The organism is Oceanitalea stevensii (assembly GCF_014837105.1).
GTDB lineage: Bacteria > Actinomycetota > Actinomycetes > Actinomycetales > Actinomycetaceae > Oceanitalea > Oceanitalea stevensii.
Map to the genome: position 1 here is coordinate 1 of NZ_JACSPO010000002.1, position 57,671 is coordinate 57,671.

Annotated in this window: 45 protein-coding genes and 1 riboswitch (1 of these 46 running past the window's edge); of the genes, 22 read left to right on the forward strand and 23 right to left on the reverse strand. The window is 72.9% G+C overall.

What is annotated here, in order from left to right; all coding sequences use genetic code 11:
* On the reverse strand, nt 1–2,909 hold a 2,909-nt coding region (locus H9624_RS06155), incomplete at its 3' end, for a PKD domain-containing protein (RefSeq protein WP_251839021.1).
* Between the two features lie 305 nt (nt 2,910–3,214).
* Between H9624_RS06155 and H9624_RS06160 the strand changes: the two genes are divergently transcribed.
* Complete coding sequence (locus tag H9624_RS06160) at nt 3,215–4,363, forward strand: LacI family DNA-binding transcriptional regulator (protein ID WP_251839022.1); 1,149 nt, start codon at nt 3,215–3,217, stop codon at nt 4,361–4,363.
* Between the two features lie 10 nt (nt 4,364–4,373).
* Here H9624_RS06160 and H9624_RS06165 read toward each other — a convergent pair whose 3' ends face one another.
* The gene (locus tag H9624_RS06165; protein ID WP_251839023.1) at nt 4,374–5,201 is read right to left on the reverse strand and encodes a sugar phosphate isomerase/epimerase family protein; all 828 of its coding nucleotides are present in this window, start codon (nt 5,199–5,201) and stop codon (nt 4,374–4,376) included.
* Between the two features lie 277 nt (nt 5,202–5,478).
* On the opposite strand from H9624_RS06165, the gene H9624_RS06170 reads away from it, so the two are divergent.
* From H9624_RS06170 to H9624_RS06180, 3 genes are all read left to right on the forward strand, one after another.
* Entirely contained in the window at nt 5,479–6,252 is a 774-nt protein-coding gene (locus tag H9624_RS06170) for a 3-ketoacyl-ACP reductase (RefSeq protein ID WP_251839024.1), read from the forward strand.
* A gap of 14 nt (nt 6,253–6,266) precedes the next feature.
* Entirely contained in the window at nt 6,267–8,333 is a 2,067-nt protein-coding gene (locus tag H9624_RS06175) for an FAD-binding protein (protein WP_251839025.1), read from the forward strand.
* A gap of 196 nt (nt 8,334–8,529) precedes the next feature.
* Nucleotides 8,530–9,489: a hypothetical protein gene (locus tag H9624_RS06180; RefSeq protein WP_251839026.1), complete on the forward strand. Its 960-nt coding sequence runs from the start codon at nt 8,530–8,532 to the stop codon at nt 9,487–9,489.
* A gap of 87 nt (nt 9,490–9,576) precedes the next feature.
* On the opposite strand, the gene H9624_RS06185 is transcribed toward H9624_RS06180, so the two are convergent.
* Both H9624_RS06185 and H9624_RS06190 read right to left on the reverse strand, forming a co-directional pair.
* Nucleotides 9,577–10,452 carry a sugar phosphate isomerase/epimerase family protein gene (locus H9624_RS06185; RefSeq protein WP_251839027.1) on the reverse strand — a complete coding sequence of 292 codons (876 nt, stop codon included), beginning with the start codon at nt 10,450–10,452 and terminating at the stop codon, nt 9,577–9,579.
* Nucleotides 10,449–11,612, reverse strand: coding sequence for a Gfo/Idh/MocA family protein (locus H9624_RS06190; protein ID WP_251839028.1), 1,164 nt, complete (start codon nt 11,610–11,612; stop codon nt 10,449–10,451). The genes H9624_RS06185 and H9624_RS06190 overlap by 4 nt, the downstream gene beginning before the upstream one ends.
* 152 nt (nt 11,613–11,764) lie before the next feature.
* Between H9624_RS06190 and H9624_RS06195 the strand changes: the two genes are divergently transcribed.
* Nucleotides 11,765–12,310: an NADPH-dependent FMN reductase gene (locus H9624_RS06195; RefSeq protein WP_251839029.1), complete on the forward strand. Its 546-nt coding sequence runs from the start codon at nt 11,765–11,767 to the stop codon at nt 12,308–12,310.
* A gap of 58 nt (nt 12,311–12,368) precedes the next feature.
* On the opposite strand, the gene H9624_RS06200 is transcribed toward H9624_RS06195, so the two are convergent.
* The 6 genes from H9624_RS06200 to H9624_RS06225 form a co-directional block, all read right to left on the reverse strand.
* Nucleotides 12,369–13,421, reverse strand: coding sequence for a LacI family DNA-binding transcriptional regulator (locus H9624_RS06200; RefSeq protein WP_251839030.1), 1,053 nt, complete (start codon nt 13,419–13,421; stop codon nt 12,369–12,371).
* A 20-nt stretch (nt 13,422–13,441) separates the two neighbouring features.
* Complete coding sequence (locus tag H9624_RS06205) at nt 13,442–14,542, reverse strand: sugar kinase (protein WP_251839031.1); 1,101 nt, start codon at nt 14,540–14,542, stop codon at nt 13,442–13,444.
* A gap of 34 nt (nt 14,543–14,576) precedes the next feature.
* On the reverse strand, nt 14,577–15,200 hold the full coding sequence (gene eda, locus H9624_RS06210) for a bifunctional 4-hydroxy-2-oxoglutarate aldolase/2-dehydro-3-deoxy-phosphogluconate aldolase (RefSeq protein ID WP_251839032.1): 624 nt from the start codon (nt 15,198–15,200) through the stop codon (nt 14,577–14,579).
* 208 nt (nt 15,201–15,408) lie between these two features.
* Entirely contained in the window at nt 15,409–19,554 is a 4,146-nt protein-coding gene (locus H9624_RS06215) for an Ig-like domain repeat protein (protein WP_251839033.1), read from the reverse strand.
* 197 nt (nt 19,555–19,751) lie between these two features.
* Nucleotides 19,752–20,825 (reverse strand): VIT1/CCC1 transporter family protein, encoded by a 1,074-nt coding sequence (locus H9624_RS06220; RefSeq protein ID WP_251839034.1) that lies wholly within the window; start codon nt 20,823–20,825, stop codon nt 19,752–19,754.
* Nucleotides 20,826–20,900: 75 nt separating this feature from the next.
* Nucleotides 20,901–21,704 (reverse strand): Crp/Fnr family transcriptional regulator, encoded by an 804-nt coding sequence (locus tag H9624_RS06225; protein ID WP_251839035.1) that lies wholly within the window; start codon nt 21,702–21,704, stop codon nt 20,901–20,903.
* A gap of 191 nt (nt 21,705–21,895) precedes the next feature.
* Between H9624_RS06225 and H9624_RS06230 the strand changes: the two genes are divergently transcribed.
* Together H9624_RS06230 and H9624_RS06235 are read left to right on the forward strand one after the other, a co-directional pair.
* Nucleotides 21,896–22,129 carry a heavy-metal-associated domain-containing protein gene (locus H9624_RS06230; protein ID WP_251839036.1) on the forward strand — a complete coding sequence of 78 codons (234 nt, stop codon included), beginning with the start codon at nt 21,896–21,898 and terminating at the stop codon, nt 22,127–22,129.
* Between the two features lie 65 nt (nt 22,130–22,194).
* The gene (locus tag H9624_RS06235; RefSeq protein WP_251839037.1) at nt 22,195–24,171 is read left to right on the forward strand and encodes a heavy metal translocating P-type ATPase; all 1,977 of its coding nucleotides are present in this window, start codon (nt 22,195–22,197) and stop codon (nt 24,169–24,171) included.
* A gap of 18 nt (nt 24,172–24,189) precedes the next feature.
* Here H9624_RS06235 and H9624_RS06240 read toward each other — a convergent pair whose 3' ends face one another.
* Both H9624_RS06240 and H9624_RS06245 read right to left on the reverse strand, forming a co-directional pair.
* Nucleotides 24,190–25,194 carry a Gfo/Idh/MocA family protein gene (locus H9624_RS06240; protein ID WP_251839273.1) on the reverse strand — a complete coding sequence of 335 codons (1,005 nt, stop codon included), beginning with the start codon at nt 25,192–25,194 and terminating at the stop codon, nt 24,190–24,192.
* The gene (locus tag H9624_RS06245; RefSeq protein WP_251839038.1) at nt 25,191–25,532 is read right to left on the reverse strand and encodes a YtxH domain-containing protein; all 342 of its coding nucleotides are present in this window, start codon (nt 25,530–25,532) and stop codon (nt 25,191–25,193) included. Before H9624_RS06245 ends, H9624_RS06240 begins: the two co-directional genes overlap by 4 nt.
* Nucleotides 25,533–25,621: 89 nt before the next feature.
* Here H9624_RS06245 and trpS point away from each other — a divergent pair, with 89 nt between their 5' ends.
* Both trpS and H9624_RS06255 read left to right on the forward strand, forming a co-directional pair.
* Nucleotides 25,622–26,752, forward strand: a complete 1,131-nt coding sequence (trpS, locus tag H9624_RS06250) for a tryptophan--tRNA ligase (RefSeq protein ID WP_372435119.1) — start codon at nt 25,622–25,624, stop codon at nt 26,750–26,752.
* A gap of 69 nt (nt 26,753–26,821) precedes the next feature.
* A complete protein-coding gene (locus H9624_RS06255) occupies nt 26,822–28,057 on the forward strand; it encodes a saccharopine dehydrogenase family protein (RefSeq protein ID WP_251839039.1) in 1,236 nt (411 codons plus the stop codon).
* Between the two features lie 93 nt (nt 28,058–28,150).
* On the opposite strand, the gene metE is transcribed toward H9624_RS06255, so the two are convergent.
* Both metE and H9624_RS06265 read right to left on the reverse strand, forming a co-directional pair.
* Complete coding sequence (gene metE / locus H9624_RS06260; protein ID WP_251839040.1) at nt 28,151–30,544, reverse strand: 5-methyltetrahydropteroyltriglutamate--homocysteine S-methyltransferase; 2,394 nt, start codon at nt 30,542–30,544, stop codon at nt 28,151–28,153.
* Nucleotides 30,541–31,458 (reverse strand): methylenetetrahydrofolate reductase, encoded by a 918-nt coding sequence (locus H9624_RS06265; RefSeq protein ID WP_251839041.1) that lies wholly within the window; start codon nt 31,456–31,458, stop codon nt 30,541–30,543. Before H9624_RS06265 ends, metE begins: the two co-directional genes overlap by 4 nt.
* A gap of 7 nt (nt 31,459–31,465) precedes the next feature.
* Nucleotides 31,466–31,560, reverse strand: a riboswitch (SAM riboswitch).
* A gap of 183 nt (nt 31,561–31,743) precedes the next feature.
* On the opposite strand from H9624_RS06265, the gene H9624_RS06270 reads away from it, so the two are divergent.
* The 4 genes from H9624_RS06270 to H9624_RS06285 all read left to right on the forward strand — a co-directional run bounded on the left by H9624_RS06270 (nt 31,744) and on the right by H9624_RS06285 (nt 34,019).
* Entirely contained in the window at nt 31,744–32,319 is a 576-nt protein-coding gene (locus H9624_RS06270) for a bactofilin family protein (RefSeq protein WP_251839042.1), read from the forward strand.
* Nucleotides 32,320–32,401: 82 nt separating this feature from the next.
* Nucleotides 32,402–32,971: a DUF4287 domain-containing protein gene (locus tag H9624_RS06275; protein ID WP_251839043.1), complete on the forward strand. Its 570-nt coding sequence runs from the start codon at nt 32,402–32,404 to the stop codon at nt 32,969–32,971.
* Between the two features lie 9 nt (nt 32,972–32,980).
* On the forward strand, nt 32,981–33,436 hold the full coding sequence (locus H9624_RS06280; RefSeq protein ID WP_251839044.1) for a hypothetical protein: 456 nt from the start codon (nt 32,981–32,983) through the stop codon (nt 33,434–33,436).
* 127 nt (nt 33,437–33,563) lie between these two features.
* Nucleotides 33,564–34,019, forward strand: a complete 456-nt coding sequence (locus H9624_RS06285; protein ID WP_251839045.1) for a hypothetical protein — start codon at nt 33,564–33,566, stop codon at nt 34,017–34,019.
* A 16-nt stretch (nt 34,020–34,035) separates the two neighbouring features.
* Here H9624_RS06285 and H9624_RS06290 read toward each other — a convergent pair whose 3' ends face one another.
* Entirely contained in the window at nt 34,036–35,031 is a 996-nt protein-coding gene (locus H9624_RS06290; RefSeq protein ID WP_251839046.1) for an endonuclease/exonuclease/phosphatase family protein, read from the reverse strand.
* Here H9624_RS06290 and hrpA point away from each other — a divergent pair.
* A complete protein-coding gene (gene hrpA, locus H9624_RS06295) occupies nt 34,937–39,433 on the forward strand; it encodes an ATP-dependent RNA helicase HrpA (protein ID WP_372435122.1) in 4,497 nt (1,498 codons plus the stop codon). The genes H9624_RS06290 and hrpA overlap by 95 nt on opposite strands.
* A 95-nt stretch (nt 39,434–39,528) precedes the next feature.
* Here hrpA and H9624_RS06300 read toward each other — a convergent pair whose 3' ends face one another.
* The gene (locus tag H9624_RS06300; protein WP_251839048.1) at nt 39,529–40,092 is read right to left on the reverse strand and encodes a TetR/AcrR family transcriptional regulator; all 564 of its coding nucleotides are present in this window, start codon (nt 40,090–40,092) and stop codon (nt 39,529–39,531) included.
* A 62-nt stretch (nt 40,093–40,154) separates the two neighbouring features.
* Between H9624_RS06300 and H9624_RS06305 the strand changes: the two genes are divergently transcribed.
* Nucleotides 40,155–41,819 (forward strand): FAD-dependent oxidoreductase, encoded by a 1,665-nt coding sequence (locus H9624_RS06305; RefSeq protein WP_251839049.1) that lies wholly within the window; start codon nt 40,155–40,157, stop codon nt 41,817–41,819.
* Nucleotides 41,820–41,919: 100 nt separating this feature from the next.
* Here the strand turns inward: H9624_RS06305 and H9624_RS06310 are convergent, their stop codons facing one another.
* Nucleotides 41,920–42,609: a hypothetical protein gene (locus H9624_RS06310; RefSeq protein WP_251839050.1), complete on the reverse strand. Its 690-nt coding sequence runs from the start codon at nt 42,607–42,609 to the stop codon at nt 41,920–41,922.
* 166 nt (nt 42,610–42,775) lie between these two features.
* Between H9624_RS06310 and H9624_RS06315 the strand changes: the two genes are divergently transcribed.
* On the forward strand, nt 42,776–44,692 hold the full coding sequence (locus H9624_RS06315) for a SpoIID/LytB domain-containing protein (protein WP_251839051.1): 1,917 nt from the start codon (nt 42,776–42,778) through the stop codon (nt 44,690–44,692).
* Nucleotides 44,693–44,809: 117 nt separating this feature from the next.
* Here the strand turns inward: H9624_RS06315 and H9624_RS06320 are convergent, their stop codons facing one another.
* On the reverse strand, nt 44,810–45,940 hold the full coding sequence (locus tag H9624_RS06320) for an NAD(P)-binding domain-containing protein (RefSeq protein WP_251839052.1): 1,131 nt from the start codon (nt 45,938–45,940) through the stop codon (nt 44,810–44,812).
* A gap of 76 nt (nt 45,941–46,016) precedes the next feature.
* On the opposite strand from H9624_RS06320, the gene H9624_RS06325 reads away from it, so the two are divergent.
* Nucleotides 46,017–46,616, forward strand: coding sequence for a GNAT family N-acetyltransferase (locus H9624_RS06325; RefSeq protein WP_504740243.1), 600 nt, complete (start codon nt 46,017–46,019; stop codon nt 46,614–46,616).
* Between the two features lie 4 nt (nt 46,617–46,620).
* Here H9624_RS06325 and H9624_RS06330 read toward each other — a convergent pair whose 3' ends face one another.
* The 3 genes from H9624_RS06330 to H9624_RS06340 form a co-directional block, all read right to left on the reverse strand.
* Nucleotides 46,621–47,616, reverse strand: a complete 996-nt coding sequence (locus H9624_RS06330) for a Gfo/Idh/MocA family protein (protein WP_251839054.1) — start codon at nt 47,614–47,616, stop codon at nt 46,621–46,623.
* A 135-nt stretch (nt 47,617–47,751) separates the two neighbouring features.
* The gene (locus tag H9624_RS06335; protein WP_251839055.1) at nt 47,752–49,575 is read right to left on the reverse strand and encodes an alpha/beta hydrolase domain-containing protein; all 1,824 of its coding nucleotides are present in this window, start codon (nt 49,573–49,575) and stop codon (nt 47,752–47,754) included.
* Nucleotides 49,576–49,844: 269 nt separating this feature from the next.
* The gene (locus tag H9624_RS06340) at nt 49,845–50,720 is read right to left on the reverse strand and encodes a MurR/RpiR family transcriptional regulator (RefSeq protein WP_251839056.1); all 876 of its coding nucleotides are present in this window, start codon (nt 50,718–50,720) and stop codon (nt 49,845–49,847) included.
* Between the two features lie 146 nt (nt 50,721–50,866).
* Between H9624_RS06340 and murQ the strand changes: the two genes are divergently transcribed.
* From murQ to H9624_RS06365, 5 genes are read left to right on the forward strand one after another with little or no spacing between them, the layout of a single operon-like run.
* Complete coding sequence (gene murQ / locus H9624_RS06345) at nt 50,867–51,823, forward strand: N-acetylmuramic acid 6-phosphate etherase (protein ID WP_251839057.1); 957 nt, start codon at nt 50,867–50,869, stop codon at nt 51,821–51,823.
* Nucleotides 51,820–53,151, forward strand: a complete 1,332-nt coding sequence (locus tag H9624_RS06350; protein ID WP_251839058.1) for an ABC transporter substrate-binding protein — start codon at nt 51,820–51,822, stop codon at nt 53,149–53,151. The genes murQ and H9624_RS06350 overlap by 4 nt, the downstream gene beginning before the upstream one ends.
* Nucleotides 53,148–54,122: a carbohydrate ABC transporter permease gene (locus H9624_RS06355; protein ID WP_251839059.1), complete on the forward strand. Its 975-nt coding sequence runs from the start codon at nt 53,148–53,150 to the stop codon at nt 54,120–54,122. The genes H9624_RS06350 and H9624_RS06355 overlap by 4 nt, the downstream gene beginning before the upstream one ends.
* Nucleotides 54,119–55,027: a carbohydrate ABC transporter permease gene (locus H9624_RS06360; protein WP_251839060.1), complete on the forward strand. Its 909-nt coding sequence runs from the start codon at nt 54,119–54,121 to the stop codon at nt 55,025–55,027. Before H9624_RS06355 ends, H9624_RS06360 begins: the two co-directional genes overlap by 4 nt.
* Before the next feature lie 4 nt (nt 55,028–55,031).
* Complete coding sequence (locus H9624_RS06365) at nt 55,032–55,955, forward strand: N-acetylglucosamine kinase (protein WP_251839061.1); 924 nt, start codon at nt 55,032–55,034, stop codon at nt 55,953–55,955.
* Between the two features lie 132 nt (nt 55,956–56,087).
* Here H9624_RS06365 and H9624_RS06370 read toward each other — a convergent pair whose 3' ends face one another.
* Nucleotides 56,088–56,921 (reverse strand): siderophore-interacting protein, encoded by an 834-nt coding sequence (locus tag H9624_RS06370; protein WP_251839062.1) that lies wholly within the window; start codon nt 56,919–56,921, stop codon nt 56,088–56,090.
* Between the two features lie 71 nt (nt 56,922–56,992).
* Nucleotides 56,993–57,671, reverse strand: partial view of an anti-sigma factor gene (locus H9624_RS06375; RefSeq protein WP_251839063.1) — the 3' portion only. 80 nt of this gene lie beyond the right edge of the window; 679 of the gene's 759 nt are visible here — the last part of the coding sequence; the start codon falls outside the window, past its right edge; it ends in the stop codon at nt 56,993–56,995.

The window sequence follows — 57,671 nt, forward strand, 5'->3', positions numbered from 1 at the left end:
AACCGGTCACCGGAGTTCAACGCCCGACCCAGGTCCACCACCTCACCGAAGTCCGCGACCGACATCGTCAGCGCACCCTCGCCGTTGTCACCGAGCTCGGGCACGGTGGCCGTGATGGGGATGCCGGCGGTGTCGCCGTCGTCGTCACCGCCGCCACCCGGGATGGTGGGGATGACGACGAACGACGTCCAGTCCCGCGTGCCCTCGCTGTCGATGGCGATGAGACGCGCGGTGTAGGAGCCGGCCCGCTCGTAGGTGTGCGTCGCCTGGGCGCCGGACGCCCTGGTCCCGTCACCGAAGTCCCACTCGAGCGAGACCATCTCGCGACCGTCGGGGACGGTGGCGGAGCCGTCGAAGACGAACTCCAGGTCGCCGTCCCCGTCGGTCACCGTGACGTCGACGACCGGCGCGACGCCGTTGGCGACGCCACGGCCGTCGAAGATCAGCCAGTCGAGCTCGAGGATGCCCTCGGTGGCGTCGGCGGGCTGCTCGTCGCTGGAGAACACGAGGTACAGCGTCGTCGTGTCGGCCGGGGCGTCGGAGATCTCGATGTGGGGCGTGACCGCTCCACCGTCGGCGGGGAGCACCCTGACGGAGCCGAGGAGCGGCCCGTCGGGGCTGCCCGTCCGCACGTCGATCTGCCCGTCGTAGGCGCCCGGCAGGACGCCCAGGGTCAGGGCCTCGATGCCCTGCAGGTTGACCGGTCCGTAACCGATGTAGTCGCCGTCGTCGATGCTCGTGACGAGCTGACCGCCGCGTGCGCCGTCACGGGTGACGACCTCGACCCCGGAGGCGTCGGCGTGCTGGAACTCGGCCTCCTTGTCGCGGACCTGGAGCTGGATGATGTCCTGGCCGCCGAGGGCCGGGGCGTCGCCCTCGCCCTGGTCGAGGTAGCTGGCGCTGAGCACCGGGTAGACGTTCTGGCCCACGCCGTGGTCGGCCGGGTCGAGGAAGAGCGCGCCCTCGCAACCGCTGTAGTTGTCCAGCGGGTGTGCGTGCTCGTCGTGACCGAGCTGGGCCTCGACCGTCACATCCTCACAGTTGATGGCACCGTCGGCCGAGGAGCCGTCCTCGGCGTCGTTGACGTCGACGACGTAGTCGATCGTGTCGGCCAGCTCGGCGAAGCCACCCTCCTGCGGGTGCTCGAAGGCGACCTCGGGGCGGGTGTTGCCGACCGTGATCGCGGCGACCGTCACGCCGGTGTTGCCCTCGCTGTCGGTGACCGTCAGGCGGGCGTCGAAGGAGCCGTTCTCCGCGTAGGTGTGCGTGGGGTTGGCCTCCGTGGAGTCCACCACGCCGTCGTTCTCGAAGTCCCACTCGTAGGTGATCTCGTGGCCGTCGGGGCTGTGGCTGCCCGCGCTGGAGAAGGAGACCGTGAGCGGTGCGTGACCCGAGTCGACGTCCGAGGAGATCTCCGCGACCGGACGACGGCCCTCGGCCGCGTAGTCGATGCGGTAGATGCCGGCGCCCTCGTTCGAGCTGCCACGGCCCGCGCCGCGGCCACGGCCGAACTCGATGACGTACAGCGAGCCGTCCGGGCCGAACTCGGCGTCGAAGGGCGCCAGGAAGCTGTCGACCTCCGGGTCGTTCGACGCCATGAACGGCTCGATGGCGGTGATCGTGTTCGACTCCTCGTCGACCGTCAGCGTCTTGAAGTAGTTGCGCGCGTACTCGTACACGAACCACTTGCCGTCGTAGCTCTCGGGGAACTGACCGATGGCGTCGACCTCGGGGTCGTAGCGGTAGACCGGGCCGGCCATGGGGGCAGCGCCGCCCACCTCGAGCTCGGGCCACTCCGCGGACTCGCCGTAGCCGTAGGCGATCTGGGGGGCGACGGCGGGGGGCAGCTCGGTGAGGCCGGTGTTGTTCGGCGAGTCGTTGACGAGGTTGTCGCAGTCGAAGAGCGCGCCGGACTCACCGGTGGCGTAGTCGTAGTCGACGTAGGGCTGGTTGTCGCCGTGGCAGTACGGCCAGCCGTGGTTCGCGGGCTCCGTCATGCGGATGTACTCGACCATGCCCTCGGGACCTCGGGCGGGGTTCGCGACGCGGGCGTCCGGGCCGTAGTCACCGACGAGGACGGCGTTCGTCTCCGGGTCGATGGTGATGCGGAACGCATTGCGGAAGCCCATGCCGTAGATCTCCGGCCGGGTCTTCTCCGTGCCGGGTGCGAAGAGGTTGCCCTCGGGGATGGTGTAGGTGCCGTCGTCCTGCGGCGTGATCCGCAGGACCTTGCCGCGGAGGTCGTTGGTGTTGCCGGAGGTCCCCTGGGCGTCCCAGGCGCGGCGGCCGGGGCGCTCGTCGATCGGGGTGAAGCCGGACTGCTCGAAGGGGTCGGTGTTGTCACCGGTGGCGATGTAGAGGTTGCCGTCCGGACCCATTGCGAGCGAGCCGGCCATGTGGGAGTTGGCCCGGCCCTCACCGCGCCAGATCTGGTAGCTGAACAGTCGCGCCTCGGACGCGAGGTCGATGGTGCCGTCCGCACCCATGGTGAAGCGCGAGACGTGCATCTCGGGGACGGTCTTGTCGCTGTACTGGAGGTACAGCCACCCGTTCTCGGTGAAGTCGTTGTCCAGGGCGAGACCGAGCAGGCCGTCGGACTGGGTGAGGTGCTCGAGGCCGTAGTCGAAGTCCAGCGCGGTGGTCACCGCCAGGGTCTCCTGGTTGATGACCTTGATCTCGCCGGTGCGCTGGACGTAGATGACTCGGCCGTCGTCGGCGATGTCCAGCTCGAAGGGGTCGGCGAGGCCCTCGGTGACGAGTGGAACCTTGTCGAAGAGGTCCTGGCTCGCGTCCAGCGAGTGGTCCTCGCCGTTGTGGGCGGTAGCGATAACGGCCGGGACGATGGCTCCGGCGGCGAGGACGGCGCTCAGCGCGACCCCCGTCAGAGCTCGGCGTGGTGGTGCAGACATTGACACTCCCTCGTGCAGCTCGACGCCCCGGCCGGGCCGCCGGCCCGGTGGTCAGCCCGGGCACGGCGCGCCCGGCACTGGGCGCCTGCAGTGGACGCCCGCCAGGACCGGCAGGCGTGTGGGCCCAGCCAAGGCACGCGGGCACACATGGTCAACGCTTTGCCGTCCTTTGCCGACCTTTGCTTGGCAACGCGCGGAAAACGCGGTTGTCTCGGCACAGCGGTCCCCCGCCCGGCGACCCTTGTAAAGCGCTTACCGCCGGGCTACGGTGGCCGTCATCTCACCGTCGAGAGCCAGGGGGCACCATGACTGCGAGACCAGAGGTCTCATCGACGCCAGAGCGTCGAGTCACCATCCACGACGTCGCCGCCGCGTGCGGAGTCGCCCCGTCCACCGTGTCCCGCGCGCTGTCGCGGCCGGGACGCATCAACCCCGAGACCGCCGAGCGCATCACCCGGGTGGCCCAGGAGCTGGGCTACCGCAGCTCACGGCCCACCCCGGTGGGCTCACAGGCGACCGGCGGCAAGAAGATCCTGCTGCTGTCGGTCCCCGACCTCACCAACCCGGTGTTCGCCGAGATCGCCCGCGGCGCCCAGGAGACGGCGATGTCCCTGGACTACACGGTGCAGCTCTCCGACTTCCAGGAGTCCGCGCGCCTGGAGCGCATGTCGATCGAGCGCTCCCTGCCGGGAGTGGACGGGATCATCATGGTGAGCTCCCGCCTGCCCGACTCGGCGCTGCGCGTCATCGCGCAGAGCAAGCCCGTCGTGCTGCTGAGCCGGACGGTCACCTCGATCCCGTCCGTCATCACCGACGACGACGCCGGGATGCGCACCGCCGTCGAGCACCTCGCCGGGCTGGGGCACGAGCGGATCGTGTACCTCGCCGGCCCGGAGGCCTCGTGGGCCTCGGGCGTGCGCTGGCTGGCGCTGCGCCGGGTGGCGGAGGAGCTCGGCATCAAGGCGCGCCGCCTCGGCCCCTTCCTGCCCACCCTCGCCGGGGGCCTGCGTGCGGCGGAGCAGTTCGTCCTGCGCCCAGCCTCCGCCGTCATTGCCTTCAACGACCAGCTCGCCGCCGGGCTCATCAAGGGCCTGGGACGCTCGGGGGTGAGCGTGCCCTCGGACGTCAGCGTCATCGGCTTCGACAACACGATCGTCGCGGCCCTCGTGGCGCCGGGGCTCACGAGCGTGGCCACCCCCCGCCGCGAGCAGGGCGCCGTCGGCTCCCGGCTCCTCATCTCGCGGATCACCGGCGAGAGCTCGCTCGTCGAGCGCAGCGGCCCGCTGCCCACGCGGCTGTCGGTGCGCACGTCGACGTCGGTCCAGCGCTCGGAGGCCGCGCGCGCCTGGGCGGCACGGGAGTCGGCCCGGCGGGCGCCGGTCCCGCTCACGCCGCGCAGCCCCGGTCGGCCGGTGGCGCGCACCGGACGACCGCTGGCGGCGCCCGCGGTCTGAGTCGCCGGGCTCAGCGGTAGGCGACGCCCTCGGCGTCGAGCAGGTCGGTGAAGGCACGCAGCGCCTCACCGAAGAGCTCGGGGCCGGAGAAGCCGCCCATGCTGTGTCCGGCGGCCAGGTGCGGCTCGAGGGAGAAGAAGCCGTCGTAGCCGTCGGCGCGCAGCGCGCTCAGGGTCTGCGCGATCTCGCCGTCGCCCTCCCCGGCCTTGACCACGGTGCCGCTGCCGCGCAGCGCGTCCTTGATCTGGACGTAGCGGGTGTGCGGGCGCAGGAGCTCGTAGGCCTCGGTGAAGGGGCGCACGCCTACCTGGACGTAGTTGGCCGGGTCCCACGCGAGCCCGAAGTGGGGAGAGTCGAGGGCGCGCGCCATGTCGGCGCAGCGGCGGGGCACGTCGCCGAAGATCTCCTTCTCGTTCTCGTGGACGAGGGTGACGTCGCTGCCGGCGACGACGTCGACCAGCTCCCCCAGCCGGTCGACCACCTCGTCGCGGCAGGTGTCCGGGTCGGTGCCCGGCCGCATGAAGAAGGAGAAGATCCGGATGTAGGGGGCCCCGAGGGTCTGGGCCACGTGCGCGGCGCGACGCATGCGCCCGAGGTGCGCCGCGGCGTCGTCGTCGAGGTGGACCTTGCCGATCGGGGAGCCGATGCTCGAGACCTGCAGCCCGTGGTCGGCGAGCATGCGGGCGGCGGTGGCGAGCTGGTCGTCGTCGAGGTCGAGGACGTTGGTGCCCCACGCGCTGCGGAGCTCGATGTAGCGCAGGCCCAGGCGCGAGGCGACCGCGCACTGCTCCTGGAAGTCCGGTGAGATCTCGTCAGAGAACCCCGAGAGCGTCCACATGCCAACCTCCGCGTCGCCGATGACAGAAAGCGCTTTCGCGCGTCCGAGCGACGGTAGGCAGCGCCGCCGGGACCGTCAACGCGCCGCTGGCAAGTTGCCATGCCTCCGCCCCAGTCGCGGCGACAGCTCCCGCGCGGATGCGTCTCTGCCTGCGGGCGCTCGGGTGCGCCGGGGCAGCACTCCTCCGCTTCCGGAAAGCGCTTGCCATTCGCGCCCGCGGTGGGCCATGATGGCCGGGCGGCGCTGGCCGCCCCACACTCGACGGAGAGGATGAGACGTGCCGAAGGTAGCGATGGTGACCGGGGGGAACCGGGGCATCGGGCTGGGCATCACCACCCGGCTGCTCGACGAGGGGTACGCCGTCGCGATCCTCGCGACCCGCGAGGAGCCGGCCGAGCTCATGGCCGAGCTCCGCGAGCGCGGCGAGGTGATCTACGTCCGCGGCTCGGTCGCCGAGCTCGCCGACCACGAGCGCTACGTCGCGGCCACCCTCGAGCAGTGGGGACGCATCGACGTCCTCGTCAACAACGCCGGCGTGGCCCCGACGGTCCGTGACGACATCCTCGTCGCGACCCCGGAGAGCTACGACCGCGTCATGGACATCAACCTGCGCGGCCCCTACTTCCTCACCCAGCTCGTCGCCCGCACGATGGTCGAGCGCCGCGGCGAGATGGCCGGGCTGCCGGACGAGCCTGTCGGCACGATCGTCAACGTCTCCTCGACCTCCGCCGTCACCGTCTCGACCAACCGCGGCGAGTACTGCCTGTCCAAGGCGGGCATGGCGATGTCCACCCAGCTGTGGGCGGCGCGGCTCGCCCCCGAGGGGATCCTCGTCTACGAGATCCGCCCCGGGATCATCGCGACCGACATGACGGCGGGCGTCACGGAGAAGTACGACGCCTTCTTCGCCGGCGGCGGCGCACCGATCCCGCGCTGGGGCCGGGCCTCCGACGTCGGCGGCGCCGTCGCGCAGCTCGTCGCCGGCCAGATGCCCTACTCCACCGGCGACGTCATCAACGTCGACGGCGGCATGCACATCCCGACCCTGTGACGAGGAGCGTCCCCGTGACCAGCCACGAGCCCCAGACCCTGCAGATCGCCGGACGGGAGGTGCCCGTCGTCACCGCGAACACCGTCGTCGTCGGCACCGGCTCGGCCGGGTACTGCGCCGCCGAGCGACTCGTCGAGCTCGGCCAGGACGACGTCGTCATGGTCACCGACAAGATCGGTGCCGGTGCCAGCCGCAACGCGGGCTCGGACAAGCAGACGTACTACAAGCTCACGCTCTCGGGCGACAGCGGTGACTCCGTGCGGGAGATGGCGCAGACGCTCTTCGCGGGTGGTGCGATGGACGGGGACAACGCCCTGGCCGAGGCCGCGCTGTCCGCGCGCGCCTTCCTCCACCTCGCCGACCTCGGGGTGCCGTTCCCGCAGAACCGCTACGGGGAGTTCATCGGCTACAAGACCGACCACGACCCGCGCCAGCGGGCCACCTCCGTGGGGCCCTACACCTCGCGGACGATGGTCGAGCAGCTGGAGAAGCGGGTCAACGCCAACGGCACCCGGATCTTCCCCGAGTGCCGCGTCGTCGACGTCCTCACCCACGACGGCGCCGTCGCCGGCCTGCTGCTCCTGCGCACCGACGTCCCTCACGACGGCGAGCGCAGCCCCTACCTGCTCGTGCGGTGCACCAACGTCGTCTACGCGACGGGCGGGCCGGCCGGGCTGTACGCCACCCGGGTCTTCCCCAACGGGCAGTGGGGTGCCTCGGGCGCCGCCTACCGCGCGGGGATCGGCGGGAAGAACGTCACCGAGTGGCAGTTCGGGCTCGCCTCGACCAAGCCGCGGTGGAACGTGTCGGGCACGTACATGCAGGTGGTGCCGCGCTTCGTCTCGACCGACCAGGACGGCGGCGACGAGCGGGAGTTCCTCACCGAGGCGATCCCCGACTACGGCCGGCTGATGTCGCTCGTCTTCCTCAAGGGCTACCAGTGGCCCTTCGACGTCCGCAAGGCCCGCGACGGCTCCTCGCTCATCGACCTGCTCGTCTACCGCGAGACCGTGCTGCGCGGCCGACGGGTCTTCCTCGACTTCCGGCGCAACCCGGTGCGTGAGGACTTCGACCCCTCGGCCCTCGACCCGGAGGCCTACGAGTACCTCGAGAAGGCCGGCGTGCTGTTCGGGACGCCGATCGAGCGCCTCAAGCACATGAACCTGCCCGCCTACGAGTTCTACCTGAACAAGAACCCCTACGTGGACCTCGAGCAGGAGATGCTCGAGGTGGACGTGTGCGCGCAGCACAACAACGGCGGCCTGCTCGTGGACGCGTGGTGGCAGTCGAACCTGCCCGGCTTCTTCCCGGTGGGCGAGGCCGGCGGTGCGCACGGGGTCTACCGGCCCGGCGGCGCGGCGCTCAACAGCGGCCAGGTGGGCGCCACCCGGGCGGCGCAGTTCATCGCGGCCCGGCGGTCCGGCGCCCCGCTCGGGGAGGCGGAGTTCGCCGCCGCGGCCGAGCGACCGCTGCGCGAGGCCGCCGAGCTGGTGGCTGCCGCGACGGAGCGGGCGGCAGCGGGCCGGGAGGACAACACCGGCGACCTGCTCCGCGACGTCGGGGAGCTGATGAGCGCCAAGGCCGGCCCGGTGCGCTCACGCCAGTCAATCGCCGAGGCGCTCGAGCAGGTCGAGGAGTGGCTCGGGACCTACCGCGAGCTGGTCGTGGCCGACGCCGGCTCGCGCCGGGCCGTCAACCGCGCCTTCCTCGTGCGCGACATCCTCACGACGGCGCAGGTATACCTCACGGCGATGGCCGACTACGTGGACCACGGCGGCCGCTCGCGCGGCTCGGTGCTCTACACCGACCCCGCCGGCTCACTGCCCCTGGTGGGCTACGGGCCGGATGCGGCGCGAGAGCTGGACCTGCCCGAGCTGTTCCGCTTCACCCTCGACGGCGGGGCGCTCGACGACGAGGTCCAGGAGGTCTCGTGGACCCCGCACCGCGCCGCGGACCCTGTGTCGCCGAGCGAGGCCGGCGACGTGGACATCACCTGGCGCCCCCGCCGGCCCATCCCGGAGACGGACGACTTCTTCGAGAACGTCTGGCGCGAGTACCGCGAGCACCAGAACATCCACTGACCCGCGCCCCGCGCCGCGGCGCAGCCGCGCCCCCCTCGACATCGTGTGGGTTTCGCGTCCTCTGAGAGCGCGAAACCCACACGGTCTTTCCAGGGCAGGGCGGGGACCGCTCCACAGGCCCGTCCGGCGTGCCTCACGTCAACGGCGTCACCGGCGTCCGCGCCGAGGCGGCCGTCCCCTGGTGGACGCTGCCACCATGGCGCCCGACCGTCGGCGGATCAACCGCATGGCAGGACAGCACTGGTTCGTCCTCACACGCTCCCAGCTCGAGGAGATCGGCGTCTCCGTCACGTGGATCCGCTCCCAGGTCGATCACCGCATCTGGCGCCGGGCCTACCCAGGCGTCTACATCACCCACGCCGGTCACCCGACGTGGGACACCCGGGTCGTCGCCGCCCTGGCGTACGCGGGCAAGGGAGCAGCGCTCTCTCACGCCACGGCCGGGGACTGGTGGTTCGAGAGCGAGGCCACCCGTGCCCAGCGAGTGTCGAACACGGTGGAGATCAGCGTGCCCGCCCGCAGGACGGTGGTCGCCCAGCGCGGGCTGCGGATCCACCGCCGCCGTTCGGTCCCCGCCGTCTGGGAGGGCCGGATCGCGGTGATGACCGCAGCAGAGACCGCCGTCGACCTCGCCTGCCGCGCAAAGACGGAGGACGACGTCGTCGGCGTGCTCACGCGCGCCCTCCGTGTCGCTGAGCCGGCCGAGATCAGAGCTGCCGTCGCCGGGCGGTCACGAGTCCGCCGTCGGGAGCTGCTCCTCGACATCCTCACCGACGCCACGGCGGGCATGGAGTCGCCCCTCGAACGGCACTACCACCGTGACGTCGAGGTCGACCACGGGCTCCCGGTGTCGGAGCTCCAGGTGCGCGAGCAGCTCGCGGGGTCCCGGATCCGCGCGGACTGCCGCTACCGCAGGTGGCAGGTGCGGATCGAGCTCGACGGCAAGCTGGCACACCCGGGCGGGCGCACCGACAAGGACACGTGGCGCGACAACGCAGCACTGCTCGCCTCCAGGGAGGTGACGCTGCGGTACCGGTGGACGCACGTCGTGGGGACCCCGTGCCGCACGGCCCAGCAGGTCGTCGATGCACTCCGCCTCGGCGGTTGGGAAGGCCAGCCGCGCAGGTGCGGACGGCCCGGATGCCGGGTGCGCTGACGCCGCTCTGCAGACCGTGTGGGTTTCGGACTCCCTGGGAACCCGAAACCCACACGATCGTGAGGAGGGTGCGGCGACGGCGCGCCCCTACAGGTAGGGGTGCACGAGGCGCTGGTAGCGGTCGGCCATGGTGGCGACGACCTCGTCGCCGGGGGTGTCCCAGACCGCCTGGTTGAAGATCTCCACCTCGACGTCGCCGGCGTAGCCGGCCTCGGCCACCCAGCGGGTGATCGTGGCGAAGTCGACGTAGCCGTCGCCCATGTACCCGCGGGAGAGCAGGGAGTCGTCGGCCAGCGGCAGCACCCAGTCGCACACCTGGTAGCCCGCCAGCCGCCCCTCGGCGCCGGCGCGGGCGATCTGCGACTCCAGCTTCGGGTCCCACCACACGTGGTAGGTGTCCACGACCACGCCCACCGACTCCGCGGGGAAGTCCGCGGCGAGGTCGAGCGACTGCTCGAGCGTGGACAGCACGCCACGGTCGGCGGCGAAGATCGGGTTCATCGGCTCGAGGACGAGCCGCACGTCGTGCTCGGCCGCGAACGGCACGAGCTCGCCGATCCGGTCGGCCACCCGCTGGCGCGTCGCGACGAGGTCGCGGTCCCCGTCCGGCAGCGCAGCGCGCCCCGGCTCGGGGCACGCGGGCAGCCCGCCGACCACCATGACGAGCTCGCGCGTCCCCAGGGTCGCCGCCTCGACGATCGCGGCACGGTTGTCCTCCAGCGCCGCCCGCTGCCCGTCGGCGTCGACCGCGGTGAGGAAGCCGCCGCGGCACAGCGAGGAGACCCGCAGGCCCGCCTCCCGGACCACGGCGGCGGCGCGCTCGAGGCCCACCTCGGCCACCCGGTCGCGCCACAGCCCGACCGCGCCGAGGCCGGCACGGGCCGCGACGTCCACGGCCTCCTCGAGGGTGAGGGCCTTGGTCGTCGCGGTGTTGAGGGAGAGCCGGGAGAGGTCCGCGCTCACAGGGTGAGCTCCGGGATCTCCAGGCGCCGCCCCTCGGCGGAGGACCGCAGGCCGAGCTCGGCGAGCTGGACGCCGCGGGCGGCGGAGAGCAGGCCGTAGCGGTGCGGACGCTCGGCGACGACGTCGCGGAGGAACTCCTCCCACTGCAGCTTGAAGCCGTTGTCGAGGTCGGCGTTGTTCGGCACCTCGAGCCACTGGTCGCGGAAGGGCTCGGTGACGGGCAGGTCGGGGTTCCACACCGGCTTGGGCGTGTGGGCGCGCTCCTGGGCGACGCAGTTGCGCAGGCCGGCGACGGCCGAGCCGCGCGTGCCGTCGACCTGGAACTCGACGAGCTCGTCACGGAAGACGCGCACCGCCCAGGAGGAGTTGATCTGGGCGACGACGGGGTCCCCGCCCGGCGTGGTGACCTCGAAGATCCCGTACGCGGCGTCGTCGGCGGTGGCGGTGTACTCCTTGCCCTGCTCGTCCCAGCGGGTGGGGATGTGGGTGACGGCCTTGGCGGTGACGGCGTCGACCTTGCCGAGGATGCCCTCGAGCACGTAGTTCCAGTGGCAGAACATGTCGACGACCATGCCGCCGCCGTCCTCCTTGCGGTAGTTCCAGCTCGGGCGCTGGGCGGGCTGGACGTCGCCCTCGAAGACCCAGTACCCGAACTCGCCGCGCAGGGACAGGATGCGGCCGAAGAAGCCCTGGTCGACGAGACGGCGGAGCTTGACCAGGCCGGGCAGGTAGAGCTTGTCGTGGACGACGCCGGCGGTCACGCCGGTCTCCTGGCCCAGGCGGGCGAGCTCGACGGCCTCCTCGAGCGACTCGGCCGTGGGCTTCTCGGTGTAGATGTGCTTGCCGGCCTTCATCGCGGCGGTGAGGGTGGCCTTGCGCAGCGAGGTGAGCTGGGCGTCGAAGTAGATGTCGATGCTCGGGTCGTTCATCACCGAGTCGACGTCGGTGGTCCAGTGCTCGACGCCGTGGCGCTCGGCGATCTCACGGACCGCGCCCTCGCGCCGCCCGACGAGGACCGGCTCCACCTGCACCCGGGTGCCGTCCTCGAGGAGGAAGCCGCCCTCGTCACGGATCGGGAGGATCGAGCGGACGAGGTGCTGGCGGTACCCCATCCGGCCGGTGATGCCGTTCATCGCGATCCGCAGCGTACGCGTGGTCATGTGCTCTCCAATGAGACGTGCCGGTGTGGCGGAAGACTAGGGAATGCGCTTTCCAACTTAGTCAGGCGTCGTCGTGCCTGTCAAGAGCGTGAGCATGGCCACATGTCGACGATCTCGGGAACAACGTTGAAGATTCATCCATTGACGGGGGCATGACCACACACAAGATCGGCGTCATCGTCAGCTCCTCCCGCCCCACGCGCATCGGCGACAAGGTGGCCCAGTGGGTCGCCTCCCTCGCACCGGAGGGCACCGAGGTCGACGTCATCGACCTCGCCGAGGTCGACCTGCCCTTCCTCGCCGAGCCCGAGCAGCCCGCCACCGGCAACTACTCCCTCGCCAGCACCGTCGCCTGGTCCGAGCGCATCCGCGCCTACGACGGCCTCGTCATCACGGTCCCGGAGTACAACGCCGGCTACCCGGCGATCCTCAAGAACGCCATCGACTCCCTGCACGCGGAGTGGAACGGCCTGCCCGTCGGCGTCGTCGGCTACGGCTGGGGCGCCGCCGCCGGTGCCGCCCGCCAGCTCGGCGAGGTCCTCGACCGCGTCAAGGCCGTCACCCTGCCCGGCCCGGGCCTGAGCTTCGGCCAGGACCTCACGCCCGAGGGCGAGATCCTCGAGGCGGCGCCGACCGACGACGTCCGTGGCCTCTTCGAGCAGGTGCTCACCGCCGCACGGCAGTCCGTCACGGTCTGACCCGCACCCGAACCCGTCGCGCGAGGCGGTGGCCCCTCCGGGGGCCACCGCCTCCGTGCTACCGGAGCCCGGGCGTGGACTCGCGCAGGACGACCTCGCCGGTGACGGTGACGAGGTCGGGAGCATCCCGGTCGCCCAGCGCCAGGGCCGTGGCCTGGCGGCCGATGTCGACCATGTCGATCCGCACCGTGCTCAGCGTGGGGGTGACGTCGCGCAGCGCGAAGATGTCGTCGAAGCCGGCGAAGGCCATGTCACGGGGCAGGACCAGGCCCGCCTCGCGGGCCGCCGTCATCGCGCCGAGGGCCATGACGTCGTTGACGGCGAAGACGACCTCGACGTCGAGGTCGCGGCGCATGAGCTCGACCATCGCGTCGTGCCCGCCGTCGCGGACGAAGGGCGAGGGGATGATCGCCTCCTCGGCCACCGGCGTACCGAGCTCGGCGAGCGCCTCGCAGAAGCCCCCGCGCCGCTCGGCGGCGGTGAGGTGCCGTTCGGGTCCGCCGAGGACGGCGAAGCGCCGGTAGCCCTGCCCGTGCAGCGCGCGGGCCAGGGCCGCGGACGCGCCGAGGTTGTCCACGTGCACCGCCTTGACGCCGAGGATCGGCTGGCCGACCATCGCCGCCGCTCCCCCCCGCTCCTGGTAGGCGGCCAGGGCCTCGCGCAGGCGCCGGTTGCCCTCCTCGTCGTCCTGGCGGCCGCCGACGACGATGATCGAGCGCGCCCGCAGGTTCTGCAGGGTCTGGATGAAGCCGACCTCGCGCTCGGCGTCGTGCTGGGTGTTCGCCAGCGTGACGGCGAGGCCCGCGGTGTCGGCGGCCTCGGTGACACCGGCCGCGATCGTGGAGAAGAACGGGTCGGCGATGTCATGGACGATGAGGCCCAGCGTCGCCGTCCGCCCGCGTGCCATCGCCTGCGCGTTGGCGTTCGGGGAGTAGTGGAGCCGCTCGGCGGCGTCGAGGACGCGCTCACGCAGGTCGGCCCGCACGGAGCGGTTCGTGCTGCCGTTGATGGCGCGGGAGGCGGTGGCGAGGGAGACGCCGGCCTCACGGGCGACGTCGCTCAGCGTCGCCGCCCGCCCGTTCCCCGCGACGCCGGTGCGTGTGGGTGTCATCCGAGGCTCCTTCGGTGCCGTCAGCGCTGCACTCGTGCGCTGCCACCGGCAGCGAGCTTGAGGACCTCCGCCTTGGTGACCATCGAGGTGTCACCCGGGGTCGTCATGGCCAGCGCTCCGTGCGCCGCGCCGTACTCTACTGCGGTCGCCACGGGTTCTCCCGTCAGCAGACCGTAGATGAGGCCGGAGGCGAAGGAGTCCCCGCCGCCCACGCGGTCGAGGATCTCCAGGCGCTCCCGGTGGGTGGCCTGGGCGAAGCCCTCGTCCTTGGACCAGGCGATCGCGCCCCAGTCGTTGACCGTCGCGGTGTGGACGCTGCGCATCGTCGTGCCGATGACCTCGAAGTTCGGGTAGGCCGCCTGGACGTTCTCGATCATGGCGCGGAAGCTCGCGACGTCGAGGTCGGTGAGGTTCTCGTCCACGCCCTCGACCTCGAAGCCGAGGGAGGCGGTGAAGTCCTCCTCGTTGCCGATCATCACATCGATGTGGTGGGCGATCTCCCGGTTGACCTCCTGCGCGCGGGCCTGCCCGCCGATGTCCTTCCACAGCGAGGGCCGGTAGTTGAGGTCGTAGGACACGACCGTGCCGTGCCTCTTCGCGGCCTGGACGGCGGCGAGCACGACCTCCGCGGAGCTGTCGGACAGGGCGGCGAAGATGCCGCCGGTGTGCAGCCACCGCACCCCGAGCTCGCCGAAGACGTGGTCCCAGTCGACGTCCTCGGGACGCAGCTGGGAGGCGGCGGTGTGCCCACGGTCGGACACGCCCACCGCGCCGCGCACCCCGAACCCGCGCTCGGTGAAGTTCAGGCCGTTGCGCACGCTGCGCCCGATGCCGTCGGAGGGCACCCAGTGGATGAGGGAGGGGTCCACGCCGCCGGTGAGGATGAAGTCCTCCACCAGTCGGCCGACCTCGTTGTCGACGAGGGCGGTCAGCACCCCGGCGCGCAGCCCGAAGGCGCGGCGCAGGCCGCGGGCGACGTTGTACTCGCCGCCGCCCTCCCACGCGCGGAAGCTGCGCGCGGTGCGGATGCGTCCCTCGCCCGGGTCCAGCCGGAGCATCACCTCACCGAGGGACAGCACGTCGTAGCGGCACTCGGCGGCGTCACGGATCTGCAGACTCAACGGGTTCTCCTTGATCGGGTGGGGCCGACGACGGTCAGCGGGTCAGGGCGACGGCGTCGGCGACCATGGCGGCGACGTCGTCGAAACGGCCGGCGGCGATCGCGTCGCGGGGCACCATCCAGCTGCCCCCGACCGCCGCGACCGCGGGCAGGGCCAGGTACTCGGCGAGGTTCGCCGGCCCGATGCCGCCGGTGGGCACGAAGCGCACGCCACCGAAGGGCGCGGACAGCGCCTTGATCGCCGCGGCACCGCCGGAGGTCTCGGCGGGGAAGAACTTGACGGTCGTGATGCCGGCCTCGAGCGCCGCTTGGACCTCCGTGGCGGTGACGGCGCCCGGCAGGGCGAGCACGCCACGCGCGGCGCAGCGCTCGACGACGGCACGGGAGAAGCCGGGCGACACGACGTAGCGGGCTCCGGCGTCGACGGCCTCGTCCACCTGCGCGGGGGTGAGGACGGTGCCGGCGCCGACGAGGACGCGGCCGTCCTTGGCCATCTCCGCGATCGCCGCGGCGGCGGCCGCCGTCCGGAAGGTCACCTCGGCGACGGGCAGCCCGCCCTCGGCGAGCGCACCGGCCAGCGGGCGGGCGTGCGCGGCGTCGTCGAGCACGACGACGGGCACGAGTCGGCTGGCGGCAAGCTGGTCGAGCGTCTCGGACATCGCCGGTCTCCTTCGTCTCCCGCGCTCGCGCGCGGTCGTCTCGTCACTGAGTCGCAGCCCGTCGGTGGTGCTGCGATGCCAGTCGAACCGTAGCAGAAAGCGCTTCCCGCAGGAAGGTCCTGGAGGCAGGACCGAGGCCCCGCCCCCGACCCGTGGCGGGGCCCTGCACCGTACCGGTGCAGGGCCTCGGCCGTGTGACTGCGGACGGTCAGCGACCCCAGACGGTGTCGATGTCCAGACCCGGCAGGTAGCCGTGGTCACCGCTGTACGTCGCCGTGAGCAGGGTCAGCCCCCGCACCGGCGGCAGCTGCACCTCGGCGCTGCCGTCCTCACCGACCGGCACCGTCCCGACGACGCGGAACCCGGCGGTCACCGTGACCGTGCCCGTGGGGGTCGGCGCGCCGTCCCGTCCGGACACGTCGATGGTGACGTCCGGGGTGCTGCCCCGGGGGACCGTCGAGTCCACGTCGATGTCCACCCGCGAGAGGGCGGGCAGGACGACGTAGGTGACGGCGCGGCTGGCCGACTCGGTGAAGCCGTCACTGCCGGGGAACACGGCCGTGAGGCGGTGCCCGCCCGCGGGCAGGTCCCGCGGCAGCGCCACCGACGCCCGTCCGTCGGGCCCGAGCTCACCGGTGGCGACGACCTCGCCGTCGGCGTGGATCTCCACCGTTCCCGACGGCGTCCCGGAGTCGGCGGCGACGGTCACCCGCGCCGTCGTCTCCGCGCCGTAGGTGGCGAGCTGGCGGGACAGGCTCAGCGACGTCGTCGTGGCGACGTCCTCCTGCGGCGCGGCCGGGACGGAGACGACGAGGTCGCGCATCCGCCCGGTGTTGTCGAAGGAGCCGAAGCCGATCTGACCGGAGTCGAAGGTCGTGTCGGTCGCCGTCATGAGCGGGGTGTCGTGGCCGTCGACCCACACGGCGATCTCGCCGCTGCCGGCGCAGTGGACGACGCGGACGTCGTGCCACTCCTCGTCGGTGATGGCGGGGGGCGCGCCGATCGAGCTGTCGGGGTCCCACTGGTGGTCGATGCGCTCCCGGTCCTTGTTGTTCACCTTGAAGATGCCGTTGTGCGCGTAGATCGTGTTGTCCTGCGAGATGTGCGCGTAGTAGTACTCGGTGTCGGACTGCCAGCCGAAGACGATGATGATGTCCCGGTTGTTCACCGACGACGGGGCGTCGAGGCGGACCTCGGCGTCGATCTGCACCGACTCGTACTCCCGGCCGTCGAGGATCGCGTACTCGAAGGGACGACGGATGCCGTCGTTCGGGTTGTCCCCGACCTCGGTGAGCACGATCTGGTCACCCGGGAAGTCCCACTTCGAGGGCGTCCGCGGGGCCCAGTTCTCCTCGGCCATGAGGTCGGTCTCGGACTCCTCGAAGGTGCACGACGGCGTGGGCGGCGGCTCGACCGGCTCGACGCCGTACGTCGCGTACAGGTGCTGCATCTGCTCCGCGGTGGGGACCATGTCGAGGAACATGAGGTCGTCCATGCGCCCGTTGAACGGGTTCCGCTCCGCGGTGTTCTGCGGGAAGCTGCCGCCGATCTTGATGCCCGCGGGCACCGTGTCCGACGTCGGGCCCGAGCCCCACGGGTTCGCCGCGGTGTACTCGCCCTCGAGCTCCTCACCGTTCATGTAGAGCTTCATCTCGCCGTTGACGTAGTCGAAGCTCGCGGCGAGGTGCACCCAGGTGTTCTGGGCGAGGATCTCGTCCCACGGCTTGTCGGCCGCGAAGGTCCACGAGCTGCCGTCGTCGAGGCGGCGGCCGAGCGCGACGAGCTTGAGCTCGTTGCCCACCTGGATGACCTCGAGGAGGGCACGCACGCCGTGGCCGTCGGAGTTGCCCGACAGGACGCCGGTGAGCCCGATGGCGTTGAAGCGGTCGTCCGGGTTGGCGGACTCGCTGTTGAGGGCGGGCAGCTCACCGGTGCGCTTGAACCAGCCCATGACGGTGATCGCCTCGGCCCCGGCGAAGGCGTCGAGGGAGTCGACGCCGGCGGGGTCGTAGACGCCGGCCTTCCAGTCGTTGTTGCCGCGGACCGTGGGGTTGAGCTGCTGGGTCTGCAGCGCCCGACCGGCGCCGGGGTAGGCGGCGTCGGCCACGCGCTGGAGCGCGCCACCGTTGATGAGCTCGATGTCGGTGCCGGAGAAGCCCTGGTCGTCCTCCCAGGCCGGGTTCCCCTCGACCGGGTTGTCGAAGGTGTAGCGCGCGACGAGGTTGTTCGGCGGCAGCTCGACCGCGCCGGTGACCTCCCAGACGCGACCGTCGGCCTTGGAGATGAGGTAGAGCTCGCCGTCGGCGTCCGCGCCGAAGCGCAGGTCCACCCGCTGGTGCCCGACGAGCTCCTGGAAGGTGGTCTCCTCGCCGTCGTGGAAGACACGGAGCTGCTCGATGGTGGCGAGGTCCTCGATGTCGCCGTCGTTGCGGACCATCTCGTCGGCCTCGGTCGACAGCACCCAGCCGCGGACGATGTCCGTGAACAGGTACTTGCCCTGGAGCGCCTCGATCTCGCCGCGGTAGACGTACCCGCCGTTGACGGCCACGCCGGCGTCACCGGTCTGGCCGGGGTCGCGGTTGTGGTCGTAGGCGGCGACGGGGTAGGTGAAGCCGAGCTCGGCGTCGTTCTCCGGCAGCGGGAAGATCTGCCGGTTCTCGGCGAGGAAGGGTCCCTCGCGCACGGACCAGCCGAAGTTGTCACCCGGCTGGACCTCGTAGATCGACTCGACCTGCCACTCACCGATGTGACCGAGGTACATCTTCCCGGTCTCGGTGTCCCAGCTGATGCGGTGCGGGTCGCGCATGCCGACGGCGTAGATCTCCGGCAGCGCGCCGTCCTCGTCGAGGAACGGGTTGTCCTCGGGGATGCCGTACTCGCCGTTGGCGCTGTCGTCACCCATCGGGTCGATGCGGAAGATCTTGCCCTGCGGGGTGGACAGGTCCTGCGGGTTGTTGTTGCCCACGCCGTTGCCGCCGTCGCCGACGAGGATGTAGAGGTTGCCGTAGTCGGCGTCGCCGGGCTCGGCGGTCCAGTTGAAGGCGATCTGCTGGACGGTGTGGACGCGCCCGCCGAACGGCACGCGCATCATCTCGCGGCTCGTGCCCTCGAAGGTCTCGGCGCTCGGATCCGTGGCGGTCCACTCGGTGATGACGCTGTGGAAGCCGGTGGTGCCGAAGCCCGGGAAGTCCGGGGTGTCCTCGGTGAGGGCGGAGCCGGCCTCGGTGTGGACGGTGTAGAAGATGCCGTTCTCGGCGAACTCCGGGTGGAACTCGACGAAGCCGAAGCCGGTGCCGAGGCCCGCGTGGTTGTGGAAGTTGTCGACGAACTGCTGGCGGACGTTGAGGTAGGCGGTGTGCTCGCCGGAGTCCTTGTCGACCATGTAGAGGATGTCGTTCATGTCCGGGACCGCGAGACGGCCGGAGCCGTCCGGCACCTCGTCGAGGTGGGTGATGCGGTTGTGCCGGATGAGGCGCTGGTCCTGGGTGGCCGGGGTCGTCTGCGACTCGGGCAGCTGGGCCAGCTCCTCGACCTCGATGCCGATCGTCGACATCTTCGGGTCGGGCAGCGGGTTGAGGAGGGGCTGGGCGGCCTCGTCGGTGACCTCGCAGTCGGCGGCGTTGCCGGTGGCGACCTCGAGGTTCGCGCCGGTCGTGTCGACGGCGACGTCGTCGAGCATGATCCGGCCCGTGTTGGGCGAGCCGTTGATCCAGAAGAAGCGGTCGAGGGCGCCGTCGACGGCGGCCCGGAAGCCGAAGGTCTCCTCGGCCCCCTCGGGCAGGCGGGTCTGCTCCTCGTAGGGGCCGCCCTGGCTGTAGACGGCGACCTCGTCGGTCTCGTTGTCGGCGACGAGCCAGACGCACTGCCACACGTCCTCGGCCCAGGTGCCGGCCGTGGCGAAAGCGCCGCCGTCTCGCACGAGGAGGCGGTCGCTGTTCTGGTTGTTGACGTAGGCCCGGCTGTGGGCGAAGTCGGAGGGGTTGTCGTTGTCCGTGATGCCGAACGAGGTGTCGACGCTGCCGTCGCGCCGGATCCGGAAGAAGACCGTGCCGGTCTCACCGTCCTCGATCGCGGCCACCGCGCGGGAGGCCCGCTGGTTGGGGCCGCTGAGCTCCAGGGCCCGGTTGTTCTGGTTGACGGGGTCCAGGATCACGGAGGCAGCACCGGTGGAGGTCCACCCGTCCTGGCCGTTGAGGGCGCCGGTCGTGTAGCCCTCGAAGGTGTGGAGCTCGGTGAAACCGGGCTCCTCGGTCTGTGCGCCGGCTGGTGCCGCGAGCAGCGTCGCGCACATCGCCATCCCCGTCGCCGCCGCCGTCACCGCCCGGCGTCTCGTGGGTTGCCGTAATGACGTCATCGTCACGCTCCTTCGTTGGTAAGCGCTTTCTCTGGCAACCAACCACGCTAGCCCTGCGCCGCAGGCCGGAGCATCCTGCGAAAGAACGACGAATCGAATCGTCAACTCGGCGTCCCGCACCGCCGCCTCGTCTCAGGTGTGGGCTGTTCGCCCTCAGAGGCCGAAAGTCCACACCCAACGCCGGGAGGGCGCGACGGTCAGCTCACCGTCGTGCCGAAAGCCAGGCCGAGGACGTAGGTGACCGAGGCGGCGCCGTAGCCGATGGCGAGCTGGCGCAGGGCGCGCCGCAGCGGCGGGGCACCGGACAGCACGCCGACCACGGCGCCGGTGAGCAGCAGCGCCGCACCCACGATGACGGCGGCGGCCACGACCGCCGCCGTCCCGGAGAGCCCGAAGATCCACGGCAGCACGGGCAGCAGCGCGCCGGAGGCGAAGAAGCAGAAGCTGGAGACGGCGGCGCTCACGCCCGTGCCGATCTCCTCGTAGTCCGGCTCGGCGTCCTCGGCGCGCCCCGGCCCGGTGGCCGACAGGACCTCCCGGGCCCGCTCCTCGGCGGCGTCGGCGCTCATGCCGCGGGCGCGGTAGACGAGGGCCAGCTCGTTGGCGTCGACGTCGAGGTGGGGGATGGCCTCCTGCGCGCGCGGGTCGGGGATGGACGCCTCGAGCAGCTCGCGCTGCGAGCGCACCGAGACGTACTCCCCCGCCGCCATCGACAGCGCGCCGGCGAGCAGCCCGGCGAGGCCGGTGAAGAGGACCGTCTGCGCCGACACCCCGGTCGCCCCGATGCCCAGGACGAGGGCGAGGTTGGAGACGAGGCCGTCGTTGGCGCCGAAGACGCCGGCGCGGAACATCCCGGACATGCGGCTGCGGCCGCGGGTGGCCAGCGAGCGCACGACCTCCCCGTGGATCTGCTCGTCGGCCACCATCGCCGACGTCGCGTCGTCGTCGCCGGCGTAGGAGGACCGTGCCTCGGCGCGCTGCGCGAGGGCCAGGACGAACACGCCCCCGAAGCGGCGGGCGAGCCAGCCGAGCACGCGGGTGCGCACGGCCCCGCGCTTCGGGTGGCCGACGTGGTGCCCGAGCAGCTCGCGCCAGTGCTCCTCGTGGCGGCGCTCGGCCTCGGCGAGCTCGAGGAGGATCGCGCGCTCCTCGCCCTCGCGGCGGCGGGCGAGGTCGCGGTAGACGGCGGCCTCGGCGCGCTCGTCGGCGAGGTAGCGCCGCCAGCGGCGCACCTGCGCACGGGTCGGCTCGGGACGGTCGGTCGGGCTCACGGCACAAGCGTCACAGGCTTCCGGCCCGTGGGGAAACGAGGCCCGCCTTCCCTGACGGCGGGTGTTCGGGTGCCCTCACACGCCGTCGGGCCGCGGGGTGTCGCCCGCGGCCTCCGCCTCCAGACGGCGCCTGTCGAGCAGCGCGGTCCAGCGGCGTCCCGAGTCCACGACGCCCTCCTTCTTCCACCGGCTCATCACCCGCGACACGGACTCCGGCGTCGAGCGCGCCAGGCCCGCGAGGTCCGCGCGGGAGAGCGGGACCTCGAGCATGACCGTTCCGTCGTCACGCTCCTCCCCGACCTTGTCGGCCAGGCGCAGCAGGGCGGTCGCGACGCGCTGGGGGACGGTGTCCGTCGTCTGCCCGCCGATGTCGGAGTGCGCCCGGACCAGACGGGCCGCGACGTCGTCGAGCACCCGCAGGGCGACACCGGGGTGCTCGAGGAGCACCTCACGGAAGTCGTCCTGGTCGATGCGGAGCGTGCAGGACCCGACGAGCGCCGTCGCCGTGTGCGAGTGGTACGGCTCCCCGAGCGTCCCCATCGCCCCGAAGAGCTCGCCGGGGACGAGGATGTCGGCCACCGTCTCCGTCCCACCGGCGGTCACCTGGGAGAGCTTCACGCGCCCCTCGGCGACGACGTAGAGGGCGGTCGCCGGGTCCCCGGCCCGGTAGAGAGTGCGTCCCGCCGGCCACGTGGTGGTCCGCATGCGCCGGTCGATGCGCTCGACGGCGTCCTCGCTCAGGCCCCGGAAGTAGGGCGCCCGGGTCAGCACGTGCCTGCGGACCGGCCACGGGCACCGGTGCGGCAGCGTGACCTCGCGCAGCGGGATCGTCCGCCGTCCGGACTCGGTACGCACCGGTGCGGCGTCCTGTGGCGACATGTCGCTCCTCCCTCCGACCACTGCTGCGACCCGTGCTCGTGCCTCCCGCCGCAGGCTATCGGGCCGCGAGCGCCCCCGTCCCGAGGAGACGTTGCGGCTGATTGACGGCCGTCATGTTCTCTTCCGCCAGGCCTTCCTACGTTGGGATCACCGCGAGGGAGACGCCCTCACGGCGAGGAAAGGACCACACCATGACCACGACCGCCGCCACCCGCTCCGTCTTCCGCGCCGAGGGCTTCAGCTGCCCGAGCTGTGTCGCCGCGATCGAGAAGCAGGTCGGGCGCCTGCCCGGCGTCACCGGAGTGTCGGTGAAGTTCGCCTCCGGCCGCGTCGAGGTCGACCACCTCCCGGAGGTCGTCACCACCGACGAGATCGTCACCGCGATCGGCAGGGCCGGCTACAAGGCCGCCCTGTCGGCCTTCTGACCGCCGTCCCCCCGACGGCCGGGCCCCCTGGCCCGGCCTTCCCCTCACGTCGCGAAAGGTCCCCCATGAGCTCGACCAGCTGGACACGCGCCCCCTGGGCGGCCCCGGCCGCCGCGGGCGCGCTCATCGCCGCCGCCGCCTTCACCTCCTTCTCGGCCGGCGTCAACCCCTTCTCCAGCAGCCACGCGGGCGGCGGCGGCACCACGGCCGCGCTCACCGCCTCGCACGTGCTGATGACCGCCGCGGCGGTCGTCGCCGGGCTGCCGATCCTCGTCAAGGCCGTGCGGGCGCTGCGCCACCGCACCATCGCCATCGACCTGCTCGTCTCGGTCGCCGCGACCGGCGCGCTCGTCATCGGTGAGGTGTGGGAGGCGGCCGCGGTGACCTTCCTCTTCTCCGTCGGCCACGCGCTCGAGGCCCGCACCATGACCAGGACCCGCGCGGCCCTCGCGGAGCTCGTCGCCGTCGCCCCCGACGTCGCGGTCGTGCTCCGTGACGGGGTGCAGGTCGAGGTGCCCTCGGTGCAGGTGGCGACGGGCGAGACCGTCCTCGTCAAGAACGGTGCGAAGGTGCCGGTCGACGGCGTCGTGACCGGAGGCGCCGCGGCGCTCGTCGAGGCGTCCATCACCGGGGAGTCCGTGCCCGTGGAGAAGACGGAGGGCGACCGGGTGTTCGCCGGCACCGTCTCCAGCGGCGGCTTCCTCACGGTGCGTGCCACCGGCGTGGGCGCCGACACGACGCTGGCCCGCATCATCCACCGTGTCGAGGAGGCACAGGACGCCAAGGCGCGGGCCCAGACGTTCCTGGAGAGGTTCTCCGCCTGGTACACCCCGGCGATCATCGTGCTGGCTCTGGTCGCCGCGCTGGTCAGCGGGGACGTCGTCCTCGCCCTCACCCTCCTGGTCATCGGGTGCCCCGGCGCCCTGGTCATCTCGATCCCTGTGGCGATCGTCGCGGGCATCGGCCGCGGCGCGAGGGACGGCATCCTCATCAAGGGCGGCGAGCATCTCGAGGCGAGCGCACGCATCGACACCGTCGCGCTCGACAAGACCGGCACCCTCACCGAGGGCCGGCCGCACCTGACCGACGTCGTGGTGCTCGCCGCGGGCCTGGACCGGGCCGACGTCCTCACCTGGGCCGCGCGCGCCGAGGCCGGGTCCGAGCACCCGCTCGCCCGACCGGTGATCGAGGCGGCCGTCGCCGAGGGCCTCCCCGTCGGCGGACTTCCCGAGCACACCGATCCCGTGCCGGGCAAGGGCGTCGTCGCCACGCTCGACGGCCGCCGCGTCGCGGTCGGCAACCTGCCCCTGCTCCTCGCCGAGGGGATCAGCGACGACGGCGGAGCCGCCGCCGAGGTCGACCGCCTCGCCGGACTCGGCCGCACCCCGATGGTCGTCGCCCTCGACGGCGAGGTCGTCGGCGTCGTCGCGGTGGCCGACCGCGTCCGGAGGGACGCGCGGGAGATGGTCACCCGCCTCCACGACGCTGGCGTCACCCGGGTCGTCATGCTCACCGGCGACAACCGCCGCGTCGCCGAGGCGGTGGCCGCGGAGGTCGGGGTGGTCGACGTCCGGGCCCAGCTGCTGCCCGAGGACAAGCTCGCGGCCATCGAGGAGCTGCAAGCCGGCGGGCACGTGGTCGCGATGATCGGCGACGGCGTCAACGACGCCCCGGCCCTGGCCACCGCGGAGATCGGGATCGCGATGGGAGCCGCCGGCACGGGCGTCGCCGTCGAGACGGCCGACATCGCCCTCATGAACGACGACCTGCTCAGGGTGCCGCAGGCCATCGGCCTCGCCCGGCGGACCGTCTCCGTCATGCGGCAGAACATCGGCGTCGCGCTGGCGACGGTCGGCCTGCTCCTCGCCGGCGTCCTCACGGGCGGCGTCACCATGGCGGTGGGCATGCTCGTCCACCAGGCCTCCGTGCTCGCCGTCATCCTCAACGCGGCGCGACTGCTCCGGCGCCGCGACGACGCCGTGGGCGCGCCGGTCACGCGCAGCACCACGGGTGCCGCGACCCCGCAGGTCCAGCCGGCCTGACCGGTCACGGCCCGGCCCTCACCTGCTGCGGTGGACACCCTCGACGAGCTCGACGACGGCGAGCGCGTCGCGGGGGTCCACCGGGAGCGGCGCCCCGTCGAGGAGCGCGGACGCCAGCAGCGCATAGAAGTCCTGGTAGCGCCCGGGCTCGCTCGGCACCGGGCGGGACCCGTCAGCCGTGACAAGCCGCGCGTCCTCACCGCGCCCGTAGCCGGGTGCGGACGGGCGCATCCCACCGGCCAGCTGCGCCTCCTGCACGTCCCCCGCCGCCATGACGAAGGTCGCGTCCGTGCCCACCACGCGCAGCCGCGGGCCGGGGTGCGCCGTCGTCGTGCTCACCCAGAGGTGGGAGCGGGCGCCGCCCGCGTGGGAGAGGGAGAGGAAGACGTCGTCGTCCGCCCGGCTGCGGACGCTGGCGAGCTCGGCGTGGACGTCGGTGACCGGGCCGAGGAGCGTCACCGCCTGGTCGACGAGGTGGGAGCCGAGGTCGAAGAGCACCCCGCCGCCCTCCCGCCACGTGGCGGCGGCCTTCCACGGCTTAGTCTCGGCCGTCTTCCACCGCTCCAGGCGCGACTCCAGACGCCGGACCTCACCGAGCGCGCCCTCCGCGAGCAGCCGCCGGACCGTGAGGAACTCGCTGTCCCAGCGGCGGTTGTGGAACACGGTGAGCGGGCGGCCGAGCCGCTCGGCGCGGTCGAGGAGCTCGCGCGCCTGCGTCGGGTCCGGGCCCAGCGGCTTGTCGACGACGACGGCGCAGCCCGCGTCCAGCGCGGCCGTCGCGACCGGGACGTGCGTGGCCGGCGGGCTCGCCACGACGAGGACATCGGGCCGTGCCGCGAGCGCCTCGGCGAGGTCGGCGACGACGCGCGCCCGCGGGTGCAGGCGCGCGGCGTCGGCCGCCCGGCCGGGGTCCGAGGTGACGACGACGTCGAGGCTGTACCGGGCGTCGTCGGCGATGAGCGGGCCGTGGAAGACCCGCCCCGCGTGGCCGAAGCCGACGAGGGCGGTGGAGAGGCGGTTCAGAGCTCGGGCTGCGGCGGAGTGGGGCGCATGGAGCCGCCGACGCCGGTCTGCGAGGCGTCACCGTTGCTCGAGCCGGAGGACCCGGAGGACCCGGAGGAGCCCGAGGACCCACCCATCCGGCTCTTGACGGTGTCGGTGACCTTGTCGGTCACGGCGGAGGCCTTGTCCTTGGCCACCTCGCTGACCTTCTCCTCGACCTTGTGCACGCTGGACTGCACGCGGGGGTTGTCCCACACCTGCTGGCTCGCGGACTTGATCTTCTCGAACTGCTGACGGCCTGCCCGTGCACCGAGCACGTAGCCGAGACCTGCCCCGACGAAGAACGAGAGCTTGCCCATGAACGTCCACCTCCATAGTGATGTGTGGGGCACCACCCTATGGTCGGACCCGCCGCCGCGCGCGTTCCGGGGACGACTAGGATCGCCGGGTGAGTACCGAGCAGATCGCCGCCACTGACGCCGCCGTCTCGGACGCGCTGGCGGAGTCCACGTCCGACGCCTCCCTCGACCGCACGCGGGCCCGCTCCCGCGCGATCGAGGCGGAGATCGACGCCAACCCCTCGAAGTTCCGCATGCTGACCGGCGACCGGCCCACCGGCAACCTCCACCTGGGCCACTACTTCGGCACGCTGGCCAACCGGGTGGCGCTGCAGGACCGGGGCGTGCAGACGTGGGTGCTCGTCGCGGACTACCAGGTCATCACCGATCGTGACGCGGTCGGGGAGATCGAGGACCGGGTGCTCTCGCTCGTCGCGGACTACCTCGCCGTCGGCCTGGACCCGGCACGCACGACGATCTTCACCCACTCCTCCGTGCCGGCGCTCAACCAGCTCATGCTGCCCTTCCTCTCCCTCGTCACCGACTCCGAGCTGCGCCGCAACCCCACGGTGAAGTCGGAGTACGAGGCCACCGGCGGGCGCCCGATGTCCGGGCTGCTCCTCACCTACCCGGTGCACCAGGCGGCCGACATCCTCTTCTGCAAGGCCAACCTCGTCCCGGTCGGCAAGGACCAGCTGCCGCACCTCGAGCAGACGCGAATCATCGCGCGCCGCTTCGACGAGCGCTACGGCCGCGCCGAGGCCGGCCGGCCGGTGTTCCCCCAGCCGGAGGCGCTGCTGTCCGCGGCGACGAACCTCCTCGGCACCGACGGCCAGAAGATGAGCAAGTCCAAGGGCAACACCATCGAGCTCGGGATGGACGCCGACACCACCGCGAAGCGGCTGAAGAAGGCCGTCACCGACGCCGACCGGCACATCACCTACGACCCGGCCGGGCGCCCGGAGGTCTCCAACCTCGTCCTGCTCGCCGCGCTCGCCAGCGGCCGCGACCCGCACGACGTCGCGGCGGAGATCGGCGACGGCGGTGGCGGCACCCTCAAGCGCGTGGTCACCGAGGCCGTCAACGAGCACTTCGCGCCCATCCGCGCCCGCCGCGCCGAGCTCGTCGCGGACCCGGGCTACCTGCGCCAGGTGCTCGACCAGGGCAACGAGCGCGCCAACGCCGTCGCCGAGGCGACGCTGGACGAGGTCCGCCGCGCGATGGGCATGATCTACGCCTGAGCCGCCCTGGTCCCGAGGCCCGGCGCCCCCACCGATTGCGGAGCCGTGGGTGGCGCCTAGCCTCGAGTGATGACTGCGCCTTCGGTTGACCGGGCGCTGGACGTCGTCGTCTACGGCGCCAGCGGATTCGTCGGACGGCTCGTCGCCGAGTACCTCGCGGAGCACGCGCCGGGCACCCGGGTGGGGCTCGCCGGCCGCTCCCGTGAGCGGCTGGAGCAGGTGCGCGACGGTCTGGGCCCCGCCGCGGCGGCGTGGCCGGTGGTCGTCGCCGGCGCCGAGGACGACGCCGCGCTGGCCGAGCTCGCCGCCTCCACCCGCGTCGTCGTCACGACGGTCGGCCCCTACAGCCGCCACGGCATGCCGCTGGCACGCGCCTGCGCGGAGGCCGGCACCCACTACGCCGACCTCGCCGGTGAGGTCCTCTTCATCCACGAGACCTCCCAGTGGCTGCACGACACCGCGCGGCGCACCGGCTCCCGCATCGTCCACTCGTGCGGCTTCGACTCCGTCCCCTCCGACCTCGGCGCCTTCCTCACCGCCGAGCGGGCACGGGCCGACGGCGCGGGCGAGCTGCTCGCCACCACGCTCGCGGTCCGCTCGGCCTCGGGCGGGGTCAGCGGCGGCACGATCGACTCGATGCGGATCCAGGTGGACGCCGGCCGCGACCCCGACAACCGGCGCATCCTCACCGACCCGTACGCGCTCGTCCCGGACCGGGCCGACGCGCCCGACGTCGACCAGCACACGCCGTCGCAGCCCTTCCGCGACGCCCAGACCGGCACGTGGGTGACGACCTTCCCCATGGCCGCCTTCAACAGCCGCATCGTCCACCGCAGCAACGCGCTCAGCGGCTGGAGCTACGGCCGCGACTTCCGCTACCGGGAGGTCGTCGACCTCGGTCCCGGCCCTCGTGGACGACGGCGGGCCCAGGCCCTGTCCCTCGCCACCGGTGCCGCCGCGGGCGTCATGGCCTTCCCGCCCACCCGCTGGGTCGCCGACCGCGTGCTCCCCTCCCCCGGTGACGGCCCGGACGAGGAGACGCGCCGGAACGGCTACTTCCGCATGGAGGTGGTCGCCCGCACGACGACGGGGGCCAGGTACCGCACCGTCGTCGCCGCGCAGGGGGACCCGGGCTACGCGGCGACGTCGGTGATGATCGGGGAGTCCGCGCTCGCCCTGGCCTACGACGAGTCGCACCTGCCGGGTGGCGGCGGGGTCCTCACCCCGGCCACGGCGCTCGGCACGGTCCTCGCGGACCGCCTGGTCGCCGCAGGCTTCGAGATCACCACCGAGCGCCTCGGCTGACCCCCTCCCCCTCCGGTCATATGCGGGATTTCTGCTGCCCGAAGCCAGGTCGGACTGCAGAAATCCCGCATATGTGCGAGTTGTTCAGAGCGCTCAGCCGAGCTGGGCCCGCACCTTCTGCGCCGCCGCCACGAGGTGGCGCAGGCTGGGCTCGACCTCGTCGTAGCCGCGGGTCTTGAGGCCGCAGTCGGGGTTGACCCACAGCAGCTGCGGGGGCACCGACTCGGCCGCGAGCGCCACGAGCTCGGCCACCTCCTCCTCGCTCGGCACGCGCGGGGAGTGGATGTCGTAGACGCCCGGCCCCACGCCGCGGGCGAAGCCGGCGGCCTGCAGCTCGGGCAGCACCTCCATCCGGGAGCGCGCGGCCTCGATGCTCGTGACGTCCGCGTCCAGCGCGTCGATCGCACCGATGACCTCGCCGAACTCCGAGTAGCACAGGTGGGTGTGCACCTGGGTGGCGGGGGCGGCGACCGCCGTCGCCAGCCGGAAGGCGCCCACCGACCACTCGAGGTACGCCGCGTGGTGCTCCGCGCGCAGCGGCAGGAGCTCGCGCAGCGCGGGCTCGTCGACCTGGATGACACCGATCCCCGCGGCCTCGAGGTCGGCGACCTCGTCGCGCAGCGCGAGCGCCACCTGCGCCGCGGTGTCCGCCAGCGGCTGGTCGTCGCGCACGAAGGACCACGCGAGGATCGTCACCGGGCCGGTGAGCATGCCCTTGACGGGCTTGTCGGTGAGCGAGGCGGCGTGCCGGGACCACTCGACGGTGATCGGCGCGGGCCGCGCGACGTCACCCCAGAGGATCGAGGGCCGCGTGCAGCGGGTCCCGTAGGACTGCACCCACCCGTTCTCGGTGACCGCGAAGCCCTCGAGGTTCTCGGCGAAGTACTGGACCATGTCGTTGCGCTCGGGCTCCCCGTGGACGAGGACGTCCAGGCCCAGGTCCTCCTGGAGCCGTACGACGCGCTCGATCTCCTCGCGCATCGCGGCCGTGTACTCCTCGGCGCTCAGCTCGCCGCGGCCGTACGCGGCCCGCGCACGGCGGATCTCGACGGTCTGCGGGAAGGAGCCGATCGTCGTCGTCGGCAGGGGCGGGAGGTCGAGGACCTCGGCCTGCGCGGCCGCACGCTCGGCGAAGGGGGCGCGGCTGCGGTCCGCGTCGGTGAGCGCGGCGACGCGGTCGCGGACGTCCGCCCGCCGCACGCCCGGGTGCTCGAGGCGGCTGCGACGGCGGTCCGCGGCGGCCGCGAAGGCGCCCTTCGCGGCGTCACGGCCCTGGGTGAGGGCCGTCGCGAGCGCGAGGACCTCCTCGACCTTCTGGTCGGCGAAAGCGAGCCAGCTGCTCAGCTGCGGGTCGAGCCGCGTCTCCGCGCCGACGTCGTAGGGCACGTGCTGCAGGGACGTCGAGGTGGCCACGCACAGGCCGCCGTCACGCGCGGCGCCGGCGGGCAGTCCCGCCTCGAGCTCCTGCAGGCGCTCGAGCGCGGCGTCCAGGTCGGTCCGCCACACGTTGCGTCCGTCGACCGCCCCCGCCACGACGACGGCGTCGCCCAGCTGGGAGAGCACCTCACCGGACGGCACCCCACCGCGGACGAGGTCGAGGCCCACGGCCTCGACGCCGGCCCGGGCCAGGACGGGCAGCGCGTCCTCCGCGGGCCCGTAGGCGACCGGCACGAAGAGGGCGGGCCGCTCGGGCCGCGTCGTCTCGGCCGCCAGCACGGTGTAGGCGCGCTCGACGGCGGCGAGCACCCGCTCGCGGGGCACCCCCCAGTCGACAGCGAGCGCCGGCTCCTCGAGCTGCAGCCACGGCGCCCCGACGCCACCCAGCGCGTGGAGCAGGTCGACGTAGGCGGGCAGGACGTCCTCGAGGCGGTCGAGCGGCGTGAAGCCCTCCGGCGGCGCGGCCGCGGGTGCGGCGCCGTCGCCCGGGTCCTCCGCGGCCACGGCCTTGCTCAGCAGGAGGAAGGTCACCGGCCCGACGACGACGGGGCGGGTGGTCACGCCCTCGGCCGCCGCCTCGAGGAAGAGCCGCTCGACGCGGTCGTCGGACAGCCGGAACCGGGTCTGCGGGCTGATCTCGGGGACGAGGTAGTGGTAGTTCGTGTCGAACCACTTCGTCATCTCCAGCGGCGGCCGCTCCCCCTCGCCCCGGGCCACGGTGAAGTACCCGGGCAGGTCGAGGGCGCCGTCGTCGTCGAGGAGGTGCGCGAACCGGGGCGGGACGGCGCCGAGGGTGACGGCGGTGTCGAGCACCTGGTCGTAGAAGGTGAAGTCGCACGGGATGGAGGCGTCGTCCGGGGCGAGGCCGAGGTCGACGAGGCGGCCCCGCTGGCGACGGCGCAGGTCGGCCGCGGCGATCTGGAGGTCGTCGAGCTCGCTGCGGCCGGCCCAGAAGGACTCCACCGCCCGCTTGAGCTCGCGCCGTGGCCCGATCCGCGGGTAGCCGAGAATGGTGGCGGCGGGCAGCTGGGGCGCGGTGCGGTCGGTCATGAGATCGTCCTCGGGCTCGTGGTGGACAGCGGGCGGCGGAGGCGCTCGACGACGTCGAGGGCCGGCCGGTACTGGTTGAACGTGAACAGGTGCAGGCCGGGGGCGCCGGCGGAGACGACGTCCTCCACCAGCGCGACGGTCGCGTCGATGCCGATGCGGTGGCGCTCCTCGTCGTCGGCGGCCGCGGTGAGGCGGTCGAGCAGCACCTCGGGGACCGGGACGCCGGTGAGCTGGGCCAGCCGGCGCAGCCGCCGAGGGTCGGTCATCGGGATGATGCCGGCGACGAGCGGGAGCACCACCCCGGCGGCGCGGGCCTCCTCGACCAGCCCGACGTAGGCGGCGACGTCGTAGAAGACCTGCGTGATGGCGAAGTCCGCGCCGGCCGCCTGCTTGTCACGCAGGGCGACGACGTCCTGCGTGCGGGTGTGGCTCACGCCGGCGGGGTAGGCGGCGACGGCGACGCTCAGCACCCCGGTGGTGCCGAAGCGCGCCAGCTCCGCCGCCCGGATGAGCGCGACGAGCTCGGCGGTGGTGTTGACGCCGTCGGGCTGCGGCACCCACGTCGGCTGGTCGGCCGGTGGGTCGCCGCGCAGCGCGAGGAAGTCGCGGACGCCGTCGTCGATGAGCTCGTCGACGAACTGCACGAGCTCGGCGCGGGTGGAGCCGACGCAGGTGAGGTGGGCGATCGGCGCGACGCTCGTCTCGGCGAGGATGCGGCGCACGAGGGCGCGTGAGGAGTCGCGGGTGGAGCCGGAGGCGCCGTAGGTGACCGAGAAGAAGTCCGGGGCCGCGGCGGCCAGACGCTCGACCGTCTCCCACGCCGTCGCCTCGCTGGCGGGCGTGCGTGGTGGGTACAGCTCGAATGAGACCGTCGGTCGTCCACGCGGCACGGTCACGAGGCTAGCGGTGCTCAAGAGGTCTCTCCCATCGGGCCTGGCGGAAGCACCCGCACCCGTGTGACGGGGGGTTGCTGCGGCGTCGTCGAGCCAGGACTCTCGGCCGCTCTGGATGGTGAGTGGATCGTCGCGGCGTGGTCACGGCACGGGCAAGGCTCATCCGGGATGCGAGACCCGAGCCCCGTCCGGGCCCCGTCGATGAGACGGCTCTCACCGCTTCCTCACGGTGACCTCACGTGCCGAGGCTGAACTGGTGACGATCCACCGGGACGGCCCGGAGGACCTCGAGAACAGGACATCGCCATGAACATCCGACGCACCCTTGCCGCCGGCACCGCCGCCGGGCTCATGCTCGTCGCCGTCCCGTCCGCGGCCCAGGCCGACGACGTCACCCGCAGCGGGAGCTTCACGCTCGCCGCCGGGCGCACGATCGACGGCGACCTCACCGTCCGCAACGGCACGGTCACCATCCGCGGGACCGTCGAGGGCAACCTCCGCCAGGTCGGGACCGGTTCCGTCGTCATCGCCGCCACCGGCGAGGTCGACGGCAACGTCGAGGAGACCGGCGCGGGCACCGTGCAGGTCCACGGCGACGTCGACGGCAACGTCAAGGAGAGCAGTACCGGCCTGGTGCACGTCTACCGCGGTGGTTCGGTCGACGGGAACGTCGAGGAGCTGCACGACGGCGCCGTGTACGTCGCCGGGACGGTGGACGGCAACGTCAAGGAGTCCGGCCGCGGCCACCTCTTCCTCTACGGCACCGCGCGCGTGGACGGCAACGTCTACGAGCGCGACAACGGCAACCTCTACGTCTACCGCGGCGCCAAGGTCGACGGTGACATCAGCGAGGGCGGCCCCGGGAGCCGCGTGCGCCGCTGACCCTGCCCGGTGCGCACCCTCCCCGGACGCGGGCGAGGGTGCGTCGCCCTGTCCGGCCCCGGCCGAGCGCTAGCGTGGGCCCATGGCCACCAGACGGCACGACGAGGTCATCGGCGCGGACAAGGTGGCCCGTGCCACCGGCCGGCCCCGCGAGGAGTGGTTCGCCGCGCTCGACGCCGCCGGGGCGGACGAATGGGCGCACCAGCAGATCGCCGCGTGGCTCGTCTCCGAGCACGGCGTCGACGGCTGGTGGGCGCAGAGCCTCACCGTGGGCTACGAGCAGGCGCGCGGGATGCGGCAGCCGGGGCAGCGGCCGGACGGCACCTTCGACGCCAACGTCTCGCGGAGGGTGGGCCTGCCCGCCGAGGAGCTCTTCGCCCACCTGGCCGAGGACACCCTGCGCGCGGCGTGGCTCCCGGGGTGGCAGCTGGCCAGCGCGAGCCCACCCAAGCGTGCGCGGCTCATGGACGACGACGGCGCCCGGGTGGCCGTCGAGCTCACGCCGACCGCCGCGGGCAAGGTCCGGGTGGCGGTCCAGCACGGCCGCCTCCCCGACCCGGCCGCCGTGGCGGCCTCGAAGGACTTCTGGCGAGCCGCCCTCGGCCGGCTCGCCACCCGCATGACCGGCGATGGGGACCGAGCGCCGCGCTAGCGTGGCTGGATGGGGAGACGCACGACCGTCCGCGCCGCCGCCCTCGTCCTGCTCGGAGGGCTGGCGACGAGCTGCGCCGCGGCCGGACCGGGTGACGCCGAGATCGAGGAGTGGCTCGAGAGCCGACCCACGACCGTCGAGGACGGCGTCGTGGGGGCGATGTCCACCGACCTCCGGCGGCAGGGTGAGCCCGACGAACCGGTGGCCAGCATGTCCGTCGGCCAGCTCGCGGGGGTCTCGGGACTGCGGGTCGAGTGCCTCGGCGACGAGCCGCTCCGCGTCTCCGTCGAGGTGCCGGGCGCGGACGAGCCGGCCACCGACGTGACCGTCACGTGCGAGGACGGCCCCCACGAGGAGCCGCTCGCGTTCCCCGAGGCGCAGAGCGTCCGGGTCGAGGTCTTCGGGGAGGACGTCGTGGGCGCCGTCCGCGTCGCGGTCCTCGGCGAGTCCCAGCCGCGGCGCTGACCCGCCGCGCTCGTCGACCACGCTGACCTCCCCGCACGTCCTCCCGCCTCCCTCCTCCCCGCACCTCCGGGAGAGGTGAACCGGGGAGTTCACGACGGCGGAGCACGCTGCCCACTAGCGTGTCGCCATGGGAAGAGCGACGGCGAGCGCCGCAGGTGTCGTGCTCCTCGGCGCGCTCGTCGCGGGCTGCTCGGGCGACGACGTCGACGCGTCCGAGGTCAACGAGTGGATGAACGCCCAGGAGCACGCCGTCGAGGGCGGACTGGGAGAGATGTCGAGCCGTGTCGGTCCTGACGACGGGCCCCCGCAGCCGGGGGACGGCATCACCATGGACCTCGAGGCAGCCACGCAGGTCGCGGGCGTCCGCCTCTCCTGCTTCGGCGACGACGAGCTGATCTTCGTCGTCGACGTGGTTCACAAGACGGGTGGCGGGACCCGGACGACCAGCGTCGAGCACGCGGTGTCGTGCGCGGACGGGGAGTACACCGCGGACGTCGACGGTGCCGACGCGAACGCCATCCGCGTGGACGCCTACGGCGCCGAGCACCACGGCGCCTGGTACGCCGTCATCCTCGGCGAGTAGGTCGGCGGCCGGCGGGCTACTTCAGGGAGATCCGGGCGACGACGGCGCGGTGGTCGCTCGCGCCGACCTCGAGGACCGCGGCGGCGTCCACCGTGTAGACGTCACCGTCCACGAGGACGTGGTCGATGTGGGCACCCACGAGCCGCGGCAGGTGCGCGGGCCAGGTCGCCACACCCCCGACGCCGGCCTCGGCGGACGCGTCGACGCAGGAGCCGATGTCCCGCATCGGGGCGTGGTCGAGGGTCGCGTTGAAGTCCCCGGCGACGACGACGCCCGGCTCGCTGCGGCACGGCTCGGTGACCGCCTCGAGGTCGGTGCGCCACCGCTCCATCGCCGGCCCGGGCGCGTGCGGGCTCATCGGGTGGACGCCCACGAGGACCGGCCCCGAGCCGTCGACAGGCTCCGCGCGGACCGCCCCGTGCGCCGTCGTCGGGGCCGGTGCCTGCGCGTACTCACCCAGCTCCTCGCTCACGAGGAGCGCGGTCGAGCTCGAGTCCCACGCCCCGGTGCGCTCGACGAAGAGCTGGAAGGCGGTGCCGCTGCGCTCGGTGAGCCCCTCGGCGATCGCCCGTGCGCTGTCGGCGGAGGTCTCCGGGAGGACGAGGACGTCGGCGCCCGCGTCGTCGGCGGCGTCGGCCACCTGCTCGGGGCTCGAGCCGCCACCCAGGGTGTTGAGGGTGAGGACCGTGACGGCGCCGTCCTGTGCCGCGGGCAGCGGCTCGTCGCCGAGGCCGCGGTGCCAGAGCACCCCGGCGTGGCCGGCGCCCACGGCGAGCAGGACCACGGCCAGCGCCGTCCGGCGCGGCCACCGGCGCCCGAGCAGCGCGGCGAGGAGGACGCCGAGCAGCAGCACGCCGCCGAGCACGACGAAGCCGGCCACGAGGTAGGGACGCATGGCGATCGCCTGCGTCACCGGGATGGACGTCGAGAGCCCGAGCCGCGCGGGATCCAGCGTGAGCACGGCCGCCGCGGCCAGGGCGAGGGTGAGCACCCAGCCGAGAAGCTTCAACACCCGACCATTGTCCCCCGCGAGCGGGCCCCGCCGACGGAACCGCGCGCGTCCTCACACACTGCCCACAACCCCTCCCCCGCTGGCGCCCACGCCGTTCACCGGGAGGAAACGAGGTGCCCACCGCGGTGAGGATCGGAGAGAATGGTCGACCGTGACCACGGAGCGGGGCGCCGCGCAGCACGCCGACGGCGAAAGGCCGTCCCGGCGAGCCGACGACGGCGGACGCGGGGGCCGCCGTCGCCGCCAGGGAGGCCGCCGTCCGGCCGAGCACCGCGGCTACTCCCCCGAGCAGCTCGAGGCGCGTCGCGCCGCCGTCCCGACCATCACCTACCCCGAGCAGCTGCCCGTCTCCGCGCGCCGCGAGGAGATCGCCGCCGCGATCCGCGACCACCAGGTCGTCATCGTCTCCGGTGAGACCGGCTCGGGGAAGACGACGCAGCTGCCGAAGATCTGCCTCGAGCTGGGCCGCGGCGTCACCGGCACCATCGGGCACACCCAGCCGCGCCGCATCGCGGCGCGCACCGTCGCCGAGCGCATCGCCGAGGAGCTCGACGTCCAGCTCGGCGGCGCAGTCGGCTACCAGGTGCGCTTCACCGACGAGGTCGGTCCCACGACCCTCGTCAAGCTCATGACCGACGGCATCCTCCTCGCGGAGATCCAGCGCGACCCGATGCTGCGGCGCTACGACACGATCATCGTCGACGAGGCGCACGAGCGGTCCCTCAACATCGACTTCATCCTCGGCTACCTCGCCCGGCTGCTGCCCCGCCGCCCGGACCTCAAGGTCGTCATCACCTCCGCGACCATCGACTCCGCCCGGTTCGCCGCCCACTTCGGCCGCGACGGCGACGACGGCGAGCGCGTCCCGGCCCCCGTCGTCGAGGTCTCCGGGCGCACCTACCCCGTCGAGGTCCGCTACCACCCGCTCGTCCCCGACACCGACGACGGCGAGGACGACGACGCGCCCGCCGTCCGCGAGGAGGAACTCGACCAGCCCACGGCGATCTGCCGCGCCGTCGACGAGCTCCTCGCCGAGGGACCGGGCGACATCCTCGTCTTCCTCTCCGGCGAGCGGGAGATCCGGGACACCGACGTCGCCCTCGCCGAGCACCTCGGGCCGCGGTACGCGGGCCGGGCGAGCGCCGGCCAGCCCGGCGTCGTCGAGGTCGTCCCGCTCTACGCGCGCCTGTCCGCCGCCGAGCAGCACCGTGTCTTCGAGCCGCACCGCCACCAGCGCGTGGTGCTCGCGACGAACGTCGCCGAGACCTCGCTGACGGTGCCCGGGATCCGCTACGTCGTCGACCCGGGCACGGCGCGCATCTCCCGCTACTCCAACCGCACCAAGGTGCAGCGGCTGCCGATCGAGGCGATCTCCCAGGCGAGCGCGAACCAGCGCTCGGGGCGCTGCGGCCGCGTCGCCGACGGCATCGCGATCCGGCTCTACTCGCGCACCGACTACGAGTCGCGGCCGGAGTTCACCGAGCCGGAGATCCTGCGTACCTCCCTGGCCTCCGTCATCCTCCAGATGGCGGCGCTCGGCCTCGGTGACGTCGAGGACTTCCCCTTCGTCGACCAGCCCGACACCCGGGCCGTGCGCGACGGCGTCCAGCTCCTCGTCGAGATCGGTGCGCTCGAGGGCGCCGACGACGACGCCCGTCCCGGCGGCGCCGGACGCCACCGGCTCACGCCCGTGGGCCGGCAGCTCGCCCGCCTGCCCATCGACCCGCGCCTGGGCCGCATGCTGCTCGCCGCGCAGGAGAACGGCTGCGCGGCCGAGGTCATGGTCATCGTCGCGGCGCTGTCGGTCCAGGACGTGCGCGAGCGGCCAGCCGAGCACCAGCAGGCCGCGGACGCCAAGCACCGCCGCTTCACCGACCCCACCTCCGACTTCCTCGCCTACCTCAACCTGTGGCGCTACCTGCGCACCCAGCAGCGCGACCTGTCCGGCTCGGCCTTCCGGCGGCTGTGCCGGGCGGAGTTCCTCAACTACCTGCGGGTGCGGGAGTGGCAGGACGTCGTCAGCCAGCTGCGCCAGCTCGCCAAGCCGCTCGGCCTCACCATGCGCCCGCTCGCCCTGCCCCACGCGGACGACGTCGGTGAGGACCCCGCGGCGGCCGCCGTCGCCGTCGGGCAGTCCTCCGACGCCGCGAGCGCCGACGCGATCCACCAGTCCCTCCTCGTCGGTCTGCTGTCCAACCTCGGCAGCTACGACGAGCGGCGCCGGGAGTACGCCGGGGCGCGCGGGACGCGCTTCGTCGTGTGGCCCGGGTCCGGCCTGGCGAAGAAGGCCTACGACTGGGTGATGGCCGCCGAGCTCGTCGAGACCTCGCGGCTCTTCGCGCGCACCGCCGCGCGGATCCAGCCCTCGTGGGTGGAGCCGGCCGCCGCGCACCTGACGAAGAAGGTCCACTCCGAGCCGTACTGGTCCACCCGGCAGGGCGCCGCGATGGTCCACGAGAAGGTCCTCCTCTACGGGATGACGCTCGTCGCCGACCGCACCGTGCCGCTCTCCAGCGTCGGCACCGCCTCCGCCCGCGCCCTCGCCCGGGAGCTGTTCATCCGGCACGCGCTCGTCCAGGGCGAGTGGCGCACCCACCACAAGTTCTGGGCGCGCAACCGCGACCTCCTCGCCGAGGCCGAGGAGCTGGAGAACCGCACCCGGCGCCGGGACCTCGTCATCGACGAGAACGGCATCTACGACTTCTACGACGAGCGCCTGCCCGACTCCGTCGTCAGCGCCCGGCACTTCGACTCCTGGTGGAAGAAGCACCGCCACGAGGAGCCGGAGCTGCTCGACTTCACCCGGGAGCTGCTCTTCGGAGGGGAGCCGGACGTCTCCTCCGGCGACTTCCCCGACACGTGGAAGCAGGGGGACCTCACCCTGCCCCTCACCTACCAGTTCGAGCCGGGGACGGCGGCCGACGGCGTCACCGTCCACGTCCCCGTCAGCGTGCTCGGGCGGCTGCGTCCCGACGGCTTCGACTGGCTCGTGCCCGGCCTGCTGCCCGACCTCGCCGTCGCGACGATCCGCGCGCTGCCCAAGAAGGTGCGCGTCCAGCTCGTCCCGGCCCCCGACGTCGCCCGCGAGGTGCTCGCGCTGCTGCCGCCGTGGTCGGAGGTCGCGCCCGCTCCCTTCGGGGCGCCGTCCTTCCGGGAGGCCTTCACCGCCGCCGTCGCCATGGCGCGGGACGTGACGATCCCGGACGACGCGTGGGACGAGGAGAAGCTGCCCTCCCACCTGCGCCTCACCTTCCGCGTCGTGGACGACACGGGCAAGGTGCTCGGCGAGAGCACCTCCCTGCCCATGCTCCAGCGGCGCCTTGCCGCCCAGACCCAGGCCGCCGTGCGCAGCGCCGTCAAGGGCGCCGTCCAGCTGGCGATGGAGGAGGCCCGCGGACAGTCCGGCGGCGGAAGGACGACGACGACGGCGCAGGCCGCGTCGTCGGGCACCGCACCCGCCGCGGGGGCACGCCCGTCCGCACCGGCGCTGGCGGAGGAGCACGGGCTCACCGGGTGGCCTGCCGTGGGCACGGTCCCGGCGCAGGTCGAGTCGACCGGCCTGCAGGGGCTCCTCGTGCGCGGGTACCCGGCGCTCGTGGAGGTGGCCGCCGAGCGCGGGAAGCCGCCGCGGGTGGACCTCCTCGTCCTCGCCGACTCCCGCGAGCAGTCCGGGGAGCACCGGCGCGGCGTGCGGCGGCTGCTCCTCCAGGAGACGGCGCTGGCGAGCGGGCGCGTGACGTCGCGCTGGACCGGCCGCGAGGCGCTCACGCTCGCCGCCAGCCCCTACCGGGACACCGAGTCGCTCGTGGCTGACGTGCAGCTCGCCGCCGTCACCGCGCTGGCCGACGAGTGGGTCGCGGCGAACGGTGGCCGCGAGCCGATGGACGCCGAGCGCTACGGACAGCTGCGCGACGCCGTCCGCACGGGCCTCGAGGAGCGGGTGTACCGGGTGGTGGGCCACGTGGTGGCGGCGCTCGAGGCGCAGCGCGAGCTCGAGGCCGCGGTCAAGGACGCGACCTCGATGTTCCTCCTCAACACCCTCACCGACGTGCGCGACCAGGCCGGCCGGATCATCTACCCCGGCTTCGTCTCACGCACCCCGCCCGACCGCCTCGTCCACCTCCCCCGCTACCTGCGGGCCGCGCGCCGGCGGGTGGAGCGCGCGAAGGACAACGTCCACCAGGACGCCAACCTCGCCTGGCGCGTGGGCGAGCTGGAGGAGGAGTACGAGGCCGCGGCGTCCGCCGCCCGTCACGCGACCGCCGACCCCTCGCGCGCCGAGACACTGGAGGAGGTCCGCTGGCTGATCGAGGAGCTGCGCGTCAGTCTCTTCGCCCAGCAGCTGGGCACTCCGGTCAAGGTGAGCGAGAAGCGCATCCGCAAGCTCCTCGCCACCGCCTGACCCCGCCCGCCCGTCGTCTGGGTCGCCCCTCCGGTATCGAGCAGCGCTTTCTGGCGCGGTCGAGATGACGGGAGGTGCGACCCAGACGAACGCGCTCAGGCGCGCCAGCGGGTGAGGACGAGGTCGCGCACCCGCTCGACGTCCGCCCGGCGCCCCGCGCCCCCGCGGGCGGTGGCGGCGACGCCGTAGATCATCCGGAGCGCGAGCCCGACGTCGTCGACCGTCACGCGCGCCGCCACGCGCCCCGCCTCCTGGCTGCGACCCAGCGGCACGGCGAGGAGCTGGGCCAGCCGCTCGTCGCCGTCGTAGTCCTCGACGACGCCCCGCGCACCGACGACCATCTCGATGAAGCCGACCGACTCGACCATGAGCTCGACGAGGCGCTCGAAGAAGCGCTCGAAGGCGTCCGGTCCGGTCCGTGCGGCGAGGGACTCGAGCTCGGCGAAGTTCTCCTCGAAGACGGCGAAGGCAAGGTCCAGCCGTCGCGGGAAGTGCCGGTAGAGCACCGCCTGTCCCACCCCGGCCTCACGGGCGATCGCGCTCAGGGGGACGTTGTACCCCTTGTCGGCGAACAGGCGCCGTGCTGCCCGGAGCAGCGCACGCCGGTTGTCGGCGGCCGCTGCCGGGCCTCTGTTGCCCCCGCGGGCCGAAAGCGCCATGCTCGCATCATAGGAACCGGACAATTGTGTCCGGTGTCCTGTCCCGACTGGAGGGAGCAGAGATGTCCACCTTTGACCACACGTACGACGTCGTCGTCGTCGGCAGCGGCGCCGCGGGGATGGCGACGGCGATGGGAGCGGCCGACAAGGGCCTGCGCGTCCTCGTGCTGGAGAGCACGGCGAAGTGGGGCGGCAACACCGCGATGTCCGGTGGCGGCATGTGGCTGCCCAACAACCCGCTCATGAAGCGCGACCGTGCGGGCGACTCACGCGAGGAGGCTCTGGCGTACCTCGAGGCGACGATCGGTGACGCGGGCCGGGCCACCAGCCGCGAGCGCAAGGAGGCCTTCGTCGACGGCGTCGCGGACTTCGTCGACACCGCGATGAAGTACGGCGTCGAGCTCGTCCGGGCCCCGGACTACGCCGACTACTACCCCGAGCTGCCCGGCGGCAAGATCGGCCGCGGCCTTGAGGTCAAGCCCTTCGACGTCAAGCGCATCGGGGACTGGTGGAAGACGAACCAGTCGCCCATCCCGCTGCCGGCCAAGACCGACGACGTGTGGCTGCTCGGCCGCGCCTGGTCCACGCCCGCCGGGTTCGTCCGCGGGGCGCAGTTCGTCTTCCGCGCGCTCGGCGGCGTCGTGACGGGCAAGAAGCTCGCGGGGATCGGGTCCGGCTGGACGGCGGCTTTCCTCGACGTCGTCGTCCAGAAGCTCGGCACCGACCTGTGGCTGGGCGCCCCGCTCGAGGACCTCGTCATCGAGGACGACCGCGTCGTCGGCGTCCGCACCACGCGCGAGGGCAAGGCGCTGACGATCGGCGCGACGCACGGCGTCATGCTCGCCGCCGGCGGCTTCGACCAGAACGTCGAGTGGCGCCGCAAGCACCACGGCATCGACGGCGCCCCCTCCGGCGCACCGGGCAACCTCGGCGGGGCGATCGACATCGCCGCGCGCCACGGCGCGGCGCTCGAGCTCATGGACGACGCCTGGTGGGGCGCCTCGATCGAGGCACTGCCCGGCGGCTCGCCGTCCTTCATCGTCGGCGAGCGGTCCATGCCGTACTCGATCATCGTCGACTCCACGGGGGAGCGGTTCGCCAACGAGTCGGAGTCCTACGTCGACCTCGGGCACCACATGCTCGAGCACGACAAGGACGGCCCGTACTGGATGGTCTCCGACGTCCGCCACGCCCGCCGCTACCTGCGCACCTACGCCATGGACCCCCGGGCGAACAAGAAGATGCAGGAGGCCGGGATCATGGTCAAGGCGGACACCCTCGAGGAGCTCGCCGAGAAGCTCGGCGTGGACAAGGGCCGCTTCGCCGCGACGGTCGCGCGCTTCAACGGCTTCGCGCGCTCCGGCGTCGACGGTGACTTCGGCCGCGGCAACTCGGCCTACGACCGCTACTACAGCGACCCGACCGTGCGCCCCAACCCCAACCTCGGCCCCATCGAGAAGGGCCCCTTCACGGCCTTCAAGCTCGTCGTCGGGGACCTGGGCACCAAGGGCGGGGTCCTCACCGACGCCGACGGGCGCGCGCTGCGCGAGGACGGCTCGGTCATCGAGGGCCTGTACTCGGCCGGCAACAGCTCCGCCTCGGTCATGGGCCGCACCTACCCGGGTCCCGGTTCCACGATCGGTCCTGCGGCGGTGTTCGGGATGCGCGCCGCCCGCCACATGGCGAGGGTCGGCGCCAGCCAGACGGCGACGACGGCGGTCCGCTGATCCGCCGCCCCGTCGCCTGACAGATGGTCCCCCGAGGCACCTGAACTGCCCCGGGGGGCCATCCTTCAGGCTCCGTCCGGGCCGGCCGGCGCCGAGAGGCTCAAAAGTCGCCGAAGCCTCCGAAGTCACCGCCGAAGTCGCCGCCGTCGCCGCCGAAGAAGCCGCCCCCGGCGTCACCGCCGTCCATGCCGCCCGAGGCGTCCCCGCCCTCCGCGCCGGACGCCTCCTCGGCGCCGGACGCGTCCTCGGCGCCGACGTCACCGCCGACGTCACCGGAGCCCTCCCCGACGGCCGCCGCCTCGGGGGACTGGTCGAAGCCGCCGAAGAGAGACTGCGCGATGGCCGAGCCGACGACCACGCCGGCGACCGAACCGAGCAACGACCCCGCGAGCACGCCGCCCATGCCCATGCCGCCCCCACCGAGGGAGCGCTGCATGTACCCGGGCTGCTGCATCTCCGCGCGGGTGGCGGCGCGCGCCATCTCCTGCGGGTTGTCCGAGCGCGGCGCCTCGCCCGGGGGCAGGTCGGAGGACAGGCGGTCGAGCACCTGCTGGCGCTGCTCGGGACTCAGCGCGGCGAACGCCTCCGCGTGGACCTGCTCGATCCGCTCCGGCGGAGCGGTACGCAGCAGGTACTGGTAGCGCGCGACCGCCCGGTCGTCCTCACTCGCCTGAGGCTGCCCGGAGGGCGGCGGAGCCGCCTGCTCGTAGGACTGGCCCGGGTACGGGGCCTGATACCCGCCACGCTGTGCCGGTGCCTGCCGGCCGAGCAGCTTGTCAAGGAAACCCATGGGTCTGCCTTCCGTCTCGTCGGTCTCCAAGTTTCTCCCGCGGCCCAGGCCGTCGCGATCCCAGCCGGGAGCGGGCGATCGGTGGCCCCAGGGGACTGACGGGGACATACGCGGCGAACTACCCTCATCGGGAGTACTTCCCGCACCTGAACCTGCCGAGGCCGCCATGCGTTCCGTCCGTCACCTGCTCGCTTCCGCCCTGGCGGCGGCTCTCACGCTCGGGGTGGTGGTCGGCCTCCCGACCGCGGCCTCCGCGGCCGAGACCTACCCGCGCCCGGGCTCCGGCTCCTGGGAGATCCAGGGCCGCGGCTGGGGCCACGGCATCGGCATGTCCCAGTGGGGCGCGCAGGGCGCGGCCCTGCAGGGCCTGACCCACCGCCAGATCCTCGGGTTCTACTACCCCGGGACCTCCGTCGGCTCCGTCGGCAACAGCACGCTGCAGGTCCGCCTCATGGCCCACCAGGACACGGGCTCGGTGACCCTGTGGGCGCCGCAGGGAGCGAACCGTCTCCAGGTCGCGGGCGCGGGCAACACCACCCGCACCTACGCGGGCGGGTACGTCACCGTCGACCGCGCGGACGACAACCGGTTCTGGGTCCGCCACACGCGGGCGAACGGCAGCGCCGGCCCGGTCCACGCCTTCACGGCACCCGAGCTCACCGTCACCGCCCGCAACTCCGACAACGACAACCTCGGAGCGGTCGTCGGCTCCAGCTCCTCCCGCGGCACCTGGTACCGCGGGACGATCCAGCTCGTCCGGGAGAACAGCACGCTCTTCGACGTGCGCAACCACGTGGCGCTGGAGCAGTACCTGCGTGGCGTCGTCCCGCACGAGAGCCCGTCGTACTGGGAGATGGACGCGCTCAAGGCGCAGGCGGTCGCCGCCCGAAGCTACGTGCTCGCCGAGATCGCCGGCAACAGCGCCGGACTGACCTGCGACACGACGAGCTGCCAGGTGTACCGCGGCCGCGCGGTCGTGAACCGCGCCGGCGCGGTCGTCACGCCGCAGGAGTTCGCGAGCACCAACACCGCGGTCGCCGAGACCTCGGGCGAGGTACGCACGTACGGCGGCTCCGTTGCCTTCACCCAGTTCTCCTCGACGAACGGCGGATGGTCCAAGGCGAGCACCCGCCCCTACCTCGTCGCCAAGCGAGACCCCTACACCGGTACCGCCCCCGGTGACACCCGCACCACCTGGACCGACCGGCTCAGCGTGAGCACCGTCGAGGCCTATTGCCCGAGCAACGGACGCCTGCGCAACCTCGTCATCACCAAGCGGGACGGCAACGGCGCCTTCGGTGGCCGGATCACCGAAGCCCGGGTCGAGTGCGACACCGGCAACCGCACCCTGACCAACGCCCGCTTCGACCTGTTCAGCGAGTGGTGGCGGGTCACCCCGCCGCCGACGGGCTTCTTCCTGTCCAACACTCTCGGCGCCGAGGCGGAGATCGTCTTCCAGTACGGCCGTGACGGGGACCAGGTCCTCATCGGCGACTGGGACGGCAACCGCACCGACACCATCACGCTGCGCCGCGGCAAGACCTTCCACGTGAGCAACACCCTGCGCGGCGGCGACGCGGACTACTCCTTCCCCTACGGCCGGGCGAACGACGTCATCCTCATCGGTGACTGGGACGGCGACGGGCGCGACTCCATCGCGGTGCGCCGCGGCCGCGAGTACCACATCCGCAACGACAACCGTTCGGGCCCGGCGCAGCGCGTCATCACCTACGGGCACGCGAACGACGACGTCCTCGTGGGCGACTGGAACGGTGACGGCCGCGACACGCTGGCCGTGCGCCGCGGCTCGGTGTACCACGTGAAGAACTCCCTCACCGGTGGCGACGCCGACGCCGTCATCACCTACGGCCGGGCCGGTGACGACGTCATCGTCGGCGACTGGAACGGCGACCGGCGCGACACCTTCGGCGTGCGCCGCGGCAACGTCTACCACCTGAAGAACTCGATCAGCGGCGGCGACGCCGACCGCGTCGTCACCTTCGGGCGCGCGAGCGACGAGGTGCTCGTCGGCGACTGGAACGGCGACCGCCGCGACACGCTCGGCCTGCGCCGCCTGAGCTGACCCCCCTCCCCGCCGAGAGCTGCGGGACCCCACCCGCCGAGAGCCGGATTCCTCCCGAGGGATCCGGCTCTCGGCGTGAGGGGGTAGGAGCCCTCGCCGAGAGTTGGATTCCTCCGGCTAGTCCTGGGCGAGCAGGGCGTCGATCTCCCGGACGGCGTCGCGACCGGCGCGGTTGGCACCGATCGTCGACGACGACGGCCCGTACCCGACGAGGTGCACGCGCGGCTCGGCGGCCACGCGCGTGCCGTCCATGACGATCCCGCCGCCGCGGCCACGCAGCCGCAGCGGCGCGAGGTGCTCGAGCTGGGCACGGAAGCCGGTCGCCCACAGGATGACGTCGGCGGCCTGCTCGGTGCCGTCCGCCCAGCGCACGCCGTCGGGCACGATCCGCTCGAACATGGGTCGGCGGTCCAGCGCACCGCGCCGCGCGGCCGCCCGCAGCGCCGGTGTCCACAGCAGGCCGGTCACGCTCACCACCGACCGGGGCGGAAGCCCTGCCCGCACCCGCTCCTCGACCCGGGCGACCGCCTCGCGGCCCTCGTCGGGTCCGAAGGGGCCCTCCCGCCACGCGGGCTCACGGCGGGTGACCCACGTCGTCGAGGTGACCTGCGAGAGCTCGTCGAGGAGCTGGACGGCCGAGATCCCGCCGCCGACGACGACCACGTGCTGCCTCCGGAACTCCTCGGCGCTGACGTAGTCCGCGGTGTGGAGCTGACGGCCGAGGAAGGTCTCGCGTCCCGGGTAGTACGGCCAGTACGGGCGCTGCCAGGTGCCGGTGGCGTTGACGACGGCGCCGGCGGTCCAGGTGCCGCGGTTAGTGCGCACGCGCAGCGGGCCGCGCGGGTCGTCGTCGGCCCGCTCGACCGACTCCACGCGCGCCGGCCGCACGACCGGCAGCTCGAAGCGCTCCTCGTACTCGGCGAAGTACCGGGGCAGCGCGGTGTTCGACGGCTCCTGCGCGTCCGGTGGTGCCTGCTCCATCCCCGGCAGGTCGTGGATGCCGTTGACGGTCGCCATCCGCAGCGAGTCCCAGCGGTGGCGCCACGCCCCGCCCGGCCCGTCCTCGCCGTCGAGGACGACGAAGCTGCGCGTACCCGTCTCCAGCGCGGACCGGTAGCCGCGTCGCTGCAGGTGGTAGGCCGCGGACAGGCCCGCCTGACCCGCGCCGATGACGACGACGTCGGCCGCGTGCGCGGTCTCGTCGCGGCCCACGGCACGCTGGGGCTGGTCGAGGAGGACAGGGGGCATGTCTCCGTCAACGCGCCGGGCTGCCGCTTGCTTCCGTGAGGTCCGCAACCGTCGTCGGGTCCCTAGGATGCGCGGTGTGAGCTTCGCTGCGGCCCCCACCCTCGTCGGCACCCTCGTCACGCTCGAGCCGCTGCGCCTCGACCACGCGGACGAGCTGGCCACGGCCGTGCAGGACGGGCGCCTCCACGAGCTCTGGTACACCCGCGTCCCCTCCCCCGAGGCCATGCACGACGACGTCGCGGCCCGGCTGGCCCAGCACGCCGCCGGTCGCGTGGTGCCGTGGGTGGTCCGCCGCAACGCAGACGGCGCCGCCCTCGGCGTGACGACCTTCCTCAACATCCGCGAGGAGAACCGCCGGCTGGAGATCGGCTCGACGTGGATCGCGGCGAGCGCCCAGGGCACCGGGGTCAACGCCGAGGCGAAGCTGCTCCAGCTCACGCACGCCTTCGAGACGCTCGGGTGCATCGCCGTCGAGCTGCGTACCCACTGGCACAACCACCGCTCCCGCCGCGCGATCGCCGCGCTCGGCGCGAAGCAGGACGGCGTGCTGCGCAACCACGACGTGTGGCGCGACGGCACCGTCCGCGACGTCGTCGTCTTCTCGATCATCGACCGGGAGTGGCCCACCGTGCGGCTCGGCCTCACGGAGCGGCTGCGCGCGCTCGGCGCACGCTGACGCCTCAGGGCAGCGCGATGCCGTTCGCGGCGCGGTAGTCGGCGAGCAGGGCGTCGACGACCCGGGCGGTGCGCAGCGCACTCGACCCGGTGCTCGGACACGCGCCGTGGCCGGTCAGCTCGTCCACCACCGCCTGGATGAGCGGCAGCTGGACGGTGGCCGGGTAGGGCGCCTCGATGCGGCGCTCACCCTCGGCGGTGGTGAGGAGGATCGGCTCCTGGCCGAAGGTGGAGAACTGCAGCGACCCGGCCGAGCCGAGGATGCGGACCTCGTCGCGCTCCTCCTGGGTGCCGTAGCTCCACAGCCCCGAGCCCAGCGCCCCGGACTCCAGCTGGAAGGACGCGCTGACGACGTCCTCCGCCAGCGTCGCCCGGCCGAAGCGCGTGGCGTGCCCGGTCACCGTCGCGACCGGCCCGAGGAGGTGGTCGAGGAGGTCGAGGGTGTGGGACGCGAGGTCGACGAAGTGCCCGCCACCGCTCACCTCCGGGCGCACCCGCCAGGGCGCGTCCGCGCCGTCGTCGATGACGGCCGGCTTGGAGGCGTGGACGGCGACGGCGTGGACGGTGCCGATGACGCCGTCGTCGAGCAGCTGCTTGACCGTGACGAAGCGCGGCATGGCGCGGCGGTAGTACGCGACGAACAGCGGGAGGCCGGTGCGCTCGGCGGCGGCGACCATGTCCTCGCACTCGGCGGTGGTGCGGGCCATCGGCTTCTCGACGTAGACGGGCTTGCCCGCCTCGAGGACGCGGACCGCGTAGTCGCGGTGGGAGTCGGGCGGGGTAGCGACGTAGACGGCGTCGACCTCGTCGTCGTGGATGAGGGCGTCGGCGTCGTCGTACCAGCGCGGGACGCCGTGGCGGCGGGCGTAGTCGGCGGCCTTCTCACCGTCGCGGCGCATGACGGCGACGAGCGAGGAGCGCTCGGCCTGCTGGAAGCCCGGTCCGCTCTTGACCTCCGTGACGTTCCCGACGCCGATGATGCCCCACCGCACTGAGTCCATGGCCGAACGGTAGCGGGCGGCCCCTGCCCCGCGCCGTCGGGTCCGCGGGTTCGTCTGCCGGTCAGGTGGACGCACGCTGCCTGCGACGCCACGGGCGGGCCCTCCTGGGACCCGCCCGTGGCTGCGGCGCGACGGCTAGGCCCGCGCGACCCAGCGGCGCAGGCCCAGGACAGCGGCGGCGCTCAGGACGAGTGCCCCAGCCAGCGCGGCCAGCCCGGCGACCGAGACGCCGGTCCGCGCGAGCTCACCGTCCCGGGCGGGAGCGACCCGGTCGTCCCCGGTGGTCGTTGCCGTGGGTGCGGGCTCCGTCGTCGGCTCCGGCTCCGGCTCCGGCTCCGGCTCCGGCTCCGGCTCCGGCTCGATGGTCGGCTCGGGTTCGGGCGTGGGCTCCGGGACGACGTCGGCGGGCACGCCGATGCGGTCGAGGAGCGTCTCGGCGACGTCGAGGAAGTACTCCGCACCGTACTCGGTGAGGTAGCCGGCCTCGACCTGCCCGGCGTCGAGCTCGCTCACGAGGGCGAGGTACTCGGCCCGCGTGCCGTACGCCGCGGTGAACTCCTCCGCCGACATCAGCTGCATCGACCCGTAGACCGCGCCGGGGGCGGCGGCACCGAGGTACTGGCCCAGCGGGTACTCGAGGAGGCCGTACCGCACGCCACCGGTGACGTTCCCGGCGTCGTCACGCACGAGCTCGCCGTCCGCCTGGTCGAACCAGGCCGAGGGCGCCGGCGCGGTGCCGTCCTGGTGGGCGTCGATGAGAGCCTGCGCGGCGGCGATGATCGCCGGCTCGAGCGGGTAGAGGTTGAGGGCCGCGCGGAACTCCGGGTCGTGGACCTGGGTGTTCCATGTGCGGCCTGCCTTGGCGATCTCCTCGTCGGCGGGGATGACCGTGGACAGGAGGTCGGTGTGCGGGGTGCCGGGGACCTGCCAGTGGTACCGGTTCTCGGGCAGATCCGTGGGCGCGAGCACCGCGGGCCCGCCGAAGAGCGAGACGTCGCCCTCGGAGGTCACCGTGATGAAGGGGACGTCGAAGCCCGGCTCGGCGCCGGGGACGGTCACGAAGCCGTCGGAGTCGCCCTGCAGCAGGGGGCGCTCCATGATCGGGCCGACGGAGTTGAGGTACCCGTCCCACACGGAGCCACCGTTCGCGGCGGCCTGGGCCGCGTGGAAGTGCGTCGTGTAGGTGTTGAGGTAGACGCCCGACTGGGACTGACCCATGAGCAGCGCGGTCTCCGCTGTCTGCCCACCGAGGATGCTGCCGGCCCGGTCGCTGCCGAGGAGCACGCCGAGCTGTGTCGTGATGTCCCAGACGAGCCCTTCCTCCGCGCCCTCGACGACCATGAACGGGTCGAAGGCGCCGGGGTTGGCGGGGTCGGCCACGATCGGCTCGCGCTCGACGTCGGGGTCGACGTCCCAGCTGAGGTCCCCGTAGCGCTCCGGGTCGAAGTTGTGCAGGGCGTCGATCTGGATCGGCTTGGAGGTGAGGCCGATGACCGTGTGCCCCTCGTCCATGGCCCACTGCCACATGCGGCGCCAGTGGTCCTCGCCCGGGAAGCCGTTCGAGGCGTTGAGGATGTCGACGAGGACGACGCCGGAGGCGTCTGCGGCGTCGGCGGGCCGGCGCACGAGGATGTGGTTGACGTACTCGACGCCCTCCTCGACGACGACGACGTCCTCGCCCTCGTGGTCGTACACGTTCGCGGTCCCGGAGAGGAAGAACTCCTCCTCGACGTAGCCGAGGTCGGCGACGTCGAAGGGCACGCGCGCCCGCTCCATCGTCGACCAGAGGTAGCTGTCGTCGGTCTCCGGGACGGGCCCCTCGACGGCGGGGACCGCGGTGAGCGTCGGGGCGACAGGGTCCTCGGTGGCGGCACCGGCAGGTGCGGCGAGGCCGAGGGCGAGGGTGCCGACGCAGGCCGCGGCGAGGAGGCCGCGGGCCGGTCGGGACGGGGTGTTCATGGGGAAAGGACCTCCAGGACGACGTCGTCTATTGGCACAGCGACGCGACCCCGGACGGGGTGGGTCCGGGGCGCGCGCGGGGGTGGAGGCCGACTGCAGGTGTGCTGCGGCCCCCACCACTCACGGTCGTCCACGTCAGCCGACGGGCAAAGGAGTTGCCACCTGTTGCTGGCCCTGGGCCGGTCCGCCACGCGGTGACGAAGTCAGCTGTCGGCGCAAGGGGGAGGGCGGAGGAGTCCGGCTCTCGGCGGCCGTGCGCTCCCCAGGAACTACAGGTCGGCGACGGCCTTGAAGCTGGCGTCGAGGGCGGAGCGGGTGGCCGGCATGTCCCGCATCGCCACCCCGACGAAGACGCAGTCGACGACGACGAGCTGGGCGATCCGGCTCGCCATCGCGCCCGAGCGGAAGGTCGTCTCCCGGGTGGTCGTCACGAGCGCGATGTCGGCGGTCTGCGCGAGCTTGGAGCCGGGGTGGTTGGTGATCGCGATCGTCGTGGCCCCCTGCTCGGTGGCCAGGCGCGTGGGGGCGATCGCGTCGGGCGTGCTGCCGGAGTGGGAGACGGCGATGACGACGTCGCCGGGACCCCGCAACGACACGGCCGTGAGGGCGGCGTGGCGGTCGTGGTGGTCGACGGCGCTGAGGCCGAGGCGGGAGAGCTTCTGGCACAGGTCCATCGCGGTGACGCCACTGGCGCCGACCCCGATGATGTCGATGCGCCGCGCCCCGACGAGCGCGTCCACCGCGGCCTCGAGGGCGGGGATGTCGAGCATCGCGGTCGTGTCCTCGACGGCGCGCGCGTCGGCGTAGCCGATCTTCGCGACCACCTGCTCGAGGGTGTCGTCCGCGTCGAGCGTGCCTGAGATCGGGCCGCGGGCGGTGCGTCCCTCCTCGATGCCGGCCGCCTTGGCCAGCGCCAGCCGCAGCTGCGGGTAGCCGGAGAAGCCCATCCGCTTGGCGAAGCGCACGACCGTCGGCGCGGACGTGCGGCAGCGCTCGGCGAGGGCCGTGATGGACTCTCGCGCCACGGACGTGGGGTCGGCGACGACCGCCTCCCCCACGCGCCGCTCGGCGGGGCGCAGCTCAGGGAGCAGCGCGCCGATGCGGCTGACGAGGGCGGCGCCGTCGGGCGGGGCGGACTCGACCATGATGTCCATCCTTGTCGATGAAACTAACTTTGCACGAATTGTACTAGGGCGTAACTCCTTGACATCCCCCCGACGAGGCGGCATCGTCCTCGGGAGCAAGACTGTCACGGGCCCAGAGCCGGGAGCACCACCGAACAGGAGTCGCGATGTCGCCAGGAGAGGGCACCCGCTGGGGTGTCACCGTCGACTCGCCCACCGAGGAGCGCAACCCCCGCACCGTCGACCTCGACGTCGTCGGCACCCTCGAGCTGCTCACCCTCATCAACACCGAGGACCAGCTCGTCCCCGACGCCGTCGCCGCCGCACTCCCCGAGCTCGCGCGCCTCGTCGACGGCGCCGCCGAGCGGGTGCGCGCCGGTGGCACCGTCCACTACGTCGGTGCCGGCACGAGCGGGCGCCTCGGGGTCATCGACGCCGCCGAGCTGCTGCCGACCTTCCGGCTCGAGGAGGGGGTCGTCACCGCCCACCTCGCCGGCGGCCCGCCCGCCATCGTGCGCGCGGCGGAGAACGTCGAGGACGACCGCAGCGCGGGGGCCGACGCCGTCGCCGACGTGCGTGAGCGCGACGTCGTCGTCGGACTCGCGGCGTCCGGCCGCACCCCGTACGTGGCGGGCGCGCTCGCCCACGCCCGCGAGCGCGGCGCCCTCACCGCCCTCGTCACCTCCAACCCGCGCGCCGCCCTGCTCGACGACGTGGAGGTCCCCATCGTCCTCGAGACCGGCCCCGAGGCCCTGACCGGCTCCACCCGGATGAAGTCGGCGACCGCGCAGAAGCTCGTCCTGCACAGCTTCTCGACCGCGCTCATGGTGCGGCTCGGGCGCACCTGGTCCAACCTCATGGTCTCGATGGTCGCGACCAACGAGAAGCTCCGGGCCCGCACCGTCACGATCCTCACCCAGGCCACCGGCCTGGAGCGCCCCGCCTGCGAGGCCGCGCTCGAGGAGGCGGGCGGTGACCTCAAGGTCGCGCTCGTCATGGCCCTCGCCGGCACCGACCCCTCTGCCGCACGCACCGCGCTCACGGCCGCCGACGGCGTCGTCCGCACGGCCGTGCAGTCCCTGTCCGCACCGACCCCCAGCAGCCCGTCACGAAGGGAACCATGATGCAACGCCGCATTTTTGCCGCGACAGCGGTCTCCAGTCTCCTCCTCCTCGCCGCGTGCGCGCCGTCGTCGGACGCTCCCGACCCCGACGACCAGGACGCCGGCTCCGAGCAGACGGCCGACGGCGGGGAGTGCGCCGAGGACGTCAGCCTGCGCGTGTGGTCCTGGCGCACCGAGGACGCCGACGCCTACGAGACGATCTTCGACGTCTTCGAGGAGCAGAACCCCTGCATCACGGTCGACTTCCAGGCCTTCGTCAACACCGAGTACAACCAGATCCTGCAGACCGGCCTCACTGGCAGCGACGGACCCGACGTCGCGCAGGTGCGCAGCTACGGCCTGCTCCAGCCGCTCGTCGAGGGCGGCAACCTCGTGGCGCTGGACGACATCGTCCCCGAGGTGAGCGAGTTCGACGAGACGATCCTCGCCGGCGCCCTCGGCCGTGAGGACGGGCAGACCTACGGCGTGCCCTTCGCCTCCCAGACCCTGCAGATGTACTACAACACCGCGATCTTCGAGGAGCACGGCCTCGAGGAGCCGACGACGTGGGAGGAGTTCGTCGAGGTCAACGAGACCCTCGCCGAGGCGGGCGTCACCCCGATGTCCGTCGGCGGCCTGGACGCGTGGATGATGCCGATCGTCCACGACATCCTCGGCTCGGCCCAGTACGGCGGCGCGGAGTTCGAGGAGGCCGTCCTCGCCGGGGACACCGACCTCACCGACCTCACCGACCAGGCCTACGTCGACTCCCTGCAGACCGTCGTCGACGTCCAGGAGTACATGCCGGAGAACGTCGTCGGCGTCAGCTACACCGAGTCCCAGGTGCTCTTCACGACCGAGCAGGCCGCGATGTTCCCCGGTGGCTCCTTCGAGCTCGCCTTCTTCCAGGCGGAGAACCCCGAGATGGAGCTCGGCGTCTTCCAGGTGCCGCCGCCGCCGAACTCGGCCCTCGACCACCCCGTCACCCCGGCCTACGCCGACGGCAACTGGGGCCTGAGCGCCAACAGCACCCACCCGGAGGAGGCCGAGACGCTCATCAAGTGGCTCGCCACCCAGGAGTTCGGGCAGATGGTCGCCAACGACCTCAAGCAGTTCTCCCCCGTCCCCGGCGTCACCTTCGAGGACCCGCTCATGCAGGAGATGTGGGACCTGTACCAGGAGAACCCCGCCCCCTACCTGCAGCTCGTCAACTTCCGCTACGGCGACCCGAGCGGCACCGACCTCCTCGGCGCGGGCGTCCAGGAGCTCTTCCTCGGTGACAAGGACCCGGCGCAGGTCGCGCAGGACGTCAACGACGGCCTCGCAGAGTGGTTCACCCCGGGCCAGTGACGACCACCCCCGCACAGACGGCTGCCGTGGAGCCGGGGCAGCGCCGTCGTCGTCGGCTGACGACGGCGGCGCTGCCCACCCGGGTCGCGCTCCTGTTCATCGCCCCCGCGGCGGTGCTGTTCGCCATCTTCGTGCTCTACCCGATGGTCACCGCGGTGACCTACTCGATGTACTCGTGGCGCGGCACCAGCCAGGAGGACTTCGTGGGGCTGGCGAACTTCGTCAACCTCTTCACCTCCGAGCCCTACCGCTCCACGCTGCCGCGGGCCTTCGGGCACAACCTCCTGCTGTTCCTCGGCGCGATGGTCGTCCAGAACTCGGTGGGCCTGCTCTTCGCCGTGATCCTGCACCGCCGCGCCCGCTTCCGGCGCTTCTTCCAGGTGCTGTTCACGATGCCCTACCTCGTGAGCCCGCTCGTCGTCGGCTACCTGTGGTCGCTGCTGCTCTCCCCGCTGTTCGGCCCGGTCAACGCCGCCCTCAAGGCGGTGGGCCTGGACTCCCTCGCGCTGCCGTGGCTCGGGACGCCGGGCACCGCCCTGTGGGTGGTCGTCCTCGTCACCGCGTGGCAGTGGGTGGGCTTCCCGCTCCTCCTCTACGGGGCGGCCCTCGGCGGGCTGGCGCCCGAGCTGGACGAGGCCGCCGAGCTCGACGGCGCGTCCGGCCCGCAGCGGTTCTTCGCGATCACGCTGCCGCTCATGACGCCGGTCATCGGCACGGTCAGCGTCCTCACCTTCATCTTCTCGATGGAAGCCTTCCCGATCCCCTACGCCCTGGGTGGGTCCACCGGCGCGCCGGCGGGGGCGACCGACGTCCTGTCACTCGTCTTCTACCGGACCGCCTTCGAGTCCGGATCGTCCAACGCCATCGGCACGTCCTCGGCGATCGCGATCCTGCTCTTCCTGTTCATCTTCGTGCTCTCGACGGTCTTCACCCGGTGGTTCCGTCGCACCGAGAGGAGGCTGGGCCAGTGACCGCCGCCCCCGCGACGCGCCGTCCCGACGGTCTGCCGCCCGTCGTCACCGACCCCACCGAGCAGCGTCCGCGCCGCGGACGCCGAGACCGGGGCTGGGCCGCGGCGATGACGACGACGGCGCTGTGGCTCTACGCCGCCGTCGCCGTCGTGCCGCTGCTCATCATGCTGCTGAACTCGCTGCGGACGAACCGGGAGCTGGCCACCCAGCCCCTCGGCCTCCCGCTGCAGCCGGACTTCACCAGCTACCAGCGGGCGTGGATCGAGGCGTCCTTCTCGACGTACTTCCTCAACTCGATCATCGTCACCGTCTCCTCGGTGCTCATCGCGACGGCGGTGTCGCTGCTCGCCGCTTACGCCCTGGCCCGCGCCAAGGGGCGGCTCATGTCGGTCATCGAGGCGGTCTTCGTCTCGGGCCTCATGATGCCGGTCTTCCTCATGATCGTGCCGATCTTCTACCTGCTCGACTCCTTCGGGCTCGTCTCGACGCGGATCGGCCTCGTCATGGTCTACGCGGCGGTGAGCGTGCCGTTCTCGATCTTCGTGCTCACGACGTTCTTCCGGCAGCTGCCCGGGGAGCTGGAGGAGGCGGCGCGGCTCGACGGCGCCGGGCCGTTCCGGATGTTCTGGAGCGTCATGGCCCCGCTCGTGCGGCCGGCGATCGCCACGGTGGTCGTCTTCCGCTTCGTGCCGATCTGGAACGACTTCTTCTACCCGCTCATCCTCATCCGCAACCAGGACAAGTACACGCTGCCGGTGGGCCTGACGAGCTTCTTCGGGGAGTACCAGACCGACTGGTCCACGCTCTTCGCCGGGCTCGTCATCGCCACCGTGCCGCTCATCTTCCTGTTCCTCGTGGCGACCAGGCAGATCATCGCCGGCCTGACGGCGGGGATGGGAAAGTAGCGGCGTGAGCACGATCCTCGCCGTCGACCTCGGCGGCTCCGGCTCCCGCGCGCGCCTGGCCGGCCCGGGTGGCGCGCGGGAGGCGAGCGGCGAGCGCCTGCGGGTGAGCGCGGGCGGGCTCGTCGCCGCGCCGCTCGTCACCGCGCTCGTCGAGGCGCTGGACGTGCGCGCCGGGGACGTCGACGCCGTGTGCGTCGGCTCCAGCGGGATCCTCACCCTCTCCGACGGCCCGCAGGTGGTGCTCGACGCCGTCCGCACCGCCGTCGGCGATGTGCGCACCGTCGTCGCCTCCGACGCCGTCACCTCCGCCGTCGGGGCGCTCGGCGGTCGGGCCGGCGCCGTCGTCCTCACCGGCACCGGCTCGACGGCGCTGGGCACCGACCTCGCCGACTGCTGGCGCAAGGTCGACGGCTGGGGCCACGTCCTCGGCGACGCTGGCTCCGGCTCGTGGATCGGCATGCAGGCGCTGCAGACCGCGCTCGAGCAGCACGACGGGCGCCGGTCCGACGCCGCCGCGCTCCTCGCCGCCACCGTCGCCCGGCTCGGCGTGCCCGAGTCGTGGCCGCGGCAGATCTACACGCGCGAGGACCGGGCCGGGGTGCTCGCCTCCGTCGTCCCCGACGTCGTCGCCCTCGCCGCGGGCGACGACGGCGTGTGTCGCGCGCTGCTCCGGCTCGCCGGCCGCGAGCTCGCCCGCAGCCTCGTCGCCGCGCTCCGCCCGCCGGTGCCGCCGCTCGCCTCGTGGACCGGGGGGATCTTCGGGGCGGCCGTGGTGCTCGAGGCGATGCGCGAGGAGCTCGCGGCGCGGCGTCCCGACGTCGTCCTCGAACCGCCGCGCGGCACGTCGCTCGACGGCGCGGAGACGCTCGCCCGCCGCGCGCTCGCCAGTGACCTGCGTCCCGCCAAGCCGTTCCTGACCCTGTACTGAACCGGGGCGGAGGCGCAGGGGGCGCTGAGCGCGGGACGTTAGATTGATCCACCAGGCGGAGCAATCTAACGTCTCGGCACCATGCCACCCCGTAACCGCCGCCGCGCGCCTGGCAAGAGGCGGGAGCGGGCGTCAGTCGGTGAAGATCTTCCCCACGGGCTCGCGCTTCTCGGCCTGGAACCGGTCCTCGGTGCGGCCGTAGGCCCAGTACCCGGAGATCGACACCTGCGAGCGCTCGAGCTCCCGGTGGGAGAAGAGCACGTCGCGCAGCGCCTTGACCGCCTCGCGCTCGCCGTGGGCGAAGGCGCAGACGCGGCCCTCGCGCCAGGGCAGGGCCGCCGCGGCGTCGGCGAGGATCGTCGTCGTGCCGGCCGGGGCGGTGCCGCGGTGCAGCCAGCGCACCTCGAGGCCCGCGGGGGCGCGCAGGGGCAGCTCGTCCTGCGGCCCACCGACCTCGATGAGCGCGGTACCCACCGCCTCCGCGGGCAGCACCTCGAGGGACGCGGCGATCGCGGGCAGGGAGGACTCGTCGCCCAGGAAGAGGTGCCAGTCCGCCGTCGGGTCGGGGGTGAAGGCGCCCCCGGGCCCGGAGAGGACGACGCGCTCGCCCGGCTGGACGCGCTCGGCCCACGGGCCGGCGAGGCCCTCCGCGCCGTGGACGACGAAGTCGATCGCCAGCCACTGCTCCGCGGCGTTCACCTTGCGCACCGTGTAGGTGCGGGTCACCGGGAGGTCCTCGGGCGCCAGGTGCTCACGCAGGGCGGCGACGTCATAGGGCGGCTCGAGGCCGAGCTCGGGCTTGACGAAGAAGATCTTGACGTAGCGGTCGGCGAACGCGCTGTCCTCGAAGGAGGAGAAGTTCGGCCCGCCGAGGTAGAGCCGGACCATGTGGGGCGTCAGCTGTTCGCGGCGGATCACCTCGAGCACGGTCTGGGGCTTCCGGCGGCGGACAGGACGGTCGGTCACGGATCTCCTCTGAGGCGTCAGTGCGGCTCATTCACTGTACGCGACGTCCCTGCGGCGCCCCGGGGGCGGACTCAGCCGGACGCCGCGAGCGCGACCACGGGGTCGCTCGTGGGCTGGACCGACCCGCCCGCCGGCTCGACCGTCATCGCGATCGTCGCCCCGTCCGGGAGGTCGGCGAGCTCGGCGCTGGCCTGACCGGCGGCCACGGTGAGGACCCCGGCGGAGCGAGCGCCGCCGTCGTCGACGACCCACAGCTGGTAGACCTCCTCGCTCGTGAGCGAGGGCAGGTCGCGGGCCGAGAACACCGAGGTGTCGGAGCCGACGACGGCGACGGCACGCCCCCCGCCGGCGACGTCCGCGGCGAGGAGCTGGGCCCCCGGCTCGGCGAGCGCCTCGGCCACGGTCGTCAGCTGCTCCTCGGCCTGCGTGGCGCGCTCGTGCTGCTGGACCGCGATGACGCCGGGTACCGCTGCCGCCGCGAGCAGCACGGCCGCGACGAGCCACCGGTCGCGGCGTCGCGCACGGACGCGCGCGAGGTCGACGACGACGCCGTCGTCCTCGTCGGTCCCGGTGCCGTCCTGAGGGGTGCGGGCCCCGGTGCCGTCCTGAGGGGTGCGGCCGATGCGGTCGAGGACGTCGGCACGGAGGGCGGCGGGCGGGGTCTCGCTCGCGCCCACCGCGAGGAGGGCAGCGACCTCGCGGAGCGCACGCGCCTCCTCGGCGAGCGCCGGGTCCGCGGCCACGGCACGG

Coding starts and splice junctions, on each gene's coding strand:
- H9624_RS06160 (WP_251839022.1), top strand. CDS start 3,215: ATGACTGCGAGACCAGAGGTCTCATCGACGCCAGAGCGTCGAGTCACC.
- H9624_RS06165 (WP_251839023.1), bottom strand. CDS start 5,201: ATGTGGACGCTCTCGGGGTTCTCTGACGAGATCTCACCGGACTTCCAG.
- H9624_RS06180 (WP_251839026.1), top strand. CDS start 8,530: ATGGCGCCCGACCGTCGGCGGATCAACCGCATGGCAGGACAGCACTGG.
- H9624_RS06190 (WP_251839028.1), bottom strand. CDS start 11,612: ATGACCACGCGTACGCTGCGGATCGCGATGAACGGCATCACCGGCCGG.
- H9624_RS06195 (WP_251839029.1), top strand. CDS start 11,765: ATGACCACACACAAGATCGGCGTCATCGTCAGCTCCTCCCGCCCCACG.
- H9624_RS06200 (WP_251839030.1), bottom strand. CDS start 13,421: ATGACACCCACACGCACCGGCGTCGCGGGGAACGGGCGGGCGGCGACG.
- eda (WP_251839032.1), bottom strand. CDS start 15,200: ATGTCCGAGACGCTCGACCAGCTTGCCGCCAGCCGACTCGTGCCCGTC.
- H9624_RS06215 (WP_251839033.1), bottom strand. CDS start 19,554: ATGACGTCATTACGGCAACCCACGAGACGCCGGGCGGTGACGGCGGCG.
- H9624_RS06225 (WP_251839035.1), bottom strand. CDS start 21,704: ATGTCGCCACAGGACGCCGCACCGGTGCGTACCGAGTCCGGACGGCGG.
- H9624_RS06230 (WP_251839036.1), top strand. CDS start 21,896: ATGACCACGACCGCCGCCACCCGCTCCGTCTTCCGCGCCGAGGGCTTC.
- H9624_RS06235 (WP_251839037.1), top strand. CDS start 22,195: ATGAGCTCGACCAGCTGGACACGCGCCCCCTGGGCGGCCCCGGCCGCC.
- H9624_RS06245 (WP_251839038.1), bottom strand. CDS start 25,532: ATGGGCAAGCTCTCGTTCTTCGTCGGGGCAGGTCTCGGCTACGTGCTC.
- H9624_RS06255 (WP_251839039.1), top strand. CDS start 26,822: ATGACTGCGCCTTCGGTTGACCGGGCGCTGGACGTCGTCGTCTACGGC.
- metE (WP_251839040.1), bottom strand. CDS start 30,544: ATGACCGACCGCACCGCGCCCCAGCTGCCCGCCGCCACCATTCTCGGC.
- H9624_RS06270 (WP_251839042.1), top strand. CDS start 31,744: ATGAACATCCGACGCACCCTTGCCGCCGGCACCGCCGCCGGGCTCATG.
- H9624_RS06275 (WP_251839043.1), top strand. CDS start 32,402: ATGGCCACCAGACGGCACGACGAGGTCATCGGCGCGGACAAGGTGGCC.
- H9624_RS06280 (WP_251839044.1), top strand. CDS start 32,981: ATGGGGAGACGCACGACCGTCCGCGCCGCCGCCCTCGTCCTGCTCGGA.
- H9624_RS06285 (WP_251839045.1), top strand. CDS start 33,564: ATGGGAAGAGCGACGGCGAGCGCCGCAGGTGTCGTGCTCCTCGGCGCG.
- hrpA (WP_372435122.1), top strand. CDS start 34,937: ATGGACGTCGAGAGCCCGAGCCGCGCGGGATCCAGCGTGAGCACGGCC.
- H9624_RS06300 (WP_251839048.1), bottom strand. CDS start 40,092: ATGGCGCTTTCGGCCCGCGGGGGCAACAGAGGCCCGGCAGCGGCCGCC.
- H9624_RS06305 (WP_251839049.1), top strand. CDS start 40,155: ATGTCCACCTTTGACCACACGTACGACGTCGTCGTCGTCGGCAGCGGC.
- H9624_RS06310 (WP_251839050.1), bottom strand. CDS start 42,609: ATGGGTTTCCTTGACAAGCTGCTCGGCCGGCAGGCACCGGCACAGCGT.
- H9624_RS06315 (WP_251839051.1), top strand. CDS start 42,776: ATGCGTTCCGTCCGTCACCTGCTCGCTTCCGCCCTGGCGGCGGCTCTC.
- H9624_RS06320 (WP_251839052.1), bottom strand. CDS start 45,940: ATGCCCCCTGTCCTCCTCGACCAGCCCCAGCGTGCCGTGGGCCGCGAC.
- H9624_RS06330 (WP_251839054.1), bottom strand. CDS start 47,616: ATGGACTCAGTGCGGTGGGGCATCATCGGCGTCGGGAACGTCACGGAG.
- H9624_RS06335 (WP_251839055.1), bottom strand. CDS start 49,575: ATGAACACCCCGTCCCGACCGGCCCGCGGCCTCCTCGCCGCGGCCTGC.
- H9624_RS06340 (WP_251839056.1), bottom strand. CDS start 50,720: ATGGTCGAGTCCGCCCCGCCCGACGGCGCCGCCCTCGTCAGCCGCATC.
- murQ (WP_251839057.1), top strand. CDS start 50,867: ATGTCGCCAGGAGAGGGCACCCGCTGGGGTGTCACCGTCGACTCGCCC.
- H9624_RS06350 (WP_251839058.1), top strand. CDS start 51,820: ATGATGCAACGCCGCATTTTTGCCGCGACAGCGGTCTCCAGTCTCCTC.